This window comes from Micromonospora arida, assembly GCF_003857035.1.
GTDB classification, from domain to species: domain Bacteria; phylum Actinomycetota; class Actinomycetes; order Mycobacteriales; family Micromonosporaceae; genus Micromonospora; species Micromonospora arida.
In genome coordinates, this window is record NZ_QGSY01000137.1 from 1 (window position 1) to 55,519 (window position 55,519).

Sequence of the window (55,519 nt, forward strand, 5' to 3'; positions counted from 1 at the left end):
TTTACTACGCGTCTCGTGGGCTCGGAGATGTGTATAAGTGTGTGGTGGTGGGTTGCCAGGACGTCGGCGCCGAAGTCGCTGACGGGGCGGCGCAGCACGGTGTGCGCGTGGTTGCCGTCTGCGGTGGTGTTGTCGTACTCGATCAGCAGGTCGTCGCCCTGCACCCGGTAGTAGTGCCGCCGCCCGGGGTGGGTCGGGCCGGCCCAGGCGAAGTGCAGTGGGCCGGCGTCCAGTCGGGTCGCCTCCCGGAGGGCCAGTTCGGGTGGCAGCCGGTCGAGGTAGAGGGCGACCACCTGGTCGAGCAGCGCGCGGCCGGTCGGTCCCAGCCGCTCCGCCGGTACGCCGAGGGGCTCCAGCGGCGCGTCGACCCGCCCGCGGGTGGCGCTGATGATGTCCGCCGGCGCGTCGTCGGCGATGATCGCGGCGGCCCGCTCGGCCGGGCCCAGCGCGTCGAGCAGGGCGCGGGCCAGGTCCTCCTCGACACCGAGTGGACGGGAGACCGGCCGGCCGGCGTAGCGGACCGCGGCCGGGTTGGCGCCGAAGAAGATCGGCGCGGGGGAGACCTGACCGTCCACCACTGTCATGTTCACCGACAGGTGGTGCCCCTCGAGTCGCCACGCCCAACGGTCGTCGCGCGCCGGGTCGCCGAACACGGCCACCCAGTAGTCGCCGCTGTGCCGCCCGCGCTGCCAGCCCTCGGCCCGGTCCAGCACCTCCTCCAGCGAGATGATCGCCATCGCCTGTGCGTACGCCGAGGGGCTGAGCGCGGTGGCCAGCAACCGGTGGGCGGCCTTGCGGGCGGTGACGTCGAGCTCGGCGAGGCAGACGCCCGGTCGGGGTCGAGGCCGGTATTCCAGCCAGCGTCGGGCCGCCTCGTCGTCGAACGAGTGCATCGCGCTCTCGCGGGCGGCGGGGTCGAGGGCGGTCAGCAGCGCGGTGCTGGCCGCCCGCATCTGCTCGGGCAGAGGATCTTCCACCGCCCCTGTATACCGCCCGGCCGTGCCGGTGTCAGCCGACGCGCAGCAGCTCGGTCATCTCCGGCAGGTCGAAGAAGTTCGCGGTCTCGACGGCTGACGGGTTGCCGTGTTCCGGATCCGCGCCGGCGGCGAGGAGCGCGCGGACCGCTTCGGTGCTGCTGCGGAAGACCGCCGCCGCCAATGCGGTCTGACCGCGGTCGTTGGCCCGGGTGTGGTCGGCGCCGCGGCTGAGCAGGGCGGCCACCGTGTCCGGGTGAGAGTGGTACGCGGCCAGGATGAGCAGCGTGTCGCCCTTGTCGTTGGTGAGGTTGACCGGCAGGCCGGCGTCGATCTGCGCCGCCAACTCGTCGGTGGCGCCGGCTCGGGCCAGGTCGAACATCCGGTGCGCGAACGCCAGCGTCTCGGCGTCGAGGTTCTCGGTCACCGGTCCAGGTTAGCCACACCGGTCCTGATAGGTTGCTCGGCCGGCGCGCTGGGGGAGGGGTCCGATGGGTGAGACGGTGTACGTGGGCAACGCGGGCGTCGACGGCGCCACCAACGCTGGTTGGCTGCTCGGGCACTTCGCGCCGCCGGGGGAGATCCGGCACAGCACCGACGTCGAGGTGAAGTGGGGCGTGCATCCGCCCGGGCAGGCCCGGTCCCGCTGGGCGACCGGCGAGCGGCGCACCACTCTGCTCGTACTCGTCGAGGGGTGTTTCCGGGTGGAGTTGCCGGACCGGACGGTACGGCTGGCCGAGCCGGGCGACTACGTGGTGTGGGCCCGTGGGGTGGACCATTCGTGGTTCGCCGAGCGCGCGTCGGTGGTGTTGACCGTCCGCTGGCCCTCGTTGCCGGGCTACCGCGCGGACCCGCCGGTGCTGCGCTGATTCACCCGAGCGGCTGACCTGGCGTCCCACCAGACGGAATTACCTACTAAACCTATAGGCTTTGCCGTCTAGAGTACGAGGGCACCCCGCCGAACGACCCGCGAGGAACCGCCATGACGCACCACCGTCCGGAGCCCGACCTGCTCACCGTTGCCGCCGGATGGGCCGACCCGGCCGGCTGGCCGGTCGCGCTGCGTTTCGACCCGGCCGAGCGCTGGTACGCCCGCCTCGCCGTCAGCGACGAGCACGAGGTGTGGGCGTTGACCTGGCTGCCCGGGCAGGGCACCGACCTGCACGACCACGGCGGCTCCTCCGGAGCGTTCCGGGTGGTCGGCGGCGTGCTCACCGAGGAGACGGTCAGCGCCGGTCGACTACGCCCCCGACTGCTGCCGGCCGGCGCGGGCCGCCGCTTCGGCCCCCGGCACGTGCACCAGGTGACCAACCGGGGCTCGGCGCCGGCGGTCAGCGTGCACGTCTACCGGCCGGCGCTGCTGCGGATGACCCGATATCACCTCCTGAACGGGCGGCTGCGGGTCGCCGAGGTCGCCGAGGCCGGCCGGTCCTGGTAGCCGCTCCCACCGAGAACCCTGTCACCGGAAGGACCCGAGAATGCAGATAACCGCCGAGCACTGTCCCGCCCCCGTGCCGCCACCGGGCTCCAGGGGCATCGACGAGATCCTGACCGCCGCGCGGGCCCGGCTGCGCCGGCTGGACCCGGAGCGGGCGCACCTGGCGTACCGGGCCGGAGCGTTGCTGGTCGACATCCGCCCGGCCGCGCAGCGGGCCGCGCACGGCGTGGTGCCGGGCTCGCTCATCGTCGAACGCAACGTGCTGGAGTGGCGCTTCGACCCACGCTGTGCGGCCCGGCTGCCGCAGGCCGTCGACTACGACGTGCCGGTGGTGATCCTCTGTCAGGAGGGCTACACCTCGTCGCTGGCCGCCGCCGCGTTGCAGGACGTCGGCCTGCACCGGGCCACCGATGTGGTCGGTGGGTTCGCGGCCTGGCGGATAGCTGGCCTGCCGGCCCTCGGCCCGACCCCACTGCACCACCCATCTCCCCTCGCGTCCCCGGTCAACGCCGGCTGGGCGCGCCGCTGACCGTCACGCCACACCCGGCGTGGCGCGCGTACCGCCACTCAGGAGGCATCATGTCCGTCGTCGCCATCCCCACGCGCCGCCACCCCGGCGTGCGCCCGCCGGCCCGTGCGCGCACCAGCCCGACCCTGACCATCACCCTCGATCTCGTCCCCGGGCCGCTGAGCCCCCGGCTGGCCCGCCTGGTGCAGCTGCTGGGCGAGCTGGCCGAGTCGGGGGAGGGCCAACTGCGTGCCGTGGAGGAGCCCGCGTCGGCCCCGCGCCCCGCCGCGCCGCCCGCCGCACCGGACCACGTCCGCATCCTGGCCGGCTCGCGGATGGTCCGCCAGGGCGACCGGATCATCGCGTTGACCCGCATCGAGTACGAGCTGCTGCTGTTCCTGGCCGAGCGGCCCCGCCGGGTCTTCACCCGCCTGCAACTGCTCTCCAGCGTCTGGGGCTATGAGCACGCGGTGGCCCGGACGGTGGACGTGCACGTCCGCCGGCTGCGCGCCAAGCTGGCCGGCTCGGAGGTGGTCACCACCGTCTACGGCGTCGGCTACCGACTGGCCGACGAGGCCCTGATCAGCGTGGATCACAGCAGCTGAGCCCTGGTCCGGCGGCGATGTGACCGCCTGGTGAACCGGTCGGGGACCCCCGTAACGGGGCATCTCGACGACTCTGCTGTAATCATCAGGCCTCGTACGCAGAGCGAGCATCTGGCTCCGATGTGTTCGTCAATTGTCACATTCATGCAACGCAGCCGCCTCTTGACCCTCGCCCAGGCGCCGGGAAACATCGATGGAGCGGCGTCCCGGGCCGTGGGGAGATACCCGGACCAGCCCAAGGAGGACCATGTCGGTCAGCCCCGCGTCGTCGCGCGCCGGATGGCATACGTCCCAACCCGCGGTGCCCGGTCGACCTCCCGGCGGCCAGCGTCGCCCGGCGAACACCGCCGCGCCCGTGCTCACCGTGACGCTGTCCATCCCGCTGGCCTGTGAGGAGTCGCTGACCCCGGCGGCGCGCCGGCTGTTGGAGGCCGCCCGCGAGATGTTGGAGCGGGGCGAAGGCGTGATCATCGGCTCGGTTCCGGCCGAACGCCGCCCCGACCAGGCGCCCGCCAACCGGTCGCCGACGCGCCCGATCAGCCCGACCATTCCCGCCCTGCACATCCTCGCCTCGTCGCGCTCGGTGCTGCGCGACGAGGAGCCGCTGCCGCTGACCCGGCTGGAGTTCGACCTGCTGCTGCACCTGGTCGCCCACCCGCGCAGGGTGTTCACCCGGCTGCAACTGCTCAACGCCGTCTGGGGCTACGAACACGCCGGCGTGCGCACCGTCGACGTGCACGTGCGTCGGCTGCGCGGCAAGGTCGGCGTGGACGTGCCGCTGGTCACCACCGTCTACGGCGTGGGCTACCGGCTGGCCGACGACGCCCGGGTCACCATCGACCGCAGCGGCTGACCGGCGGCACCGACGTACCCGGCGCGGGGCAGGATGGTCCGGTGCGCATCCGCCCCATCTCGCCCGACCTGCTCGTCACCGAGCTGACCGGCCGGCTGGCCGACGCGGCGACCCGGGCCGCGAGCGCCACCGCCGGGCCCGCGCGGCTGCGGGTGGCCGTGGACGGCGCCCCCGCCGCCGGCGCCGACGAACTGGCCGCGGCGCTGGTCGACCCGCTGCGCGCCCAGGGGCACCCGGTGCTGCACGTCCGCGCCACCGACTTCCTGCGCCCCGCGTCGCTGCGCTTCGAGTTGGGGCGCACCAACCCGGACTCCTTCTACGAGGCCTGGGTCGACGAGGCCGGGCTGCGTCGGGAGGTGCTCGACCCGGCCGGTCCGGGCGGCAGCGGCCGGCTGCTTCCGTCGCTCTGGGACGCCGACGCCGACCGGGCCAGCCGCGCCCGCTACGTCGACCTGGCGCCCGGCGGCGTCGTCCTGGTCAGCGGCTCGCTGCTGCTCGGCGGCGGCCTGCCCTTCGACGTGACCGTCCACCTGGAGTTGTCCCCGGCGGCGCTGCGCCGGCGCACCGAACCGGCTCTGCAGTGGGCGCTGCCGGCCTTCGACCGGTACGCCGAGGAGGTCGTCCCGGCGAGCTTCGCTGACGTCGTGGTACGCGCCGACGACCCCCGCCGACCGGCGCTCGTGGAGCCCGGCGGGAACGACTGACAACAACCGAGAACTTGTCGGTTTGCCCGGCTGGTCCGGCGGGTACTCGCCCGGCTCACAGAGCGCGGGTCATCGCCCGCGCACCGAACGCGACCGTGACCGGGGCCCCGCGCCGCCGGCACCCGGTTCACCTTGAGCCACAGGCCCAGGAAAGGCAGGCAGCGATGCTCGTCCACGACACGGTCGGTACGGCCCGGTCCCAGACGGAGATCGACCAGATTCGACAGTCGCTCCAGGCGCGCTACGACGAGCTGACCGGGGAGTACGACCAGGCGGTGCTCCAGAGCCAGGTGCTGCGGCTGGTGGAGGTCGGCGACACCGCCGGCGACGACCAGGCCGACAGTGGCACCAAGACCGCCGAGCGGGACACCGCCCAGTCCCTGTTGCGCACCATCCTCGACCGCCGCGCCCAGTTCGAGCACGCCCTCGGCCGGCTCGAGGAGGGCACCTACGGCTGGTGCGAGGGATGCTCGGCGGCGATCCCGGTGGAGCGGCTGGAGATCTTCCCGTCCGCCACCACGTGCGTGACGTGCAAGCAGACTCGCGAGCGGCGGGCGGCCTGAGCCACCCCAGCGGTTGCCGGTCGGTCCGCGACGCGATGGACTTCCCCAATGGGTGACATCCTCGTGGGCACCGCGTCCTGGACCGACCGCACACTGCTGGACTCGGGGTGGTACCCGCAGACCGCGGACACCCCGGAGAAGCGGCTGGCCTACTACGCCCGGCAGTTCCCGCTGGTCGAAGTGGACGCCACCTACTACTCGCCGCCCGCCGAGGCGACCGCGCGGCTGTGGGCCGAACGCACCCCGGCCGGCTTCACGTTCAACATCAAGGCGTTCAGCCTGCTGACCGGGCACCCCACCCGGGTCAGCGCGCTCTACAAGGACCTGCGCCCGGAGACCGACAAGAAGAACGTCTACCCCGACGACCTGCCCGCGCAGTCGTACGAGGAGGTGTGGACGCGCTTCCTGTCCGCGCTGGACCCGCTGGTCGAGGCCGGCAAGCTGGGCGCGCTGCTGTTCCAGTTCCCGCCGTGGTTCACCATCAAGCGGGCCAACAAGCAGTACCTGCTGGAGGTGGCGAAGCGCTGCGCGCCGCTGCGCCCGGTGTACGAGTTCCGCCACGCCTCCTGGTTCGAGGGCGACAACGCCGACGAGACCCTGGCCTTCCTGCGCGAGCACAAACTGCCGTACGTCTGCGTGGACATGCCGCAGGGCCACCGCTCGTCGCTGCCTCCGGTGCTGGCCGCCACCGCGGACCTCGCGGTCATGCGCTTCCACGGGCACAGCGACAAGTGGACCAGCAAGGACATCCACGAGAAGTTCGGCTACCACTACTCCAAGCGGGAGTTGGCCGACTGGGCGCCGAAGCTGCGCGAGCTGGCCGACGAGGCCGGGCAGACCCACGTGCTCATGAACAACTGCTACCGCGACTATGCGCAGACCAACGCGAAGACCCTCGCGGATCTCCTCGACGCCGGCTGACCTCACCCGATCCGGGTGGGGACGACTCACCCCACCCATGGGCAGGGTGGACGCGGTGGGTACGGCCGCCCGAGGACGGCCGACGCCGGAGACGACACGGAGGTGACGGGGATGACGGTTCGAGTGGTGACGGATCGACGGCGTGGTGCCGTCCTGCACGTGGTCGGCACGGCCGACAACGCCCGGCGCGCCCCACAGGGCAGCCCGGTACGGGCCCGTCGTGGCCCGGCGGGGCCGCCGCGCCGCGCCGACGACCGACGGTGGGACACCACGGAACGGGGGTCGACCGATGGCTGACTCGATGATCTCAGCGTTCGAGTCCTCGCTGGACAAGACGAACCTTATTCTCAAGGACATCGAGAACGCCTACGGCTGGCCGAAGGAACGGCGCAACCAGTCGTACGCGGCGCTGCGCACGGTGCTGCACCTGCTGCGCGACCGGCTGCCGGTGGACGAGAGCGTGGAGTTCGCCCAGCAGTTGCCGGTGCTGGTGCGGGGGATCTACTTCGACGGCTGGGTGCCGTCCGACGTGCCGATCAAGCTCAACCGTGACGACTTCCTCTACGAGGTGCGGCAGGGCTTCCCGTACGACGCGGAGGGTGGCGCGGAGCGGGTGACGCAGGTGGTGCTGGACACGCTGCGCCGCCACGTGACCCAGGGTGAGTGGCAGGACGTGAAGGACACCATGCCCAAGGACCTCGCCACGATGATGCCGTGACGGCCTGACACCGCGAGCCCGTCCGACGGTTGTCGGGCGGGCTCAGTGGTCGGCGGCCTCGGCGGCGGTGGGCACCCGCGACACCGGGTGCCCGGCCCGGCGGGCCAGCGCGGCGAACGCCACGGCGTCCACGATCGCGGCCCCGCCCGGATCGTTGTTGAAATAGACGTACGCCGGCTCGTCCGCGCCGAAGGCGTCGGTCAGCCGACCCACCCAGGACCGCAGCGCGGCCGGACCGTAACGCGGCCACGGCCGCGCCCGCCCCTCGTGCAGCCGCAGGTAGCCGAAGTCGGTGGTGCGCCAACGGGGGGCGACCGGGCGGCCCAGCCGGTCCGCCCAGACCAGCGCGGCCCGACGCCGCTCCAGCACCGCACGGGTGGCGGCGGTCCACCAGGAGGGGTGCCGGGGCTCGACCGCCACCCGCACCTGGGCCGGGAACAGTCGCAGCGTCGCGTCCAGCGCCTCGACGTCCGCCCGCAGGTTCGGTGGCAGTTGCAGCAGCACCGGGCCGAGCCGGTCACCGAGCGCGGTGGCGCGGCCGAGGAACCGGGCCACCGGCTCCTCCGGGTCACGCAGTCGCTTGATGTGGGTGAGGTAGCGGCTCATCTTCACCGCCACGCAGAAGTCCGCCGGGGTGCGCGCCCGCCAGGCGGCGAATGTGTCCCGCTCGGGCAGCCGGTAGAAGGCGTTGTTGACCTCGACCGTGGCGAACCCGGCCGCGAAGTGCTCCAGCCAGAGCCGCTGCGGCAGCCCCTGCGGATAGAAGCGGCCGCGCCAGTCCCGGTACTGCCAGCCGGACGTGCCCACCAGGATCACCACCCCATCCTGGCACTCTCCGCCGCCGCTCGCGAACTGCCCGTGTCGCCCCGGTTCGGCGTCTACGGTGAGGGTTAGAGAAGATCGCGCGTGGGGTACCACCCGCAGCACGACGGACCCCGGCGTACGGCGGGGCGGCACACCCGAGGGAGTACCGATGGCACTCAACGATGACGACATGCAGACCACCGGCGGCGGTGGCGCGGAGGGTCCGGCCGACGGCGGTGCGACCCCTGGTCAGCACGACGGTGGCGCCGATGGCGGCGCGGAGGGTCCCGCCGACGGTGGTGCCACCCCGGGCCAGCACGACGGTGGCGCCGACGGCAGCGCGGAGGGTCCCGCCGACGGCGGTGCCACTCCCGGTCAGCACGACGGTGGCGCCGATGGCGGCGCGGAGGGTCCCGCCGACGGCGGTGCCACCCCGGGCCAGCAGGACGGTGGCGCTGACGGCAGCGCCCGGTAGCGGCTCGCCATGACCTACCTCGACCCGCCGGGCGGCCACCACGGCCGCCCGGCGGTTCCGTCCGCCGAGGCCACCGCGGCGCTGGCCCGCTGCGTCTCGGTCGAACCGGCCAAGTTCGCCGCCGCGCACTGGGGGCACACCCCGCTGCTGTCCCGCGCCGCCGAACTGCCCGACCCGGCCGGCTTCACCGACCTGCTCAGCCCCGCCGACGCCGACGAGCTGCTGAGCCGGCGCGGCCTGCGTACGCCGTTCCTGCGCGTCGCCAAGGACGGCCAGTTGGTCGCGGCGTCGCGCTGGACCGGCGGAGGCGGGGCGGGCGCCGAGATCGGCGACCAGGTGCTCGACGAGCGGGTCCTGGAGCAGTACGCGTCCGGGGCCACCCTGGTGTTGCAGGGGCTGCACCGGATCTGGCCGCCGCTCGTCGACTTCGCCCGCGACCTGGGCCTCGCGCTCAACCAGCCGTTGCAGATCAACGCCTACCTGACCCCGGCCGGCAGCCAGGGCTTCGCCACCCACTACGACACCCACGACGTGTTCGTGCTCCAGGTCGACGGCCGCAAGCACTGGCGGATCCACCCGCCGGTGCTGCCCGACCCGCTCGAGAAGCAGCCGTGGGGTGGGCGCGCCGACGAGGTCGGTGCCACCGCGCAGGGCCCGGCCGCGCTGGACGTGGTGCTCGCCCCCGGTGACGCGCTCTACCTGCCCCGGGGGTGGCTGCACAGCGCGCAGGCGCAGGACGCCAGCTCGCTGCACCTGACCGTGGGCATCCGCGCGCTCACCCGCTACGCCCTGGTCGAGGAGTTGTTGGCGCTGTCCGCCGAGGACCAGCGGCTGCGGGCCAGCCTGCCGTTCGGCACCGACGTCGCCGACCCGGACGCCATCGAGCCGGAGCTGACCGAGACCGTGGAGGCGTTGCGGGACTGGCTGCTGCGCGCCGACCCGGGCGCGGTCGCCGCGCGACTGCGCCAGCGGGCCTGGCCGGCGGCCCGTCCGGCGCCGATCCGACCGCTCGCCCAGGCCGACGCGCTGGCCACCCTGGATGCCGACTCCCGGGTCGCCCTGCGTCCCGGCCTGCGCTGGCAGTTGGTGCCGCACGATTCGGACACGGTGGCGCTGCGCCTCTTCGACCGCACCATCACCCTTCCGGCGAGCTGCGAACCGGCCGCCCGCGCCCTGCTCACCGGCACGGTCACCCGGGTCGGTGACCTGCCCGGCCTGCCCGACGACGCCGACCGGGTCACCCTGACCCGCCGACTGCTCCGCGAGGCCGTGCTCGTCCCGGCCTGAGCTACCCGGCTGTTGCCCCGACCAGCTCGATCCTGAGCGTGTTCGTGACCTCCTCGGTCAGCTCACCCTCCGCGCCGACCGAGATCGTGCCCTGGTCGGTGACGCCGAAGACGAGTTCCACAGTGGCGGCCTGCAACACCAGCGGGTCGTCACCCCCGGTGCCCGCGGTGACCACCGCGCGGATCGTGGTGATCGCGTCCACGAGGGTCGACTCGACCGCGCTGTGGCGCAGCTCGTGCTGATCCTGGAGATCCTCGGCGACGAGCGTGATGTCGATCGTGTGGGTCCGCTGGCGGGCGTGGCTGCCGCCCACCTTGACCTTCCAGCCGATCACCGGGACCCGGAAGTCCAGGCCACCGCCGAGCTTCGTGGTGACGACCGCACTCAAGATAAGTTGAACCGTGCCGACCCGCAGGTCCCGGCCCTCGTCGGTCGTGGAGATGCCGGCCTGCTTCACCGCGTTCTTCACCGCCGACACCAGTTCCTCGACCGGCACGCTGTAGTCGATCACGTCCATGCCGTACGTCCCCTCCTGAGCGAGTTGAGTTGCCGACCGGTCAGACGGCGGCGGTGGCGAACGGGTCGCCGTACACGGTGTAGGCCAACCAGGTCGGATCGAGCGGGTCGTCCTGCTGCTCGACCCGTGCGGCGAGGGCCGCCGCGCCGAGCGTGGCGCCGTCGGCGAGGGACCGGTAGAACGCGGTCGCGAAGCGGGCCGAGCTGTCCGAGCGAACCGCCCAGAGCGTGCCGACGAACGCGCCCGCTCCGGACGACATGAACTGTTGCGCCCAGCCGAGCATCTTCGTGTACGTCGGTGCCACGCCCGCGCTCCGGCACGCGTTGATGAACACGAGGGGGCCGGTCTCCGCCAGCAGCTTCCGGATGCTGGCCTCGGCGAGCAGGGCCGGCTTGAACCGGCCGCCATCCATGTCGATGAACGAGCCGTCCGACGAGAACGTGTTGTGGCAGGCGAAGTGGATCGCCCCGAGCGCCCCCGCATTGATCAGGGCGAGGAGTTCGTCGGCCCTGGTGATGGGCTCGCTGTCGGCCGCTCCGAGGATCGCGCGGATGGTGGCGATCTCCTCGTGCGCGCCGGTGGGAGCCTTCGGTGGCACCACGAAGCGCGGGTTGCGCAGGCCGACCCTCGCGTTGCGGCGCTGCCCGTAGGTGCGGCGTACCACGGGGACCTGCTCGACGAGGAAGCCGGCATCGCGTTGGGCGCTGAGCGGATAGAGCAGTTCCCACGGGACCACGTCGTGGTCGGTGGCGATCGTGAAGGCGCTCATGTCGGCGCCGACCTGCCAGAACTGGTCCCGCACGTCAGCCGGCACCAACTCCGACCACAGTTGGATGCCCGCCGACCGGATGACCTCGCGGGTCATCGTCGCGTTGTACCGGGAACCACCCCCGGCGAGCTGCTGCAACTCCTTGATCGCGTTCTCCACCGCGGCGGTGGGCGGGTTCGTGATCGACTCGACGACCGGGGCGAACAGCGCCGCGTCGGAGCGCAGTTGGAACGTGTAGCGGCTGCCGTCGAATCGCACCTCCATGGTGACCTCGCCCGGCCGGGCTTGCGCGGCATTCAGCGGTGCCGCGTGTAACTGGCCGTCGCGGAACGGCCCACCGTCCGCGACGGATACCTCGACGGACACCTCGCCGAGGAACGTGCCGCCGGCCCAGGCCGTCACGTCGATGCGATGCAGACCCGGGGTACGCGCCCCGAAACCGAACCGGATCGGATCCGGGTCCTCGTCCGGCTTGACCACCACGGTCTGCTGAAGCGGGCCGTCGGCGTGCAGGCCGACGGGCGCGTGGACGGTCACCGTCACCGGTGTGCCGTCGTCAGCGACGAGGAGGTTCTCCAGCCGGGCGGTCACGGCGTCCGAATGAACCGGCCGTCCCTCGGTGACGAGCCGGACGTCCACGCTCAGGTCCTGGCCCGCAGGCACCTGCGCGGGCGCCCGCGCCACCAGCAGCCGCTCCGGGGGCCGCCTGGCACCCACAGAGGACGAGCCATCCCGCCACGCAAGGGACGGTATCGCGCCGGCAACTGGCGGAAACCCGTGGAACTCCACCCGAGGCTTGGCTCGCTCCTGCAGGTAACGTCTCGCGCGTTGCGACTCACGCTCTCGCACATAGTTCCTCGCGTGATCGTCAAGGCGCAGTCGCGTCCCTCTCGTGTAGAGGGTGATGCCCTCGGGGACGAGAACCTCCCGAGCGAGTCGCCCGTCCAGGGCCGCCGCGGCCTCGGCAACTTCTTCGGGACCGAACTGCCTGGTGACCGGCCTGCAGATCTCGAGCAGGAACTTGAGGATCAAGCCCGCGGCGTCCGTGATCGCGCGTCGGACGATCTGCGCCGGGTCGGTCACCCGGAAGCGGACGGAGATCGACGCCTCGAAGTGGTAAGCGCCCCCCTTCGCGGGCAACCGGACGTGGAAGTCGGCCCCGTGGTCGCTGGTGTCCACCTCGTAGCGGGTCACGAATCTGGCGACGATCGCGGGGTTCCACCACCGTATCGGCCGGCTGCTGTCGGCGACCACCCAATCACCCTGGCGGGTCGAGTAGACGATCGTCACCGCTGGTCGCCGCTTGGGAGGGGGCATGAACAACCGAACCGGTTCCGCGCTGAGGATCAGTCGGATCGCGGGCACCGGCCCAGCATTCTCGCTCTTCGCGCCGAAACTTCTCGCCAGGTCGTCGACCAGATGACGGATGTCCTCGCGGAGGGTACCTGCGTGGAGCCGCCGGTACTGCTGTCGAGCGAGTGGCCCGAGCGGTTCGGGTAACTCCGTCTCGAGTGGCAGTTCAGCGCCCCCCACCAGCACCGGTATGATCGGGATCTGCAGTTCGAAGGCGGTTTCGATCTCCCGACGGGTGATGTCCGGAAGGTTTCTCGACGGCACCTCGGGCACGCCAGGGATGTGTGGTCCGATCACGACGATGAGTGCCGCCGAGGCAGCCAGACGCCGCCGAAGATCGGCGGAGCCCTCCACGGCGCCCGCAACGCCGACGAGGATGTTCTCGCCACCGAATCGGGTGGTCAACGCATCGTCGAGCAGACGCGCGGCGTCGCCACCACGGTCGGTGGGGTAGCTGAGGGAGAAGCTGACCATTTCTCGTACCGTATCGAAGATCTGGCCCCGGGACTCGCCGCGCCGACGGTCGACTATGCGACAACCTCGACGGCTGTTCCGGTCAGCGCGGTCAGCGGCCGAGCGCCAGCAGCAGCCCGGTGGCGACCACCCCCGCACCGAGGACCACTGTGATCGGTCGGGGGCCGAGCACCGCGTGCCGGCGGTCGGCCAGCACCCGGGCCGGCACCAGGCCGACCAACGGCCCGAGCAGCGTCACCACCAGCGCCAGCACCGGTAGTCCGACCGCCAGGTCCCCGCCGTACCCGACGCCGAGCGCGCGGGCACCGGCGCCCAGCGCGTACGCCAGCACACCGCCGGCCACGCCGCAGAGCGCCAGCAGCGGGTTGACCGAGCCGGGCAGCTCGCCCGGCTGACCAGCCCGGTCGAGCAGGTCCCGGGCCTTGGCGAGCAGCAGCACCGGGTCGGTGGCTCCGACGCCGTTCGCCGGGGCGGGTGGGCCGCCGAGGCGGCGGGCGCCGAGGCGCGAGCGGACCTGCTGCCACAGGTGAGCCACCTCGGCGTCCACCTGCTTCTGCTGCTCACGGGCGGCGACCAGCTCCTCCTCGGCGCTCTGGAGCTGCTCGGCGGCCTCGGCGACGGCCCGCTCGGCGGCAACGCACTGCCGCTCGTGCCAGGTGTGCGCCTCGGCGCGCTGCTCGCGCACCCGCGCGGTGAGGTCGGCCAGCCGCCGCAGCTGCGCCGCGTACGTCTCGCTGGTCACCGGTTCGTTCATCGTGTCGGTCCATACGGGATGATCACCTGTCCGGTGCGGTGCACCGCCCGGTCGAAGAAGAGCCCCCGCCAGGGGCGGGGATACCAGTCCGGGCCGCCGGTGCCCGGATAGAGCGACGAGCCCAGCTCGTCGCCGTGCGCGTCCAGGGCCACCCAGGCGCCGATCTGGTCGGTGCGGGTGCCGGCCCCACCCAGGTCGACGCGCATCCGGGCCACTCCCCGCCACCAGGCCAGCACGTGCGTGCGTCGTTCCGGCCCGTCGTGCAGGATCCGACGTAGCTGCTCCAGGCCGGTACGCCGACCCGCGCGAGCGGCCAACGCACCCGCTGCCGCGTCGACTGCGAACAGCAGCAGGTAGTGCGGGCTTCCCGGGCCGCTGAGCCCGTCGGCCGTCTCGGCCATCAGCTCGCCGATGGTCTCCTCGTCGTACCAGGAGGCGTCGTCGGCCAGGTCGTCGTAGAGGGCGCGGGCGATCGGGTCGGCGTCCGGGTCGAGGCAGGCGATGGAGAACCGGGCGGTGCCCGGCGGGTGCTGACGGGCCAGCGACCGGGCCGCCGCGTCGAGCACCGCGCAGGCCTCGTCGACGCGGGTGCCGAGCACCGCGAGGTTGCGGCCCGGGGCGCGCGGCAGCCGTAGCGACCCCGAGCGGGACTGCACGTCGATGATCTCGCCGAGCAGGGCCACCGGGTTGCGCGGCACGGTCCCGTCCGGCGGTACGGCGAGCGCCCGGAAGTCCGGGGCGTCCGCCAGCCGGGGGATCGCGTCGCCGTCGAAGAGCCGGGCCGGCGCCGCGTCGGGGGCGCGCATCCGCCACAGCCGGTGCTGCAACCCGCTCCAGGTCTCCCAGTCGCTGGCCGACGGGATGCGGGCCACCTCGTTGCCCTCCACCATGCCCGACTCGGCGTTCACCACCGCGTGCCAGCGCGGCAGCGACTGCGCCGCGTCGTTGCGTTCGGCGAGGATGCGCAGCGCCTTGGGCAACGCGATGCGCAGGGTGAACTGGGCGACCAGCGCGGGGCGCCCCCACAGCGCCTCGATGCCCCGCACGTCCTGCGAGGCCAGGACCAGGTGGATGCCCTGGGACCGGCCGCGGCGGGCCAGGTCCTCCAGCAGGTCGGCCGCCTCCCGGGCGACCACGTCCCGGCCGGCCAGCAACATCTGGAACTCGTCCACCACGGCGACGATGCGTGGCCAGTGCCCTGTCGGGTCGACCGCCCGCAGCTCGGCCAGCTTGGTCACCTCGTGTTTCTTGGCCGCGTCGGCGCGTCGGCGCAACTCCTCGGCGAGGAAGCGCAGCAGCGCCAGCCCGAACTCCCGGTCGGTGTTGACGTTGATGCCGACCAGCCGCATGTGCGGCAGCCAGCTCGGGTCGCGCCGGCCCTGCGCGAACCGCGCGAAGGAAACCCCCTCCTTGAAGTCCAACAGGTAGAACTCCAGCTCGGCGGGGGAGTAGCGGGCGGCGAGGGCGCCGATCCACGCGAAGATCAGATTGGTCTTGCCGGTGCCGGACGGCCCGCCGATCAGCGCGTGCGGTGGATAGTCGCCGAGCGTCAACCGCACCGGCCGACCGTGCGGGCCTTCACCGATCGGCGCGGTCAGCCCGTCGGCGGAGTCCTCCCGCCACATCAGCTCGGGCGGGGGCAGCAGGTCGGTGAAGGGGGTCGGCGGCGGGCCCGCGTTCACCTGGGCGGCGACGTCCCGGCAGGTCTCGGTGACCAGCGCCGCCGGTGGCGGCGGGTCCAGCCGGACCGGCAGTCCGGCCGAGCCGCCGATCCGCGCGCCGGACACCCCGGCCACCACCCGGGTCACGGTCGAATCCTCCGGCAACGGCACACCGTGCACCACCAGGTGTACGCCGCAGGCGGCGCCGGCCCGCACCACCCGGTCCAGTTGCCCGCGCTCGTGCCGGTTCAGCTCCTCCCCACCGAGCAGCACCGCCACCCGCCACGGCTCGGGTCGTCGGCCGGTCGCCGCCGCCAGTTCGCGCAGCGACGCGTACTCGCCGGCGAGGACCGTCTCGTTGATCCGGCGGATCTGCTCCACCAGGTCATCCAGCAGCGGGCCCAGCCCGCCCGGGCCGACGAAGGTGAGCAGCCCTGCCGTGCCCAACGGGGCGAACCCGGCCAGTCCGCCGCCGAGCTGGTCCGGGTCGTACCCGATCAGTCGTACCGCCCCGGGGTCGGCGCGGCCGACGGCCCGCAGCAGCAACGCGGACACCACCGCGTCGCAGCCGGCGCGGTCGTCGCCGGAGAGGTGGACGTGCCCGGCGTCGAGCAGCGGCACCAGCGCGGGCACCGGGTCGACCCCGTCGATCCGGACCGTGCCGACCCGCAGCGCGCCGGGCGGTTCGGCCCGGCGGGCGGGTGTCGGTGCCCACCCGGCCCAGTCGGCCCCCGCGCAGCCGGGCGCCTCCTGCCGGGCCGCGTCGGCGGCCCGCCGCGCCAGCTCCGCGATCCGGGTGGAGTAGCGGGCGTCGATCTCGGCGATGCGGCGGTCCCGTTGGGCGCCCACCCGCGCCGGTACGGCGGCCGCCGCTCGCTGGACCCGGGCCAGTCGTTCCCGCCCGGCGGTCAGGTCGGCCTGGGCGGCGGACAGCCGGGTACGGGTGGCGCCCAACGCCTGGGCGAGGGTCTCCCGGACACGGCTGGCCAGCTGACCGCGCCGGTCAGCCATCGGTGCCTCGGCGCGTCGGCGCGTCCCGCCACGGGCTGCCCGAGCGTGGGGGCAGCCCACCGGGGCGCGCCGTCGGCCCATCCGAACGCGGCGGCAGGCCACCGGAGCGTTGCGCAGCCGCGCTGCCCGGCCGCTGCACCGCACCGCCGGCACGGGGAACCGCGCCAGGTCGCACGGTCCCACCCGGTCGCTGCGCGCCCGCCGGTTGCCCCGCGTCGCCTCGCTGCCCCGCGCTGCCCGCCGGTTCTTTCGCGCCCGCCGGTTCCCTCGCGCCGCCGGCCGGCAGGTCCCGGCCGAGGCGGGCGAGCAGCAGCCCGGTCGCCACCCCGGCGGTGACCGCGGAGTCGGCGGCGTGCGGTGGTTCCCCGGAGGTGCGTGGCGGCGGCATCCGGCACACCCGGGTCAGCAGCGTCTCCAGCACCGGCGGCGGCAAACCGGGCAGCAGGTCGCGGACGCGTCCGTCCAACTCGCCGCGCAGCCGCCCGAGGTCGGTGGCGCGTGGCGGGTGCCCGAGCAGCTCACCGGCGAGCTCGCGCAGCAGCGGCGGCGCCAGCGCCGCCATGCCCAGCCCCACGTCGGCCGGGGCTCGGCGCAGCTCCTTGCGGAGCCGGTCCCGGTCGCCGGAGCGGACACCGCCCACCACTCGGCGCAGCAACTCCTGGGAGTCGTCCACCCGCTCGTCGGGTTCGTCGTCGGTGCCCTCGCGCCCGCCGGTCAGCTCGGCCACCCGCACCGACCACCAGCGGCGCATTCGCACCTGCTCGGCCGGCTCCGGCGCGACCGTGGCGGGCCCGGACGCCGGTGGCGTGTCGTGTCGGGGAGCGCGTTGATCAGGGCGGGGTGCCGGGGCGCCGTCCGCGCCGAGCCCGATCGCCGTCAGGTAGGCCGACAGCTGTTCCTGGGCCACCCGCAGCGCGTAGCCGGCGCTCTCGGCGTGTTCGGTGGCGGCCGACAGCTCGGGCACCCCCATCGGGTTGGCCGACTCCTGTCGTACCCAGCGCAGCCGCTCCGCGGCCAGGCCGAACTTCTCCAGCGCCTGCCCGAGCAGCGCCAGCGGGAACTCCTCGGTGGCGGCACGGACCTGCCCGCCGACATCCTCGATGATGGACATGGCGGCCTACAGGGTGGAGACGTAGAGCTGCGCCTGCTCCACCGCGACAAGTGTCGCGGCGAGACACTCCTCCAGCTCCTGGCTGGCCTGGGTCAGCGACGCCTGGGCCGCCTCCACCGTCTCGTGCCCGCTGCCCTCCAGCGCCCCGGCCAGGGTCTGCTGTGCCTCGGAGAGCTTCTCGCCGGCCGCCTGCACGGCTGTCTGCCCGTCTCCGATCTGTTGGAGGGCGACATCGATGGCAGCCTTCAGCTCGGCGACGCTCGCCACGGCGGAACCTCCTGGGGGCGGGGAGATCTCCATTAGAGCCTATCGGCGGTTCCGAAAGAACATCCGCCCTGTCGGTGTTCCTGCCCGCCTGTCCGGAAGGCCCTCGGAAGTGCCGGGAGTCCGATCTGTGGGAGTCCCAGTGCGAGAATTTCTCAGTTGCTGGTCGGGTTCTCGCGGAGCCAGCGCGGGCCGTACACCTCGGCGCCCAGCGCCGTCACCCGCCCGCGCAACTCCCGGTCGGCGGTGACCACCAGCCGCCGACGCCGCGGCGCGCCCTCCACCAGCTCGACCACCGTGTCGTCGCCGGAGCCGGCGGCGGAGACCACCCGCACACCCTCGGTGCCCGGCACGTCCCGCGCGGCCCCCTCGACCACCAGGACCACCTCCACCGGGGCGGTCAGCCGGGCCGGCAACCCGATGGTCGCCACCGGGGCGAGCGAGTCGCGCAACCGGGCAGCGGCCCCGGCACGGTCACGCCACCACCCGTTCGGGCGCGAGCCCACCACGTTGGCGCCATCCACGATCAGCAGCGGGGTCTCATCCATCCCGTCAGCCTGCCACCATCGGCCGGCCCGGACCCGACGCCACTCCCGGAACGCCCGTCCTCCGCCACCTGCGGCGTTTGTCGGGGCGCGCGCCGGGTAGCCCCTGCCGACCGTGCCGAGCCCTACTGCGGAGGACAGACATGATGGGACCCGGTGACATCGGCTCCGACCCGTGGGACGAATTCCTGGCCAGGTACTTCGGCCGGGGCGAGGGAGGGCGCCGACCGCCGCACCGGGTCGACATCACCCGACTGATGACGGCCGACGCCCGGGAGATGCTGGCCGACGCGGCCCGGCGGGCCGCGCAACGGCAGAGCAGCGACCTGGACACCGACCACCTGCTCTGGGCGGCGCTGCAACGCGAACCACTGCGTGACCTGGTACGCCGGGCCGGTGCTGACGCGGACACCCTGCTCAACGCCCTCGGCGGGAAGGGCGACGGCGCGCCGCGCGGGGAGGTGCCGCCCAACCTGTCGTTGACCCCTGCCGCCAAGCGGGCGCTGCTCGACGCCCATCAGTTGTCCCGCGCGATGGGCGCCAACTACATCGGTCCCGAGCACATCCTGATGGCGCTGCCGCTCAACCCGGAGTCGCCGGCCGGGCGGATGCTGGCCGCCGGCCGGATCCAACCCGAGTCGTTGCAGGCCGCCAACGCCGAGCGCGGGCCGATGACCGGGCCGAAGCCGGACCGCGGCACCCCCACCCTGGACCAGTACGGGCAGGACCTCACCGACCTGGCCCGCAACGACCAGATCGACCCGGTGATCGGGCGGGCCGACGAGATCGAGCAGGCCGTGGAGATCCTGTCCAGGCGGACCAAGAACAACCCGGTGCTGATCGGCGAGGCCGGCGTCGGCAAGACCGCCATCGTCGAAGGGCTGGCCGAACGGATCTGCGACGGCGACGTACCGCAGACCCTGCTCGGCAAGCGGGTCGTCCAGCTCGACCTGGCCGGTCTGGTCGCCGGCACCCGCTACCGGGGCGACTTCGAGGAACGGCTGAAGAAGGTGATCGACGAGATCCGGGCGCACCGCGACGAGCTGATCATCTTCATGGACGAGATCCACACCCTGGTCGGGGCCGGTGGCGCCGGCAGCGAGGGCGGGATGGACGCGTCCAACATGCTCAAACCCGCCCTCGCCCGCGGCGAGCTGCGGGTGATCGGCGCGACGACGCTGGACGAGTACCGCAAGAGCATCGAGAAGGACGCCGCCCTGGCCCGGCGCTTCCAGCCGGTGCTGGTGCCCGAGCCCAGCGTCGACGACACCATCGCCATCCTGCGCGGGCTGCGCGACCGGTACGAGGCCCACCACCAGGTGCGCTTCACCGACGAGGCGCTGGTCTCGGCCGCCGAGCTGTCCGACCGGTACGTCACCGACCGGTTCCTGCCGGACAAGGCGATCGACCTCATCGACCAGGCCGGCGCCCGGGTGCGGCTGCGGACCCGCACCCCCGCGTCCGACGTGCGGGAGCTGGAGCAGGAACTCGACGAGGTACGTCGGGACAAGGAACAGGCCGTCACCGACGAGCAGTACGAGCGGGCCTCCGCGCTGCGTGACCGGATCTCCGAACTGGAGGAGGCCATCCGGCGGGCGAACGGCGAGGACGGTTCGTCCAGCTCCCAGGTGCCCGAGGTGGGCCCCAAGGAGATCGCCGAGGTGGTCTCCCGGGCCACCGGAATCCCGGTCAGCCAGCTCACCGAGGAGGAACGCGACCGGCTGCTGCGCCTGGAGGGTCACCTGCACCAGAAGGTGGTCGGTCAGGACGACGCGGTCACCGCGGTCGCCGAGGCGGTGCGCCGCTCCCGGGCCGGGCTGGCCGACCCGGAGCGACCGATGGGCAGCTTCCTGTTCCTCGGCCCGACCGGTGTCGGCAAGACCGAGTTGGCGCGGGCCCTGGCCGAGGCGTTGTTCGGCGAGGCGGACCGGATGGTCCGGGTGGACATGAGCGAGTTCCAGGAGCGGCACACGGTCAGCCGGCTGGTCGGCGCGCCACCCGGATACGTCGGCTACGAGGAAGCCGGTCAGCTCACCGAGGCGGTGCGTCGCCGCCCGTACGCGGTGGTGCTGCTCGACGAGATCGAGAAGGCCCACCCGGACGTGTTCAACATCCTGCTCCAGGTGCTCGACGACGGGCGGCTCACCGACAGTCAGGGTCGCACTGTGAACTTCAAGAACACCGTCCTGATCATGACGAGCAACCTCGGGTCCGAGCTGATCACCGGCGCCCAGCGCTCGGTCGGCTTCGGCACCGGGGACGTGGGCAGCGAGCAGGAGAGCAACGAGCTGCGGGAGCGGCTCATGCGCCGCCTGCAGGAGAACTTCCGCCCGGAGTTCCTCAACCGCATCGACGAGGTCATCATCTTCCGCCGGCTGGAGGCCGAGCAGCTGCGCGACATCACCGCGCTGTTGCTGGAGGAGACCCGCCGCCGGATGCACGCCCAGGACCTCCAGGTGGAGTTCACCACCGCCGGCATCGACTGGCTCGCCGAGCACGGCTACCAGCCGGAGTTCGGCGCCCGCCCGCTGCGCCGGGTGATCCAGCGGGAGGTGGACAACCACCTGTCCCGGATGCTGCTGGAGTCGGCGATCTCGCCGGGGCAGAAGGTCACGGTGGACGTCCGCGACGGCGCACTCACCTTCGACGTGACCGCGGGCGAGCGGGGGTACACCGCCGCCACGACCACACACCCGCGATGAGCGGGCCGGCGCGAAGGGACGAACACGAGGACCCGCACCATTCCGCGGAGTCCGCGAAACCCCGGGACGAGGACGACCATCCCGACCCGATCCTGGCGCCGCCCACCGCGAACCCCCGCCGGACACGGGTGCCCGCGGAGGGCCTGCATCCGAAGATCGACCAGGACGACCCGGAGACGTCCGGGCCGCCGCCTGCGAGAGGAGACCTGATGGTACGCGAAGCGCGGCTCGACCCCGAGGTGGAAGTGCTCTGGGAGGACTTCCACGCCGAGGTCAACGTCCCGTCGGAGCAACTGCGGACGTGGCTGCTGACCCGGGGTTCGGGGGAGGAGTCGTTCAGCCCGAACCCGAACCTCGACCTGCCCCAGCCCGGCCGGGAAATCCTCAAGGTGCTCAACAAGCGCAAGGTGGACCTCACCCCGGAGGACATCGAGGTGATGCGGGAGGCGGTCGAGCGGATCCGCGAGCTGATGGACGCCAAACCGTCGCGCGGCAACGCCGACGACAGTTGGCGGCACTCCCTGCTGGACCTGGGTCACGACCCGCTCGTCGAACGCTGATCGACCGCACGACGGTGCCGTCCCGGGCAGGGACGGCACCGTTCGGCGTTCTGCTACTGGCCCTTGTCGGATTCCAGGCTCGCGATGGTCAGGCCGGCCGCGTCGGCGGCGGCGTCCCGGTCACCGCGGGTCTGGTCCTCCCGAATGAGCAGGTTGGCGTACTCGGTCACGTCGGCCGGGTCGGGCACCGCCGGTAGGCGGCGCAGGAAAGCCTCCACCTCGCGGGTGGCGGCGGTGTGCGCGGCAGCCGCCTGGCGCAGCAGTTCGCGGTCGTCGGCGGGCGGGTAGAGGTCGGTCATGTCCGCCAGATACCCGGCCCACGGCGGTTCGCACCGCCAGCGGCCGGGAATACCGGCCGCTCAGCCCTGCCGCACCCCGCTGGGGTGCCGGACGCCGAACCCCGGGTTGCGGGGCAGCCAGGCCAGGTAGGCCGGGTGCGGCGCCAATGAGTCGACGTAGGCCGCCTTGGCCGTCTCCAGCACCAGCTGGGCGCCCTGGGCGGCGGGGGAGTCCGGATGCCAGCCGAGCAGCAGCCGCCAGCGTAGCGGCGTCCCGGCGAGTTGACGGGTGACCAGACCGCTCACCGGGCGGAACGTCGCCTGGCACAGGGCCACCGCCACGCCGGCTTCCACCAGGTCGACGCAGCCGCGGATGTCCGTCTCGTACACTTTGCGGGGGGTGAAGCCGGCGCGGGCGCAGGCGGCGGCGAAGCAGTCGGCGAAGCAGCCGTCACCCGGCGCGGCGACCCACTGTTCGTGGCGCAGGTCGGCCAGACGGACCTCGTCCTGGGCCGCGAGGGGGTGGGTCTCCGGCAGCAGCACCAGCACCGGGTCGACGGCCACCTCCTGCCAGCTCAACCCGAACCCGGCCGACGGGCTGGCGTCGCCGCACACACCGGCCAGCGCGAAGTCCAGCCGACCGCCGGCCACCAACTGCGCCAACTCGTCCACCGACCAGGACGCGTACGTGGTGATCTGGGCGGGCGGCTGCTCGGCCGCCAACCGGTGCACCAGCCGACCCAGGATCGGGCTGTTCACCCCACCGAACCGGTAGCACGGCGGTGTGTCGCCCGCCCCGGCCAGCCGGGCGGCCTCGTCCTGCAACCCCTTCATCGCCGGCAGCAGCACCCGGGCGCGGGCCAGCACCAGTTCACCGAGCGCGGTGGGTCGTGCCCCGCGCCGGTCCCGGTCGAACAGCGGGCCGCCCAGCGTCCGTTCGATGCGTTGAAGCTGGGCGGTGAGCGCAGGCTGGGCCAGGCCGAGGGCCGAGGCCGCCTTCGTCACACTTCCCGTCTCCGCGATCGCGCAGACCACCCGCAGGTGACGCAGCTCCAGGTTCATATTGTGACGGTAGGACTACGCGTCTGCTGGCGGAATAGCCCGAGCGGATCGGTGATAATGAATGCATTGCCGGCGGGCGTCGGTCACCGGTCGCGCGGTGGCTCCGGCAGGTCCGCCAGGTACGTCGGCCGGCGGGTCACCGCGTCGAGGACCTTGTCCACCACCCCGACCGCCGGCTCGACGATCCGGTTCCACGGCGGGGTGGCCGGCGTGCCCGGGTGCGGCCGGGTCGGCGCGGCCTCCTCGGCGATCTCCAACCGGTTGCCCAGCCGGATCAGCTCCTCCTCGGTCGCGACCGCGCGCAGCTCGGTGACCAGCGCGCCCACCCCGTCGACATGCCGGCGGACCCGCTCGGCGATCTCGGTCAGCGCCTCGTCCGTCAGCCCCTTCAGGGCGCTCAGCAGGGCCGCGTCGGCGTTGATCTCCGCGTCCACCCGCTCGGTGGCCTCCGGCAGTGCCGCGCGGACCGCCGGCAGCAGGTACTGCTCCTCGGCGGACAGGTGCCGCGACAGCGCGGCGGTGAGCACCGCCAACCCCTCCTGCGGCGTGGTGCCCGGGCCGGAGAGCTGGTCCAGCAGCGCCAGCAGTTGCCTGTGCTCCCGGTCGACGGTGTCGGCGATGCTGCGACCGGCGGGTCGGTAACCCTCCTCGGGTGCGGGCGTGGGCGGCAGCGGCGGCAGGGGAACAGCGGACATGGTGCCCTCCTCGACTGGCGGGCGGAAGCTCCGGCAGGGACGTACGGTCGTGGGCGGCGGTACCCGAACGCGGCCAACGCGAAACCGGCCCGTCGATGCGTCCACCCGCGCCGGCCTGTCGAGCGGCCCGGGCTGGTATGAAGAGGCGATGACGAGCGATGCCGCCTCCGCCCTGCCCGACCCCACCGCAGAGGTCGTGGACCTCTGCCGCGACCTGCTGCGCATCGACACCACCAACACCGGTGACAACGACACCAGCGTCGGCGAGCGCCGCGCGGCCGAGTACGTGGCGGAGAAGCTCGCCGAGGTGGGCGTGGAGTCCGTCCTGCACGAGTCCGCGCCGGGCCGGGCGAACGTGGTGGCCCGCATCCCGGGCACCGACCCGAGCCGGGGCGCGCTGCTGGTGCACGGCCACCTGGACGTGGTGCCCGCCGACGCCGACGAGTGGTCGGTGGGCCCGTTCTCCGGCGAACTGCGCGACGGCTACCTCTGGGGACGGGGCGCCATCGACATGAAGGACTTCGACGCGATGGTGCTCGCCGTGGTGCGGCACTGGCAGCGCACCGGCGTACGACCCCCGCGCGACATCGTGCTCGCGTACACCGCCGACGAGGAGGCGGGCAGCGACTACGGCGCGCGCTTCCTGGTGGACAACCACCGGGGCCTCTTCGACGGCTGCACCGAGGCGATCGGTGAGGTCGGCGGCTTCTCCTACTCGGTCAACGACAGCCAGCGGCTCTACCTCATCGAGACCGCCGAGAAGGGCATCGACTGGCTGCGGCTGCACGCCAAGGGCCGCCCCGGGCACGGCTCGATGATGCACGACGACAACGCCGTCACCGCGCTCGCCGAGGCGGTCGCCCGGATCGGCCGGCACCGCTTCCCGGTGGTGGTGACCGACACCGTGCGGGCCTTCCTGACCGAGGTCTCCGACCTGCTCGGCATCGAGTTGGACCCGGACGACCCGGAGACGGCCATCGCGAAGCTCGGCCCCATCGCCAACATCATCGGCGCGACCATTCGTAACACCGCCAACCCGACCCGGTTGAGCGCCGGCTACAAGGACAACGTCATCCCCGGCCGGGCCACCGCCACCATCGACTGCCGCAGCCTGCCCGGCCAGTCCGAGCTGCTGGAGCGGCAGCTGCGTGAGCTGGTCGGCCCGGACATCGCGATCGAGTACGTCCAGCGGCAGCCGGCGCTGGAGACCACCTTCGACGGTGACCTGGTCGAGGCCATGTCGGCGGCCCTGCGCGCGGAGGACCCGGGGGCGCGGCCCGTTCCGTACATGCTCTCCGGGGGCACCGACGCCAAGGCGTTCTCGCAGCTCGGCATCCGCTGCTTCGGGTTCGCCCCGCTGCGGTTGCCCGCCGACCTGAACTTCTCGGCGTTGTTCCACGGCATCGACGAGCGCGTTCCGGTGGACGGACTACAGTTCGGCGTGCGGGTTCTCGACCGGTTCCTCCGCACCTGCTAGTCGTGTCCGGCGGTGGCCGCCGGCGCGCAACCTCCCCATCGTGAAGGGACTGCCCCACATGACCGACCAGCATGGTGAGCTGGACGCCGCTCTCGAGCGGGTGATCGAAGCGGCCCGCCACCACCTGGCCGCCGTACGCGCCGCGCAGGGCCGCGTCGACGACGACGACGTCTGGCAGGCGTACGTGGCGTTGAACAACGCCTCCTTCGCGTACGACGAGCGACTGCTCGACGCCTTCGGCGAGGTGACGCCGTGGGATGTCGACTCGATCGACCCGGACGAGGCCGACGAGCGTTTCGGCGGCGGCGAGGGTGCCGAGGCCAGCGACCCGCACCCCCGGGTGATCTCGGTGCGTCAGCGTCGTGACTACCGGGTGCCGAGCGTCGCCGCGCTGCTGCGGGTGGCCGAGGCGGCCCGCCGCGAGGGCACCCCGGAGGACGACGAGCCGGCGCCGGTGGAGGGCGTCGGCGAGGCGGTGCTGGAGCTGCTGCAGAGCGGTGACGGCTCGCTCGGCGCGTTGGACGTCCCCGAGTTGGAGCCGCTCGACGGGGTGGTCATGGTCAGCGAGGTGGGCACCCCGGTCGATCTGGAGTCGTTCGACGACGACGACGCGGTCGGCCCGTTCCAGCCGGCGGCCGACGACCGGCTGGTCGGTCGGCTCGACGAGCACCCGTTCCTGGAGCTCGACGACGACCACGACCACGCGGGGCACCAGCACTAGGCCGGCTGCCGTCCGGGGCCGGCTCCGGCCTCGGACGGCGCCGCCCGGTCGTCAGTACGACAGACCAGGCTGCGGCTGGTTGACCCGCCGACGACGCAGCACCACCTGCCGCGTGCCGTCCCGGTACAGCCGCACCCGGGCCAACTCCCATCCGGAGAACTCCGCCTGGATCGCCAACTGCGCCGCGGCGGTCAGCCGGTCGACGTTCGGCGGCAGCCGCAGTGGCGCGTATTCGTAGTCCATGCCTCCATGCTGCCCAGCCCAGCGGGCGTTCGCCACCCCCTCCGGAGTGACCAACGACGCCGCCGCGGGCGGTTAGTGCCGCCCCGTCCTTCCTCGCTGCCCCGCGTCCCCGTCGCGCCGATCTTGCAGTTTCTGTCGCCGAGATGAGTGGGACGTTCCCTATGTCGCGACAGAAACTGCAAGATCGCGGAAGAGGGTGCGTCGTCCCGGTTGGGCAGGGGCGTCAGGCTGTGGGGACGTTCGCCGTCAGCAGGGCGGCGAGGGCCGAGGCGGCGAGGGCGACCGCCCGAGGGCTGCCCGGGTCGACCGTCAGCCCCCAGGACGAGTCCGGCCAGTCCTCGAACAGGTCGGCGCAGGGCAGCGCGACGAACGGCACCCCGTCCCCGGCGAACGCGGCGAGCGCCCCCGGCGAGGTGAAGACCGGCAGCAGCGGCGCGCCGGTCGCGTCACCGACCACCATCCACGGGAAGTCGGCGTCCGGCGCCGGTTCCCCGGAGAGGGGAACGCACACCGTGGCGCCGGCCAGCGCTCCGAGGTAGCCGGGCAGGTCGCGCTGGCCGACGGCGGCGGCGAGCCGCGCAACCACCGCCGGCTCTGCGTCGACGGGTGTCGCCTCGGCGGGTGCCGCTCCCGTCGGAGCCGCCCCGGCCGGAGCCGCCTCGACCTGGGGCACCTCGACGGGCGCCGGCCGATCGATCGACAGCGCCGCAGGGCCGGGGCGCGCGGCCGGCGGCACCCCAGGGCCGGGACCGGTGGTCGGTGGCACCGGCTGGCAGGAGAGCGCGCCGGGTTCGTCGGTCAACACCTCGGCGGCGGTACGGGTCACGAGCACACTGAGCCGCTCCACCTGCTCCGGAGTGCGCGCCGCCTCGTACCACCAGCCCTCGTCGCCGGTCGGGCGGTGCCAGCCGAGCGCGGCCAGGCGTGCCTCGTCGTGGCCGGGGCAGATCACCCGCACCACCTCGCGGCGCACCAGCAGCCGGATCCCGCGCGGACCGGCGGAGAGCTCCAGGTCGGTGTCCCGGTCGCAGCGGGAGACGCTGTCCCGCAGCCGAGCGGCGATCTCGGGCCAGGTCGGCGCCGGCGACGTCACGCCGGTGCGCCCGGCAGGCGGTCGTCCAGCCGACCGAGCCGGGCCACGGTCTCCTCCAGCCGGCCCAGCGCCGAGAAGTCCCCCGGAGTGCCGAACAGGTCGCCGAGCCCTGCGCCGAGCGCGACGTCCAACCCCTCGGTGTGCTCGTCGACGTGCCCGGAGGCAACCTCCCGAGCCCGCCGGTACGCGTCGAGCACCAACTCGGCAACCCCCTCCGTGCCGGCGCGCAGGGCGGCGGGCGCGAGGGTGAGGCCGGTCAGCGCGCCGGTGGCGTCGACGGTCGCCGAGACCAGCCCGCTCTCGTCGACCGCGGTGCCGGACAGCTCGGCCAGGTCGTCGCGGAGGCCCGCGAACCGGCGTTCGATGTCGGCGATCCGCCCGGCGAGCGCGTCGAACGCGGACGTCGGGTCCGTCATGAGAATCCTCCCCGTGGATTGTGCGACCGGGTGGTGCCCGGCGGCCGGGAGATCGTATCGTCGGTGCGCTCGACTCATGGGGGAGGAACGGCATGCCGCCGGATATCGATGTCGACGTGCAGGCGGTCCGTCGACTGGAGACAGCCGCCAAGCAGGTCGCCAGCTCGCTGGCCGCGCTGGAGCGGCAGATCGTCTCGGCCGGCGACGTGCCGTCGGACGCCTTCGGTCACCTGCCGTTCGCCAGCGACATGCTCCGCGACAAGTACGCCGAGCAGGTCACCGGCGGCAAGGAGTTGTTCGCCGCCGCGAACGCCGCGTTCGGCCGGGTCGCCACGGCGCTGGCCGACACGGTCGAGGCGTACGAGCACAACGAACGGGACCTCGACGCCGGGTTCAAGGCCATCCAGTCGGGGCTGCCCGGATGAGCGGCCCGGCCGGCAGCGCCGTCCAACTGTGGAACGGCCTGGACAGCGCGCTCTCCGGGGTGCAGGACGCCGTCGACAGTGTCTGCCGGACCCTGGCCTGGCCACTGATCCAGCTCGTCGACCTGGTCGACGGCGAGCCGGCCGTGCTGCGCGCGAAGGCCGCCGAGTGGGACGCGCTGGCCGCGCAGGTGCGCGACCTGGCCCAGGGCCACCGCGGCACCCGGGAGTCCGCGCAGGCCGGCTGGCGCTCACCGTCCGGTGTGGCGTACGGCCAGCGGTTGGCCGAGGTGGAGCAGCAGCTCCTCGACGTCGCCGAGCAGTTCGCCGCGACCGCGGAATACCTGCGCAGTGTCGCCGACGGCCTGCAGACCGTGCACGACGTGCTCGTGGACCTCTGCGTGGAGTTCGTGAACTTCCTCCTGGTGACGCTGGTGACGGCGTTGCTGATGGCGCCGGTGACCATGGGGGCGTCCTGGGCGGTCGGCGTGGGCGTGACAGTGACCAGGGCCCTGGTCGTGGTCACCCGGATGCTGAAGGTCATCCGGCCGCTGGCGGTGCATCTGCAGAAGGTCATCCGCCTGCTCCAGCGGGTCATGCTGTACCTGCGCAAGCTGCAGGCACACCTGGACAAGTTGGTCAAGATGCAGGACAAGCTGCGTACCGGCAAGAAGTACGCCGACAAGCGGCACGCCGCCGGCAAGGCCGACAAGTGGTTCCACAAAATTTTCGACCCCACGAAGGGCACCTACAAGCTGGGCAAGTCCGGTTCCCCGTTCGACATGGGCGTCCTCGACCGGGCCGCCGCGCTGCGGGCGCACGGGGTCGCCGACGGGGCCCGGGTGATCGCCCGGGACTGGGCGACGAACCTGCCGTGGAACGTGCCGAACTCGGTCGTGCACGGCGTCACCTGGGGGACGGTCGCGTTGACCAGCGGGCTCTCCGTTCCCGGCAGCGAACAGGTCGGCGACCAGATCGACCAGGCGGTGCAGGGCGGCGCGGACTGGATCGACCAGAATGTCTTCGGGCAGCCGCCGGCGGGTCAGCCGGCGGGCCGCTAGGAGGAACGCGTGATGTCAGAGGAGCGAGGCCGGCTCGGTCGGTTCACCGACGCGGTGCTCGGCGGCGCGCGGGCCGCCCGGGACAAGGCCCGCGAGCTGCGCGACGAGTTCCGCACCAGCGACGAACCCGAACGTGCTCTCGTCGCGCCACTGCTGCCCGGTCAGGAGTTGCGCTACGTGGGGCTCGGCCCGGTCCGCGCCCCGCAGACCCACAAGGCCGGTCGGCAGCTCGCCGATGTGATGGCCGACGAGTTTGTCGACTCGCTCGACCCGAAGGTGCTGTTCGGGCTCCTCAACATCGTCAACCCGGTGGTCTGGGTGGACGCGGTGCTGACGCCGGTCCGGCTGGCCGCGGGCGTGCTGCTGCTGCCCGGTAAGGCCGGTGCCATCGCCGCCGGTGTGCCGGAGGCGGCCGAACCGGAGCCGACTCCACCACACCAGCGGGTGCAGCGCGATCCCATCCCGCTCACCGAGGAGCAGGAGGCGTTCCGCGCCCTGTTCCGGCTCAGCCTGTACCGCCCGCTGGCCGAGCAACTCGCCGAGATCGCCTACCGTCGCCGGTTCGTCTTCAGCGGCGACCTCGCCACCCTCGCCGGCAGCCTGCTGCTCTTCCTGGAGCGTTACAGCGGCACCCCGCTGGCGGTGACCGACACCCACCTGCACCTGCTGCGGATGGGCCCCCGCCCGGACGCCGACCGGCCCGACCGACGGCAACCGCGGGTGCTGTGGAGTGTGCGTCGCGACCGGGTCGCCCGGGTCGACTCGGAGCGCGGCGCGACCGGGCTCGTGCAGCTGACGTCCACGATCGTCTTCGACGACGGCTCGTGGATCCGGCTCACCCAGCCCGCGCTCCGCGACGACCAGTCACGCTTCCTGACCGCGATCCACGACCTCCCCGGGCAGCGCCCTCAGCCGTGATCCGGCGTGCGGGGCCAGCCGTGATCCGGCGCGTTGGGCCAGCCGGGACCCGGCCGGCTGGTCAGCCGTCGCGTTCGGGGTAGCCGACCGGTACCGCGGAGACGTCGTCCAGCGCGGTGGTGATCTCCTCGGGCAGGGTGATCCGTTCCACTGCGAGCGCGCCGAGGAGTTGCCCGACCGTGCGCGCGCCGAGGATCGGCGCGGTCACGCCGGGCCGGTCCCGGATCCACGCCAACGCCACCTCCAAGGGCGACACCCCCAGGCCACCGGCCGCGGTCGCCACCGCCTCCACGATGCTGGAGCAGCGCGGCTCCAGGTAGGTCGAGACGAACCGCTCGAAGTGCGGCGACGCGGCCCGGGAGTCGGCCGGGCGGCCGTGCCGGTACTTGCCGGTGAGCACGCCCCGGCCCAGCGGCGACCAGGGCAGCACGCCGAGGCCGAGCGCGTCGCACGCGGGCAGCACCTCCCGCTCCACGCCCCGCTCCAGCAGCGAATACTCCACCTGAGAGGCGACCACCGGCGCCCGCCCCGGCCAGGCGGTCTGCCAGGCGGCGGCCCGCGCGGTCTGCCAGCCGGAGAAGTTCGACACCCCGACGTAGCGGACCTTGCCGCTGGCCACCGCGTGGTCCAGGGCGGCCAGGGTCTCTTCGAGGGGGGTGTCCGGGTCGTACCCGTGCACCTGGAACAGGTCGACGTGGTCGGTGCCGAGCCGGCGCAGCGACGCGTCCAAGGTGCGCAGCAGGTGCCCCCGGGAGCCGTCCCGACGTCGGCCACTGCCGGGGCGCAACCCGGCCTTGGTGGCGATCAGCAGGTCCTCACGGGGGACGAGGGAGCCCAGCAGCGAGCCGATCACCGACTCGGCGTCGCCGTCGCCGTACACATCGGCGGTGTCGATCAGGTTGCCGCCCGCGTCGAGGTAACTCTTCAGCTGAGCGGCCGCATCGTCGGCGTCGGTGTCCCGGCCCCAGGTCATGGTGCCGAGCGCGAGCCGGGAAACCGCCAGCCCGCTTCGGCCGAGCGGTCGCTGTTGCATGGGTGAACCTTATTTCGAACCTGCCGCCACGGATATCCTCGCTCCCGTATCTCTGCCGGTTCTGCCGGTTCCGCCGCCCCGGGCTGCCCCGATGGAGGGGGGATCAAAGGGGTCGAGCCGGTGATCGAGTCCGTTATCGGCATTGCGTAACCTGGGGCGACCTGTGCCACGGATGGGGGAGGACCAGTGCGACTCGGGCTCAGTCTCGGATATCAGACGGCGTGGAGCACACCGGCCGACCACCTGGCGCTGGCTCAGGAGGCGGACCGGCTGGGCTATTCGGTGGTGTGGGCGGCGGAGGCCTACGGCTCCGACTCGCCCAGCATGCTCGCCTGGATGGCCGGCCAGACCGAACGGATCGACGTCGGCGCCGCGGTGATGCAGATCCCCGCCCGTACGCCGGCGGCCACCGCCATGACCGCCGCCACCATCGACGCGCTCTCCGGCGGTCGGTTCCGCCTCGGCCTGGGTGTCTCCGGCCCGCAGGTGTCCGAGGGCTGGCACGGCGTGCGCTTCGCCAAGCCGCTGGCCCGGACCCGCGAGTTCGTCGACATCGTCAAGCTGGCAATCGCCCGCAAGGAGGTGGCGTACGACGGCGAGCACTACACGCTGCCGCTGCCGGACGGCCCGGGCAAGGCCCTGCGGCTGGGCTTCCACCCACCCCGCGAGCACATACCGATCTACCTGGCCGCGGTCGGCCCGAAGAACCTGGAGCTGGCCGGCGAGATCGCCGACGGCTGGCTGGCCGTGTTCTACGCCCCGGAGTTCGCCGAGGAGCAGCTCGCCTCGGTGCGCGCCGGGCGGGCCAAGGTCGGCAAGGAGTTGGCCGGGTTCGACGTGGTGCCGTCGGTGCCCGTGGTGGTCGGCGACGACGTGGCCTCCTGCGCCGAACTCGTCCGCTGGTACGCCGCGCTCTACGTGGGTGGCATGGGCAGCCGGCAGCAGAACTTCTACAACCAGCTCGCCACCCGGATGGGCTACGGCGACGCCGCCCGCGAGGTGCAGGACCTGTACCTGGCCAAGCGGCAGCGCGACGCCGCCGCCGCGGTGCCCATGGAGTTCATCGACCGCACCTCGCTGCTCGGCCCGAAGGAGCGCATCGCCGAACGGATGCGGGAGTACGCCGCGGCCGGCGTCACGACGCTGTCGGTGACCCTCTTCGTGGCCGACCGGGACAGCGGTGTGCAGACCCTGCGTACCGTCGCCGAGGCTTTCGACCTCTCGGGAGTCGGCGAGTGACCTGGGTCGAGGCCATCGTCCTGGGCATCGTCCAGGGACTGACCGAGTTCCTTCCGGTCAGCTCGTCGGGGCATCTGCGGATCACCTCGGCGATCTTCTTCGACCGGGACGCCGGCGCGTCGTTCACCGCGGTCACCCAGCTCGGCACCGAAGCGGCCGTGCTGATCTACTTCGCGAAGGACATCTGGCGGATCACCCGGACCTGGCTGGTGGGCATCCGGGACAAGTCGGTCCGCTCCAGCCTCGACTACCGGATGGGCTGGTACGTGATCGTCGGTTCGATCCCGATCGGGCTGTTCGGTTTCGTGTTCAAGGACCAGATCAAGACCGCCGGGCGCAACCTGTGGGTGGTGGCGACCACGCTGATCGTGTTCGCGTTCGTGTTGGCGTTCGCGGAGTACTGGGGGCGGCAGACCCGCACCCTGGAGAACTTCCGGATGAAGGACGGCATCGTGATGGGCTTCGCCCAGGCCATGGCGCTGGTCCCCGGGGTGTCCCGCTCCGGCGGCACGCTCACCGCCGGCCTGCTGCTCAACCTGACCCGGGAGGCCGCGGCACGGTACTCGTTCCTGCTGGCCATTCCGGCGGTGGTGATGTCCGGTGTGTTCAGCCTCGGGGACGTCTTCGAACCGTCCGCCCCGGGCACGTCCGTGCCCACCGTGGCCCAGACGATCGTGGCCACCGTCATCGCGTTCGGCATCGGCTACGCGGCCATCGCCTGGCTGCTGCGCTATGTCGCCCACCACACCCTGTACGTCTTCGTGCTGTACCGGGTCGCGCTGGGCACCCTGGTCCTGGCTCTGCTGATGACCGGCACGATCAGCGCCACCTGATCCGCCCGCACCGGCCCCCGCCCCTCGCAGAGGGAGCGGGGGCCGTTTCGTGTCCGGGTCGGGAGGAGCTGGCCGTTTCCGTTGTCCCGCACAATGAGGACTTAGTGGCTCTATTCTCCTGATATCGGGCTGTCTCTCGGGTGGGATCTGTCGGTGGCTCGCGTCGGAGGGGGCGACCGTGACTGCCAGCGCTGGCCCGAAGCCTGGCCGGGGGCGGCCACCGAGACGCAACCTCGTCGCGGTCGTCTCGATCGTCGTGCTCTCCGGTGCGTTCTTCGGCTACGACCAGGGTGTCATCAGCGGTGCGCTGCGCGACATTCGCCAGACCTTCCACGCGGACACCTTCGCCGTCGAGGTGGCGGCGAGCTGGGTGACCCCCGGAGCGTTGGTGGGTGCGTTGCTCGGTGGTCACCTCGCGGACCGGATCGGTCGCCGGAAGGCGCTGTGGGTCGCCGCCGCCACGTTCGCGGTGGGCACGATCCTGCAGGCGGTGGCACCGGTGATCGGGGTCATGTTCGGTGCGCGGTTGATCCTGGGGCTGGGCATCGGGGTGGCCTCGGTCGCCGGGCCGATGTACGCGGCGGAGGCCGCGCCGGAACGGATCCGCGGCAGTCTCCTGGCGGTCTACCAGTTCTCCACCACGTTCGCCATCTTCATCGGTTACCTGGCGGACGAGTTGTTCGAGGCCGGGAACTCCTGGCGTTACCTGCTGGTGGCGGCGGCGCTGCTGGGTCTGGCCCTCGCCCTGGTCACCACCGTGATCCCCGACTCGGCTGTCTGGTACTTCGGACGGGGGGACCGGCGCCGGGCGGAGGCGTCCCTGCGAGCGACAGTGCCGCAGCGGAAGGTGCCCCAGCGGCTGCACGCCATCGAGGAGAGCCTCTCGGCCGGCAAGGCGGGTTGGAGGGAGGTGCTGTCGCCACAGTGGCGGCGCCCGTTGGCGCTCGGTGTCGGCATGGCGCTGTTCCAGCAACTGACCGGGATCAACGGGATCATCTACTACGCCGACGAGATCTTCTCGTCCGCCGGGTTCCACACCCCGCAGGCGCAACTGGCCGCGACCACCTGGGCCATCGGTGGGGTCGACTCACTCTTCACGCTGGTCGCGGTCGCCTTCCTGGATCGGCTCGGTCGCCGGCCGCTGCTGCTGGTCGGGCTGCTGGGCATGGCGGTCTCGCTCGTGGTGGTCAGCGTCAGTTTCGCCGGGATGGCCCCGGCGGCGCGGACGGCCGGAGCGGCCGGGCACCGTCCCACCGACGCGGGCATCTTCCTGCTGATCGGTGTGGTCATGTTCGTGGCGTTCTACGCGATGTCGATCGGGCCGACCGCCTGGACCGTGATCAACGAGATCTTCCCGGGCCGCATCCGGGGCCGGTGCGTCGCGATCGCCTCCGCTACCCACTGGGGGACCGAGTACCTCATCACGCAGTTCTTCCTGAGCATGCTCGACGCTCTGGGGAGATCGGGGGTGTTCGCCCTCTTCGCCGGCACCTGTGTGCTCGGCTTCCTGTTCGTCTGGCGGTACCTGCCGGAGACCAAGGGCAAGACCCTGGAACAGATTCAGCGGATGTGGCAGACCGACGCTCGTGCTCGGCACCCTCACCGTGCCGACGACGAGTCGTCCGGTACTGCGTGATTCTCGGCTTCTGACCCGCGACGCAGCGGGCCCGGCGTACCGTTCGCTTGAAGTCGCCTAAACCGGATCTATTGGACAAAGAACCTCATTCGGGTTGAGCTGAGTGCTCACCCTGTGGCGAGTCCTCCCGGCGGAATGGCGGCTCCCGACCGACAGTCGCGAAGGACCAGGACGTGCATCTGACACCAAGGGAATTCGACAAGCTGACGATCCTCTCGATGGCGATCGTCGCCAACGCCCGCAAGGCCAGGGGGATCAAGCTGAACCACCCCGAGGCCGTCGCGGTGATCTGCGCGGCGGCCCTGGAGGGGGCCCGGGAGGGCAAGACCGTCGAAGAGGTCATGAACGAGGCCCGCAGCACCCTCAGCGCCGACGACGTGATGCCGGGCGTGCCGGACATGCTGCCCATGATCCAGGTCGAGGCGGTCTTCACCGACGGCTCACGGCTGGTCACCGTGCACTCACCGATTCGATAGGCGCAGCCAGCCCAGAGGCGATCTCCAGGAAGGTGGAGCAGGAAATGGCCAAGCAACATCCCGGTCCCAACTCGAAGCACGTGCGACCCATCGGGGGTTACGTGCTGAGCGACCAGCCGCTGGAGTTGAACGCGGGGCGACCGGTCACCGAGGTTGTCGTCCACAACACCGGTGACCGACCGATCCAGATCGGCTCACACTTCCACTTCTTCGAGGCCAACCGGATGCTCGCCTTCGATCGTGAGGCCGCCTTCGGCAGGCGCCTGAACATCCCGGCGACGACCTCCATCCGCTTCGAGCCAGGCGACAAGAAGACGGTCGAGCTCATCCCCTTCGGTGGGCAGCAGCGCGTGTACGGATTCAACGGCCTGGTGCAGGGGTGGAGCGGCAGCGAGTCGACTCCCAGCTACCGACCGGACCGCACCGAGGCGATCCACAACGCCAGGACCCGGGGGTTCAAGTTCGCCCCGGAGCAGCAGGACAGCCCCAAGGGCAAGAAACAGTAGATCCGCTATCCCGCAGGGCTGCCAGCCTCGGGCAGGAGAGATGATTCGATGAGCCAGATTTCACGGCAAGAATATTCCGGAATGTACGGCCCGACGACGGGCGACCAGATCAGGCTCGGCGACACCGACCTGTACATCGAGATCGAGAAGGATCTCCGGGTCCTCGGCGACGAGGTGATGTACGGCGGGGGCAAGACCCTGCGCGACGGCATGGGGGTCAACAACCAGTACACCAACGCGCAGGGTGGCCTGGACCTGGTCATCACGAACGTGACCGTCGTCGACGCGACCCTCGGCGTGATCAAGGCCGACGTCGGGGTCAAGGACGGCAAGATCGCTGGCATCGGCAAGGCCGGCAACCCGAACGTCATGGACGGGGTCACCCCCGAGCTGGTGACCGGTCCGGGCACCGAGGCCATCTCCGGCGAGCACCTCATCCTGACCGCCGGGGGCATCGACACGCACGTGCACCTGGTGACGCCGCTGCAGGCGTACGCCGCCCTGAGCAACGGCGTGACCACCCTCTGGGGCGGCGGCACCGGCCCGACCGACAGCACCAACGGCGTGACCATCACCCCGGGTCCGTGGAACATCCACGCGATGATGCGGGCCTTCGAGACCATCCCGATCAACATCGGCCTGATGGCGAAGGGCAACAGCACCGGCCGTGCGCCGCTGGTGGAACAGATCATGGCCGGCGCGCCGAGCTTCAAGATCCACGAGGACTGGGGCGCGCCGCCGGCGGTGATCCGGGCCTGCCTGGACGTCGCCGACGAGTTCGACGTGCAGGTCAGCATCCACACCGACACCCTCAACGAGAGCGGCTACCTCGAGGACAGCATCGCCGCGTTCGAGGGCCGGACGATCCACACCTTCCACACCGAGGGCGCCGGTGGAGGGCACGCGCCGGACGTCATCAAGGTCGCCAGCCAGATGAACGTGCTGCCGAGCTCGACCACGCCGACGGTGCCGTACGGCATCAACAGCCAGTCCGAGCTGTACGACATGATCATGGTCTGTCACAACTTCAACCCGCAGGTCCCCTCGGACGTGGCCTTCGTGGAGAGCCGGATCCGGACCGAGACGATCGCGGCCGAGGACGTCCTGCTCGACGAGGGCGTCATCTCGATGATGCAGAGCGACTCGCAGGCCATGGGGCGGGTGGGTGAGACCTGGCTGCGGACCATCCAGCTCGCCGGGCAGATGAAGACCGCGCGCGGCAAGCTCGCCGAGGACTCCAGCGCCAACGACAATTTCCGGGTGCTGCGGTACGTCGCCAAGATGACCATCAACCCGGCGATCACCCAGGGGATCTCGCACGTGCTGGGCTCGGTCACGCCGGGCAAGATGGCCGACCTCGTGCTCTGGGAGCCGGCCTTCTTCGGCGCGAAGCCGAAGCTGGTCCTCAAGGGCGGCATGATCGCCTGGTCGATCATGGGTGACCCGAACGCCTCGCTGCCGACACCGCAGCCGGTCTACTACCGGCCCTCGTTCGCCGCGTACGGCAGCCAGCTCGCCCAGACCTGCGTGACCTTCGTGTCCCGGGCCGCGCACGAAGCCGGCATCGCCGAGCAGCTCGGCCTGCAACGGCAGGTCATGCCCGTGTACCGGACCCGTGGGCTCACCAAGCGGGACATGGTCCGCAACGACCGGCTTCCCAAGCTCGAGGTCGATCCGGAGACCTTCGCCGTGAAGATGGACGGCGTCCACGCGACGGTGCCGCCGGCCCGGAACCTGCCCCTGAGCCAGCTCTACTTCTTCAGCTGACCCCGTCGGGACCGCCTCGCACGTGCCTGGTCCCGGCACACCGACCGAAAGGACAAGCCGTGCTCGTCGAGACGGTGCTCGGGAACATGAACGAGCCGGACTGGACGCTCCGCCTGAAGGAAGCGCGCATAGACGACCTGGTCCTCGACCAGTGGGACGCCCAGAAGAGCCGCATCCGCAAGATGACCAGCTCCGGGGCGGAGCTGTCGGTCGCGCTCGCGCGTGGCGTCCGGCTGCGCGACGGTGACGTCCTGGCCTGGGACGACCTCACCGCCACCGCGGTGGTGGCCCGGGTGCAGCTGGGCGAGGTGATGGTGGTCCACCTCGACAAGCTGCGCGGCGAGTCGGCCGAGCTGCTCATCCGCTCGGCCGTCGAGCTCGGTCACGCCATCGGCAACCAGCACTGGCCGGCCGTGGTCAAGGGCACCAAGATGTACGTCCCGCTGACTGTGGACCGCAAGGTCATGGACTCGGTGATGCGCACCCACGCCTTCACCGGGATCACCCACGAGTTCGTTCCCGGCACCGAGGTCATCGCGTACCTCGCGCCGCACGAGTCGCGGCGGTTGTTCGGTGGCGCCGACTCGACGCCGCACTCCCACCTCCCTGCCGACCTCAACTGAGCGGGGCCGGACGGTGCGCACCATGGCCGAAACCCTGAAGCTGCTGCAGTTCGGCGACTCGGTCTTCCCGGTCGGCGCCTTCTCCTTCTCCGGCGGCCTGGAGATGGCCGTCCAGCACGGCGTCGTCCACGACCGGGAGACCCTCCAGGACTACGTCCGGACGGTCACCCGGCTCGCCGCCACCGGGGACGGTGTCGCCCTGCTCGCCGGGCACCGTGCCGCCACCGCGGGAGACCTCGACCGGATCCGGAGCGCCGACGAGGCCGTCCACCTGCGCAAGATCAACGAAGAGATGCGGACCATGTCCGTACGCATGGGGCGCAAGCTGGCGGAGGCCGCGACCCGGATCGTCGGGGAGACCCTGCTCAAGAAGCGGCTCGGCGAGTCGGCGACCGGCGCGCCGGTCACCTATCCGGTCGCGCTCGGGGTGGTCTTCGCCGACCTCGGGGTGCCCGAGGAGGACGCCTTCGCGGCCCACCAGTACGGCGCCGCGTCGACGGTGCTCAGCGCCGCCATCCGGTTGATGCGCGTCGACCACCTCGACGCGCAGTCGATCCTGTTCGCGGTCAACGAGAAGGCCACCGACGACTACCGCGACGTGCGCACCGCCGACCTCGACGACATGCAGACCTTCGGGCCGCACATCGACGTCCTGGCCGGCGCGCACCAGCACATCCACGTGCGGATGTTCATGAGCTGAGCGCTGACCTCCGCGATCCACACGTTTCTGACCCTCAACACGTCTCCCAGAAGGACCGGTCACATCATGAAGTCGGCAAGTCGTATCGGCGTAGGCGGCCCCGTGGGCAGCGGCAAGACCGCGATCATCGAGGCTGTCGTGCCCCGTTTCGTGGACAACGGGCTGCGCGTACTGGTGATCACGAACGACGTCGTCACCACCGAGGACGCGAAACACGTCCGGCGCGCCCTGACCGGGGTCCTCGTCGAGGAACGGATCCTCGGGGTGGAGACCGGGGCCTGCCCGCACACGGCCGTGCGCGAGGACCCGAGCATGAACCTGGCGGCGGTGGAGGACATGGAGTCCCGGTTCCCGGACAGCGACGTGGTGCTGATCGAGAGCGGCGGCGACAACCTCACCTTGACGTTCAGCCCCGCCCTGGTCGACTACTTCATCTACGTCATCGACGTGGCGGCCGGCGACAAGATCCCGCGCAAGAACGGTCCGGGTATCTCCAAGTCCGACATCCTCGTGATCAACAAGACGGACCTCGCCCCCTACGTGGATGCCGACCTCGACCTCATGGCGCGCGACGCGGACGTGATGCGCAACGGCAAGCCGGTCGTGTTCACCAACTGCAAGACCGGAGAGGGCATCGACGAACTGGTCTCGCTGATCCGCCGCAACGCGCTCTTCGACGCCGAAGTGGTCGCATGATCACACTGGACGGCGCGCGGGAACTGGAGGCGTACCAGGACCAACCGGCGCAGTTGCCCGCGGCGTCCAACGGCAAGGTCGGCGTGCTGCGGCTCGGGTTCGAGCGGCGCGGCGATCGGACGATCCTGCACGATCTCTACCGGCAGTCACCCCTGCTGGTCCAGCGGGCGCTCTACTGGGACCAGGAGATGCCGCAGCTGCCCTGCGTCATGATCCTCACCACCTCCGGCGGTGTGCTCCAGGGCGACCGCCTGCACATGGACGTCGACCTGGCACCGGGCAGCCAGGCGCACCTGGTCACCCAGGCCGCCACCAAGATCCAGGAGATGGACGCGAACTACGGCTCGCAGATCCAGCGCTTCACCCTGGCCGAGGAGACCTATCTCGAATACCTCCCGGAGCCCGTGATCCCGTACCGGGGCAGCCGGTTCGTCACCGACACCCAGGTGCGGCTCCCGGAGAGCGCCACCATGCTCTACGGCGAGGTCCTTCAGCCCGGCCGGAAGTACTACCGCGACGGCGAACTCTTCGCCTACGACCTCTTCTCCTCCTCGCTGCGGGCGGAGCGACCGGACGGCCGGCAGTTGTTCGTGGAGAAGTTCGTGGTGGCTCCCGGGCAGTTCCCGGTGGCGCGGCTCGGCGTCATGGATCGCTTCCACATCTTCGGCAACGTCGTGCTCCTCACCAGGCCGGAGCGGGCGGCCCGCGTCTTCGAACGGACCTCGGCGCCGGTCTGGGACGAGGAGACGCCGCTGGCCAGCGCCGTCAGTCGACTGCCCAACGACGCGGGCCTCATCTTCAAGGTCCTCGGGCAGGAGACGGAGCCGGTGCGTGCCGCGGTACGTGCCTTCTGTGTGGCCGCCCGCGAAGAGGTGACCGGCCGGACCTTCCCGCCGGCCTTCAGTTGGCGATGACGGGCCGAGGAGATGCCGTGCCGAACGTGACCCGCAGTTGGGACAAGCTGAGTGACCACAACCCTCTGATCGGCTTCGTCGACGCCTGCCTGCGCGGGCCCGCACAGGTCGTGCTGCAGAACAACCCGCTCACCGGGCTGCTCGTCCTCGTCGCGATCGCCTGGGGAGCGTTCGAGAACGGGCAGCCACGGATCCTCGGGGGAGCTGTTCTCGGTCTCGTCGTCGGCACCGCCACGGCCGTCGCCCTGCGGGTGGACGAGCCCTCGTTGCGCAAGGGACTGTTCGGCTTCAGCCCGCTGCTGACCGGGATCGCGGTTCCGACCTTCCTCGACGACCGGCCGCTGATGTGGCTCTACCTGGTGCTGGGCGCGGTGGCCACGACAGTGGTCACCCTGGCCCTGAACGCGATCTTCAAGACCTGGGGCCTGACCGCCTTCACCATGCCGTTCGTGCTGACCACCTGGGTGCTGCTGCTTGCCGCGTACCAGTTCGACCGGTTCACGGTGCTGACCAACCTGAAGCCGATGTTTCCCGGTGAGGGGCAGTTGACCGATGGTCGCTTCAACTGGGACCTGGTCCCCACCTTTCTACGCGGGGTGTCCCAGGTCTATCTGATCAACAGCTGGGTCACCGGGTTGATCATCCTGGTCGCGCTGCTGGTCAACTCCCGCTGGTCCGCGCTGTTCGCGGTGATCGGCACCGTCGGCGCGACAGTGCTCGCGCTCTGGTTCGGGGCCGACGCGACCTCGCTGGACAAGGGACTGTTCGGCTTCAACGCGGTACTGACGGCAATCGCCGTGGGCGCGGTGCTGCACCGTCCCGGTGCGCTGGTGACCGTGTACACCCTCTTCGGCATCGCCCTGACGCTCTTCGTCCAGATGTCCCTGACGAGCATGCTCACCCCGCTGGCCATCCCGGTGCTGACCGCGCCGTTCAACATCGCGACCTGGCTGCTGCTGCTGCCCAAACGGCACTTCGCGCCGGTGCCCAACCACGAACGCGCCAAGGAGACCGTCGTCTCGGCGGTGAAGCACTCCGTCTGACCGTACCGAGAGGAAGAGGTGAGCTCCCGTGCTCGCTCAGGACGCGGTGAACCCGGGCGACACCGCCTGGGTGCTGGTGTGCGCCGGCCTGGTGTTGTTCATGACCCCTGGCCTGGCCGCCTTCTACGGCGGAATGGTCCGCACCCGCAACGTGCTCGCGATGTTGCAGCAGAACATGGTCGCGTTGGGGGTCGTCAGCCTGACCTGGGTGCTGGTCGGCTACACCATCGCCTTCGGGGACGACGCCGGCACCGGCCTCTTCGGCAACCTCGAACTCTTCGGGCTCAACGATCTCCGGGTGCCGCCCGCGCCACACCTGCACGTGGTCACCGGCCAGGTGACCATCCCGACCCTGGCGTTCGTCGCGTACCAGATGATGTTCGCGGTGATCACCCCCGCGCTGATCACCGGCGCCACGGCGGGCCGGCTGAGGTTTGCCGGCTGGGTCGCGTTCCTGGCGATCTGGTCCATCGTGGTCTACGCGCCGGTCGCGCACTGGCTCTGGCACCCCGACGGCTGGCTGGCCAAGTTCGGCACCCAGGACTGGGCCGGTGGCATGGTCGTGCACGCCTCGGCGGGAGCCGCCGTGCTCGGCACCCTGCTGGTCGTCGGGCGCCGTCGAGGCTGGCCACGCACCGCCTCCCCGCCCAACTCGATCCCGCTGACCATCCTCGGGGCGGGCATCCTCTGGTTCGGATGGTTCGGCTTCAACGGCGGGGACGGACTCCAGGCCAACGGGCTCGCCGCCCAGGCGTTGATCAATACCCATCTCGCGGCCGCCGCCGGCATGCTCGTCTGGCTGGTGGCGGAGCGGTTGAAGGACGGCCACAGCACCGTCGTGGGCGGCGTCTCCGGTGCGGTCGCGGGGCTCGCGACGGTCACCCCCGCCGCCGGGTACGTCAACACACTCTCCGCCATCGCCATCGGAGCGATCGCCGGATTCGTCTGCCACTTCGCGTTGCGGTTGAAGTATCTGCTCCGGCTCGACGACGCGCTGGACGTCCTCGCGGTCCACTTCGTCGGCGGCATGCTCGGCTCGCTGCTGGTCGGCTTCTTCGGCGACAGCGGCGTCAACCCGCTCGGCAAGGACGGCCTCTTCTTCGGCGGCGGCGGATCCCTGCTCTGGCACCAGATCGTCGGCGTGGTCGCCGTGGTGGCCTTCTCCTTCGTGCTCAGTTGGGCGATCGCCGCCGCCGTGCAGGCCGTCCTCGGGCTCCGTGCCCCCGCCGACGAGCAGGACAACCTCGACCACACCCAGCAGGACGCCGACGCGTACCACCTGGGCGGTGTGGCGGGCCTCAACGGCACCGGCGCACCGCAGCGTCGGCGCGAACCCGGGCGGGAACGCGGCGCCGAACGGCCCGCCGGGCCGGTCCAGAACGCCCGGCTGGTCACCGCGACGGTCAATCCGACGCTGCTGCCGACGACCCGGGAGCTACGGGACGCCCTGGTCGGTGCGGGAGCCACCTCGATCGTGCTCTTCGACGCCACGGTCTCCACCGCCGAACCGACCGCACGTTCGCTGCCTCGGGGCTACTGGCAGGACCAGGATCTCGTGGGCCGCGCCCGGGTCGAGGTCGTGGTGGAACGAGAGTCGGTGTCCGCCGTGCTGGACGTGCTGGGTCGTTACGGTGCCGAGCGCTCGGAGTGCTTCGTGCAGGACGTCCAGCTGGCGACGGACCTCCGCTGAGCTGGTGGGTGCACGTCGGCGGGGGGTGATTCCGGCCTCGGTCACCTCCTGCAGCGGCGGGAACGGACCAGGAACGACAGGGTGGCCAGGGCGAGCGCCCCCCAGGCCGGCACCCATTGTGGTTGTTCCTGCGCCACTGTTCCGATGCCGCCCCCGGTGGCGTAACAGATCAGCGCCAGGAGCCCGAGGAAGGTCCCCTGCCGGGCCCGCTTCCGGCGGGTGTCCGGCCCGGCGAGCCAACGCCCGACGCGTTCGCCGATCTTCGCCACCGTGCCCGACTGGTAGGTGATGGCGGTGGTGATCCCGGCCGTGCGAACGAACAGGGTCGCCAGCGCGCCCATGGCGAAGCCACCTGCGGCGGCCAGCGCGATCCGCGACGGCCCGCCCTGCCGGCCGTGGTGGAGCAGGACGTTGAGCACCGCCCAGAGCGCCAGCGTGACCACGGCGCAGGCGAGCCCTCGCAGCGACGGCGACCACCGGCTCCGTGCCGCGCGTACCTGTGAGACCACGCCCGTCCCGGCGGCGAACGCGATCAGGGAGGCCGCGGACTCGGGCCAGGCGGCGTGTCGTCCGGCCAGTCCGATGCCCAGGAGGACGGCGTTGCCCGACTGGTTGGCGACGAATGCGCCGTAGCGCAGGAAGGCGAAGGCGTCCACGAAGCCGGCGATGCCGGTGGTGAGGGCGAGGACCAGGAGCGGCTGCCGGAACTCCCGGTACACGTCCTGCGGGTCCGACGTGATCGAGGGCCGCGCGGATGCCGCTGAGTCGCCCATCGTGTTCCACACCCTCCCAGCGGAACCCGGACAAGCCGGGCATCGGGAATTTTACCGATCCACCGGTCTGCCATGCCGCTTTCGCTCCGGGACGGCGCCCGGCGCGGACAGTGCGTACACCGGAGGGCCGCGCCCCCGGTCGGACGCAGGTCATAGGGTGGTCCCCGTGGCGACCCTTCTGCTTCTGCGACACGGCCGGACCACCGCGAACGCCGACGGCGGCCTGGCCGGCCGCCAGCCGGTCGAGTTGGACGAGACCGGGCGCGCCCAGGCCACCTCGGTGGGCGAGCGGTTGCGGGCGGTGCCGCTGGCCGCCGTGGTGACCAGCCCGCTCATCCGGTGCCGGCAGACCCTGGAGTTGGCGCTTCCGCAGGCCGCCCCGGTGGTCGAGGACGGGCTGATCGAGTGCGACTACGGCAGCTGGGAGGGGCAGCCGCTGAAGAAGCTCGCCAAGGAGCCGCTCTGGCCGGTGGTCCAGCAGCACCCCAGCGCGGCGGTCTTCCCGGGTGGGGAGGCGATGGCGGCGATGGCGGCACGTGCCGTGGCAGCGGTGCGTACCTGGGACGCCCGGGTGACCGCCGAGCACGGGCCCGAGGCGGTCTGGTTGGCGTGCAGCCACGGCGATGTGATCAAGGCCATCGTGGCGGACGCGCTCGGCGTGCACCTCGATGCCTTTCAGCGGATCGTGGCCGACCCGGCGTCGGTGACGGCGATCCGGTTCACGCCGCTGCGTCCGTTTCTGGTGCGACTCAACGACACCGGTGGCGACCTGGCGGCGCTGGTGCCACCGCCAGCCAAGCGGCGTCGGCGCGCGAACCGCGTGGCCGACTCGGACGCGGCCGTCGGCGGTGGGGCGGGTGCGTCGCGGTGAGGCGCGTCACGACACCGCCCCCGGCCGGAGCGTCGGCGCACGCCAGAAAGGCCGCCACGCCCGGGTGTAGGCCCTCGTACGCCGGGCGCGCCGCCGCTGCGGCGATTCGCGTCGGTGGGGTGCGCGATGCCAAGGCGGGCCGGATAGGGTCGTGGGTATGACCCACCAGGTGCACGCCTTCGAACCGCCGGAGCGGTTCGTCGCCGGGACTGTCGGGCCGCCGGGGGAGCGCGCGTTCTTCCTACAGGCCCGAGGCGGCGGCAGGCTGGTCAGCGTCGCGCTGGAGAAGGTCCAGGTGTCCCTGCTCGCCGAGAAGCTTGAGGAGCTGCTCACCGAGGCGCAGCGTCGCTTCGGGGTGGACCTGCCCGAGCTGGCGCCGGTGATCGGCGACAACGAGCCGCTGGACACTCCGGTCGACGAGGAGTTCCGGGTCGGGACGCTCGGGCTGGCCTTCGACGTGGACACCGCGACCGTGGTGATCGAGGCGATCGCGGCGGGCGAGGTGGAACCCGAGGTCGAGCTCGGCGACGAGGACGACGACGAGGACGACGACGAGGACGAAGAGCCGGACGAGGACCTGGATCGGCTCCGGGTCCGGCTCACCCCGCAGGCGACCCGCCAGTTCATCGAGCGGGCCCGGCGAGTGGTCAACGCGGGCCGGCCACCGTGCCCGCTCTGCGGCCAACCGTTGGACCCCGCCGGGCACCTCTGCCCGCGGCACAACGGTTATCACCGGTGACCTCGTCCGGCCTCCAGCCTCGCCAGGACGGCGACGCCGCGCTGCGGCTGCTGCGTGACGGCGTCCTCGACCTGGAAGGTCGGCTGGTCGACGCGTCGAACACGACGCTGCGCGGCATCCTGACCCTGGACGGGTTGACCGCCCGCTGCGTCTACAAGCCGGTCCGTGGCGAGCGGCCACTCTGGGACTTCCCCGACGGCACCCTGGCCGGTCGGGAGGTCTCGGCGTACCTGGTCTCCCGGGCCACCGGATGGGACCTGGTGCCGCCCACCGTGCTGCGGGACGGCCCGTTCGGCCCCGGCTCCTGCCAGCTGTGGATCGACGAGCCGGAGGACGCCGAACCGCTCGTCGGTTTCCTGCCCGCCGGGGAGTTGCCGCCACGTTGGATCCCGATCGCCGCGGCCCGGGACGACGACGGCGCCGCGTACGCCCTCGCCCACGCCGACGACCCACGGCTGGCCCGGCTCGCTGTGCTCGACGCGGTGCTCAACAACGCCGACCGTAAGGGCGGTCACGTGCTCGTCGGCGCCGACGACCGGATCTACGGCGTGGACCACGGGGTCAGCTTCCACGTGGAGGACAAGCTGCGCACGGTGCTCTGGGGTTGGGCCGGTAAGCGGCTGCCCGCGGACGCCGTGGAGATGCTCGACGCACTGGCCGGGCAGGTCGCCGGTGCGCTCGGCGCGGAGTTGGCCGACCACCTGACGATCAGCGAGGTGGCCGAGGTGGCCGCCCGGGTCGACCGGCTGCGCGAGACCGGCTGCTTCCCCCAGCCTCCGGAGGACTGGCCGGCGATGCCCTGGCCGCCCATGTGACCCGCTGTCATCTTGATCACCCGTGGGGTGCTCCGGCGTCGTCGCCGGGCTGGCTAGGCTGATCCCATGGAGTCTTGGGCGGGACACGAGGTGCCACGGCTGCCGGGCAGGGGCGAGCCACTGGCGTTGTACGACTCGGCGCGGCAGGGTGTCCACCCGAGCGAGCCGGCCGACGCGGGAAGCATGTACGTCTGCGGCATCACCCCGTACGACGCCACGCACCTCGGTCACGCCGCCACCATGATCACCTTTGACCTGGTGCAGCGGATGTGGCGCGACGCCGGCCGCCCGGTGCGCTACGTGCAGAACGTCACCGACATCGACGACCCCCTGCTGGAGCGGGCCGCCCGCGACGGCGAGGACTGGGTGGTCCTGGCGATGCGCGAGACGGCGCTGTTCCGGGAGGACATGGAGGCGCTGCGGATCATCCCGCCGGCGCACTACGTGGGCGCTGTGGAGTCGATCCCGGACATCGCCGACAAGGTCGAGGTGCTGCTCAAGGACGGCGCCGCGTACCGGCTCGACGACGGCACCGGTGACGTCTACTTCGACATCTCCGCCACGCCCCGCTTCGGCTACGAGTCGAACCTGACCCGCGAGCAGATGCTGGAGATCTTCCCCGAGCGCGGCGGCGACCCCGACCGGGCCGGCAAGCGGGACCCACTTGACCCGCTGCTGTGGCGCGGCGCCCGCGAGGGCGAGCCGTCCTGGCCGGGCGGCGAGTTGGGCCCGGGCCGCCCCGGCTGGCACATCGAGTGCGCGGTGATCGCGCTCAACCTGCTCGGCGACCGGATCGACGTGCAGGGCGGCGGCAACGACCTGCTGTTCCCGCACCACGAGGCGTCCGCCGCGCACGCCGAGCGGCTCACCGGCCAGGCGCCGTTCGCCGAGCACTACGTCCACGCCGGCATGATCGGTCTGGACGGCGAGAAGATGTCCAAGTCCCGAGGCAACCTGGTCTTCGTGTCCCGGCTGCGCGCCGACAAGGTCGACCCGATGGCGATCCGGCTGGCGCTGATCTCCGGGCACTACCGCAGCGACCGCACCTGGACCGACGACCTGCTCACCGCCGCGTACGAGCGCCTGGACCGTTGGCGGCGGGCCGCCGCCGCGCCCGCCGGGCCGTCCGGGGCTGAGCTGCTGTCCGAGGTACGCGCACGCCTGGCCGACGATCTCGACACCCCGGGAGCGCTGGCGGTAGCCGACCGCTGGGCCGAGGCGACCCTCGCCGGCGCGACGGACGACCCCGAGGCGCCCGCCCTCTTCGCGAAGACGGTGGACTCCCTCCTGGGCATCCGCCTCTAGCCCACGCGCGTGCGCGTGCGCGGTTGATCGACTCGGTTTCCAGCAAGTCGCGGTGTCCCGACCAGTGCGATGCCCCGACTTCCAGAAAGCCGAGTCGATCACCCCCAGACACCCGATCGACCCCGACAAGACGCCGCGCAGCTCACCCAGACCGCGTTGATCATGAGGTTGGCGGGCATTTCGATCTCTGCCGGACCTGTCAACCTCATGATCGACCGGGGTGGGCGCGGGTCGCGCCGGGGTCGTGGTCCGTCGGGAACCTCTCAGCCGAGGATGAGGCCGGGGTCGGGCTCCGGGTCGGGGGTCGGGCCGGGGATCTTGTACTCCTCGGTGAGGGTGGTCATGGGGCCGGGCCAGGTCGCCTGGGACACCTCGATCGGCTTGCGGTGCGCGTCGTACGCGACGTGCAGCAGGTGCAGCACCGGGGTGTCCGGCCGGATCTGGAGGGTCTCGGCCTCCTCCCGGCTCGGCTGGCGGGCGCTGATCGTGTCGGTGGCCGAGACGTAGCGCCGTCCGGTCGCCTCCTCGGCCTCCTGGTAGAGCGGCCGGCCGAACGCCTCGGTGCGCTCCAGCGAGGTGCCGGCGGTGTCGCGGGGCAGGAACCAGGAGGCGCCGACCTCGACGGGGGAGTCGTCGGTGCGGACGAGGTGCCGGCGGCAGAGCAGGTTGGTGCCGTCGGACACGCCGAAGGCGTCGGCCACCTCGGCGGGGGCGGGGGCGTGCCCCACGGAGACGAGCTGTTGACGGTATCGGGCGGCCAGGTCGGTGTGGTAGCCGCGGAATCCGCCGTACCGGCCTCGGGAGAGGCGGTTGAGGCGGCGGCGGGTGCCCCGGACGTACGTACCGGAGCCGGGTTTGGTGATCAGGATGCCCTCGACCCGCAGTTGGTCGACGGCGCGTTGCACGGTCTGCTTGGCGACGCCGAACATCTCGGCGATGGCCGGGATGGACGGTAGCCGCTCGCCCGGTCCCCAGTCGCCGCGACGGACCTGGGCCTTGAGCTGCGCGGCGATCTGTCGGTGCGGGAACTCCGCGGCCCCGGGATTGATCTGCACACCCGCCTCCTTGATCACATCTAGGTTCCTAGGATGCCCCAGCGGGTGTGACGGCGCCACCCTGGACACGCGAAAACGGGCCCCCGGACCACGAAAGGTCCGAAGGCCCGCAGCGAAACGGTGCTACCAGGAGCCGGCGGTGGGGCCGGCCGAACCGCCCCGGCGGCGCAGGTACTTCTCGAACTCCTGGGCGATCTCGTCACCGGTCAACGGGGTGATCCCCTCGTCGCCGACCCGTTCTTCCAGCTCGCGGACGTACTCGCCCAGCTCCGCGTCCTGCTCGGCGGCGCTGCGCACCCGCTGCTCCCACTCGGCGGACTCCTCGGCCAGGTCGGCCATCGGCACCGGCAGGTCGACGACCTCCTCGACCCGGTGCAGCAGGGCGACGGTGGCCTTCGGGCAGGGCGGGTTGTTGGCGTAGTGCGGCACGTGCACCCAGAACGAGACGGCGTCCACCTCGGCGCGGGTGCACGCGTCGTGCAGCACGCCGACGATGCCGGTCGGCCCGTCGTACCGGGTGGGGGTGAGCTGGTAGCGCTCGGCGGCCTGCGCGTCGGAGGCGCTGCCGCTGATCGGCAGCGGCCGGGTGTACGGCACGTCGGCCAGCAACGCGCCGAGCAGCACCACCCGTTCCACCTCCAGGCTGTGGCAGATCTCCAGCACCTGCTCGCAGAACGTCCGCCAGCGCATGCTCGGCTCGATGCCGCGGATCAGCACCACGTCACGGTCGGTGCCCTCCGGGCTGGCCACCATGAACCTTGTGGTCGGCCACTCCACCCGCCGGGTCTCCCCGTCGGCCATGGTGATGGTGGGCCGGCTGACCTGGAAGTCGTAGAAGTCCTCCGGATCCAGCTCGGCGATCTGCCGGGCGTTCCAGACCTGCTCCAGGTGCTCGACCGCGGCGGTGGACGCGTCGGCGGCGTCATTCCAGCCCTCGAACGCGGCGATCGCCACCGGGGACCGCAGCACCGGCAGTCCGTCGAACTCGGTCACGCCGTCACCTCACCCTGCTCGTCGCGGCTGGCGCCGGGACCGCGCCCGGTCGTCATACCGTGTGGCACGGCGGCGTCCCTGTTGTCCTTCACGTCCGTCAGCCTACGTGCAGGGCGAGGGTGCGGCCCGTCGGCCGCGCCGGTCGGCCGCTCCGGCAGCAGGTCATAACCGAACGAACCAGACAGCGTGATCCCCGTGACACAATAGGGGATCGCTCGAGGATGGTCGTGGAGTCCGGCCGAATCGCACTAACCTGAACGGGTGCGGACTTCATTGATGGATGTGCTGGCTGATCGCATTCTCATCGCCGACGGCGCGATGGGCACGATGCTTCAGGCCGCGGACCTCACGCTCGACGACTTCGACGGGCTTGAGGGGTGCAACGAGATCCTCAACGTCACCCGCCCCGACGTGGTGCGCGGGGTGCACGACGCCTACCTGGCCGTCGGTGCCGACTGCGTGGAGACCAACACCTTCGGGGCCAACCTCGCCAACCTCGCCGAGTACGACATCCCGCACCGCATCCGCGAGTTGTCCGAGGCGGGCGCCCGGATCGCCCGGGAGGCGGCCGACGCGGCCAGCACCCCGCAGCGGCCCCGGTTCGTGCTCGGTTCGATCGGGCCGGGCACCAAGCTGCCCACCCTCGGGCACGCCGCCTACTCGACCCTGCGCGACGCCTACCAGGAGAACGCCGCGGGTCTGATCGTCGGCGGCGCGGACGCGCTGATCATCGAGACCTGCCAGGACCTGCTTCAGGTCAAGGCGGCAGTGGTCGGGTCGAAGCGGGCGATGGCCGAGCTGGGCCAGTCGGTGCCGATCATCTGTCACGTGGCCGTGGAGACCACCGGCACCATGCTGGTCGGCAGCGAGATCGGTGCGGCCCTCGCCGCGATCGAGCCGCTCGGCGTGGACCTGATCGGGCTCAACTGCTCGACCGGCCCGGCCGAGATGAGCGAGCACCTGCGTTACCTGTCGCAGCACTCCCGCATCCCGCTGTCGGTGATGCCGAACGCCGGCCTGCCGGTGCTGACCGCCGACGGGGCGTACTTCCCGCTGACTCCCGTGGAGCTGGCCGACGCCCTGGAGCGGTTCGTCACCGAGTACGGCGTGGGGCTGATCGGCGGCTGCTGCGGCACCACCCCGGAGCACATCCGGGTGCTGGCCGAGCGGCTGCACGGCGTCACCGCCCCGGCCCGCGAACCCCGGCACGAGGCGGGCGTCTCCTCGGTCTACCACCCGGTGCCGTTCGCCCAGGACGCGTCGGTGCTGATGGTGGGGGAGCGGACCAACGCCAACGGCTCGAAGGCGTTCCGGGAGGCGATGCTCGCCGGCGACTGGCGGGCCTGTGTGGAGATTGCCCGCAGCCAGGCGCGCGACGGCTCGCACCTGCTCGACCTGTGCGTGGACTACGTCGGCCGCGACGGCACGCAGGACATGCGGGAGCTGGCCGGCCGCTTCGCCACCGCGTCCACCCTGCCGATCATGTTGGACTCCACCGAGCCGAACGTGGTGGAGGCCGGCTTGGAGATGCTCGGCGGCCGCTGTGTGGTCAACTCGGTGAACTTCGAGGACGGCGACGGCCCCGAATCCCGGTACGCGCGGGTGATGCCGATCGTCCGAGAGCACGGCGCGGCGGTGGTGGCGCTGCTCATCGACGAGGAGGGCCAGGCTCGTACCCAGGAGTGGAAGGTCCGGGTCGCGGCGCGGTTGATCGACGACCTGACCGGCCGGTGGGGCGTGGACCGCTCCGACATCCTGATCGACGCGCTGACCTTCCCGATCGCCACCGGCCAGGAGGAGACCCGCCGCGACGGCATCGAGACGATCGAGGCGATCCGGGAGATCTCCCGCCGCTACCCGGGTGTCAACTTCACCCTGGGCATCTCGAACATCTCGTTCGGGCTCAACCCGGCGGCCCGGCAGGTGCTCAACTCGGTCTTCCTGCATGAGTGCGTGCAGGCCGGCCTGACCTCGGCGATCGTGCACGCCAGCAAGATCCTGCCGATGTCGAAGATCCCCGACGAGCAGCGCGAGGTCGCCCTGGACCTGGTGTACGACCGGCGTCGCGAGGGGTACGACCCGGTGCAGCGTTTCCTGGAGCTCTTCGAGGGCGTCGACGTGACCAGCGCCCGGGCCAGCCGGGCACAGGAGTTGGCCGCGCTGCCGTTGGACGAGCGGCTCAAGCGACGGATCATCGACGGTGAGCGCAACGGCCTGGAGGCCGACCTGGACGAGGCGATGGCCGGCGGTCGGTCCCCACTGTCGATCATCAACGACATCCTGTTGGACGGCATGAAGGTGGTCGGTGAGCTGTTCGGCTCCGGCCAGATGCAGCTGCCGTTCGTGCTTCAGTCCGCCGAGGTGATGAAGACCGCGGTGGCCTATCTGGAACCGCACATGGAGACCATCGAGGACGGCGGCAAGGGCCGCATCGTGCTCGCCACCGTGCGCGGCGACGTGCACGACATCGGCAAGAACCTGGTCGACATCATCCTGTCCAACAACGGATACGAGGTGGTGAACATCGGCATCAAGCAGCCGATCAGCGCCATCCTCGATGCCGCCGAGCAGCACCGCGCCGACGCGATCGGCATGTCCGGGCTGCTGGTGAAGAGCACCGTCATCATGAAGGAGAACCTGGCCGAGATGGCCACCCGCGGGGTCGCGGAGCGTTGGCCCGTCCTGCTGGGTGGGGCGGCGCTGACCCGCGCGTACGTCGAGGACGACCTGCGGTCGACGTTCCCCGGGCAGGTGCACTACGCGCGGGACGCGTTCGAGGGTCTGTCCCTGATGGACAGGGTGATGACCGCCAAGCGCGGTGGCGCCCCGGTGATCGACCCGGAGCGGGAGGCGGCCCTCGCCGCCCGGCGGGCACGCCGGGAACGGCAGCGCTCGATGGTGACCACGTCGCTGCCGGAATTGCACGACTCCTCGGTCCGCTCCGACGTGGCCGCCGACGTGTCGGTGCCCACGCCGCCGTTCTTCGGCACCCGCGTGGTCAAGGGCGTGCCGATGGCCGACTACGCCGCGCTGCTCGACGAGCGGGCCACCTTCTCCGGGCAGTGGGGGCTGCGTGGCGCCCGGGGCGGCAGCGGCCCCTCCTACGAGGAACTGGTCGAAACCGAGGGCCGGCCGCGTCTGCGGTACTGGCTGGACCGTCTGATCGCCGACCAGGTCCTTGAGGCAGCCGTGGTGTACGGCTACTTCCCCGCGTACTCCGAAGGCAATGACCTGGTGGTGCTCGACGAGAACGGGCACGCGGAGCGCGCCCGGTTCTCCTTCCCCCGCCAGCGGCAGGAGCGGCGGCTCTGCCTTGCGGACTTCTTCAGGCCCCAGGGCGACCAGCTCGATGTGGTCGCGTTGCAACTGGTCACCGTCGGCCAGCCGGTCAGCGAGTACGCGGCGAAGCTGTTCGCCCGCAACGAGTACCGCGACTATCTGGAGGTGCACGGCCTCTCCGTGCAGCTCACCGAGGCCCTCGCCGAATACTGGCACCAGCGCATCCGCGCCGAGATGACCCTGCCCGACGGCCGTCCGTTGGGGCACGACGACCCGGCGGACCTGGCCGGCATCCTGCACAACGACTACCGGGGCTGCCGGTACGCGTTCGGCTACCCGGCCTGCCCCGACCTGGAGGACCGGGCGAAGATCATGGATCTGCTGGGCGCGGACCGGATCGGGGTCGAGCTGTCCGAGGAGTTCCAGCTCATGCCGGAGCAGGCCACCGACGCGATCGTGGTCCACCACCCGGAGGCCAACTACTTCAACGCCAAGTAACGGGCGCAGGGTCGCTGAACTGCGCCTGAGCCGTCCGGAAGGCCACTGAGCCTTGATCATGCCGTCTCCAGGCCTTCACGGCCCCCGGGCCGTCGTCGGCGGCCTGGTCTTCACCGAACGCGGTGTCGATGGCGCGGCGCGTTCGGTCCTCGCTGGTCGGTAGGAGATGCAGCTTTTGAGCAGCACGGCGATTTCCTGCCGTTGGTCACAGACACCGTCGTCGGTGCGGCGAGAGCTTGCGATATCGCGACAGTCCACACGGTCATGCTTCTCCCCGCCAATCACCACCAGAATTGCCTGGTCTCGCATGATGTTTGACGGAACGGCGTCGCAGGACGTTTGACGTCAGGTCGAGATCGATAGGTTATGTGCTGAGCCGATGGTAGGGCGCGGTCGTGCCGGAGGGGGACTATTCGGGTCTCGGGGTTCCGGACGTGGGATGGCACGATGCGTGCTGTGAGTTGGTCTCTGCTGGTGACGCCCTTGCACTGCGCGGCCGAGGACGGCGTACTCGAGTGGGCAGCAGACGCTGAGTCTTCCTTTGGTCTGCCCGATGAACCACCGGCCGCCCGTGAACTTCCGACGGTGGCGCAGGTTCTGTCCACATTCCGGGGGGCCGGCTGTCACGGCGTGCCATGGTTCCAGGTCGCAGGGTTTGACGTGACCAGCGATCTCTCCGGCTGCCCGGACCCGGCCACCTGCGCGTCGGTCGGTGGCCTGGACCTCGGCGAGGTCAGCCTGGGAGTCGAAGGCGCCGACGGTGACCAGCTGGTGAAGTTGGACCAGGCCGTGACCGACATCGGGTTCCGCAAGCCAGCCAGCAGTGCCGTGTTGGCCGCGACGGTGGCGTTAGCGTCGCAGGCCGGCCCGCTGCTGGTGTTCAATGGCAGCGGCGAGCACGTGTTCGTGGTGTCGCCAGGCGATGATCCGACCCATCTCGCTCAGCACTGGCCCTGGTAGCCACACCACCGTAGCGACGGCCCCCGATACGAGGGCTCATCCAGCAGGGAAAGGTCCAGAGAGCGAACGTGCCCGTTGGTCTGCCCGACGTAGCGGTTCAACACCAGCAATCAACGCTGGGCGGACGACGGCAACTCGGACTCCCTGTGCTCCGCATGCGAGGTCGCGGAGGGCGTAGATCAACGGGTTTCCCAAGCTGAGGTTAGGCACCTGAGCGTCCCTTGGTAGCTCTGAGGACGATCTGCGCGGCGACTTGGGCGGGAGTCAGGTGCGTGGTGTCCACGACCTCGGCCTCGGCATGCAGCCACGTGCGGGCCGCCTCGGCGTAGGGCTGAAGGTACTTGAGACGGAACGGAGACGGAATGGGGTGTTCCCCCTCGATACGGCCGCGGAGGGTGTCTTGGTCAGCGTGGAGGACGAAGTGCCTGACCGGGATGGCATGTTGGGCCAGGCCCGTACTGATTTCGTTCCAGTACTGCTCGACCAGGACAGTCATCGGCACTACCAGCGTGCCGCCGGTGTAGTCGAGAACACGGCGGGCGGTCTCGACGACGAGTTGCCGCCATGGCGGCCAGTGCTGGAAATTGTCCGTCGCGGGCAGTCCCGGCGTGATGTCCATGAGTGTCTCGCCGACCTTCTCGGCGTCGAACACTCGCGAATCTGGGATCAGTTGCTGCATGAGCATGCTGGTCGTCGTCTTGCCCACGCCGTGGGTGCCGTTGAGCCATACGATCACGGGCCACATCCTCCTTCTTGCTGCGGTATCCACACCTCGGCCCATGCGCGCATGCCTGCGCCTCCGCTGTGGTCGGGCATGCACCTTCTCCACCGGGCGGCGGCGTTATTGGTCGGTGCCGGTCGCGTCAGCGGGTACTCACGTACTCGGTGGCGGGCTGGCAGCCCGCAGGGCAGGATGACTTGGTGGCACCACCCGAGATGGTCCTCTCCGATCTTCCTGAAGCGTGGGGTCCTGCGCTGACCGGCAGGCTTTTGGGCCTGTACCTGCACGGCTCGCTGGTAGCCGGCGACTTCGCCGCAGACCGCAGTGATCTTGATCTGCTCGCGGTACTCGACGGCGACCCGGACGAGGGCCTTCTGGCCGTGCTCGCCGGACTGCA

At 71.5% G+C, this 55,519-nt stretch carries 59 protein-coding genes (1 of these 59 cut by a window edge); 38 read left to right on the forward strand and 21 right to left on the reverse strand.

The window, feature by feature from the left end:
- A partial coding sequence (locus DLJ58_RS08435) for a DUF3500 domain-containing protein (RefSeq protein ID WP_208740935.1) occupies positions 1–977 on the reverse strand: 977 nt, incomplete at its 3' end.
- Between the two features lie 31 nt (positions 978–1,008).
- Positions 1,009–1,356: an ankyrin repeat domain-containing protein gene (locus DLJ58_RS08440; RefSeq protein WP_425271301.1), complete on the reverse strand. Its 348-nt coding sequence runs from the start codon at positions 1,354–1,356 to the stop codon at positions 1,009–1,011.
- Positions 1,357–1,465: 109 nt separating this feature from the next.
- On the opposite strand from DLJ58_RS08440, the gene DLJ58_RS08445 reads away from it, so the two are divergent.
- The 10 genes from DLJ58_RS08445 (at position 1,466) to DLJ58_RS08490 (ending at position 7,284) form a co-directional block, all read left to right on the forward strand.
- Positions 1,466–1,843 (forward strand): signal peptidase I, encoded by a 378-nt coding sequence (locus tag DLJ58_RS08445; RefSeq protein WP_124854639.1) that lies wholly within the window; start codon positions 1,466–1,468, stop codon positions 1,841–1,843.
- 113 nt (positions 1,844–1,956) lie between these two features.
- Positions 1,957–2,412, forward strand: coding sequence for a cysteine dioxygenase (locus DLJ58_RS08450; RefSeq protein WP_124854640.1), 456 nt, complete (start codon positions 1,957–1,959; stop codon positions 2,410–2,412).
- A 40-nt stretch (positions 2,413–2,452) separates the two neighbouring features.
- Positions 2,453–2,941 (forward strand): rhodanese-like domain-containing protein, encoded by a 489-nt coding sequence (locus tag DLJ58_RS08455; RefSeq protein ID WP_124854641.1) that lies wholly within the window; start codon positions 2,453–2,455, stop codon positions 2,939–2,941.
- Between the two features lie 50 nt (positions 2,942–2,991).
- Positions 2,992–3,525, forward strand: a complete 534-nt coding sequence (locus DLJ58_RS34845; RefSeq protein ID WP_124854642.1) for a winged helix-turn-helix domain-containing protein — start codon at positions 2,992–2,994, stop codon at positions 3,523–3,525.
- Between the two features lie 247 nt (positions 3,526–3,772).
- Positions 3,773–4,378: a winged helix-turn-helix domain-containing protein gene (locus DLJ58_RS08465; protein WP_091408384.1), complete on the forward strand. Its 606-nt coding sequence runs from the start codon at positions 3,773–3,775 to the stop codon at positions 4,376–4,378.
- A gap of 41 nt (positions 4,379–4,419) precedes the next feature.
- A complete protein-coding gene (locus DLJ58_RS08470) occupies positions 4,420–5,082 on the forward strand; it encodes a nucleoside/nucleotide kinase family protein (RefSeq protein WP_124854643.1) in 663 nt (220 codons plus the stop codon).
- 164 nt (positions 5,083–5,246) lie between these two features.
- A complete protein-coding gene (locus DLJ58_RS08475) occupies positions 5,247–5,645 on the forward strand; it encodes a TraR/DksA family transcriptional regulator (protein ID WP_124854644.1) in 399 nt (132 codons plus the stop codon).
- Positions 5,646–5,693: 48 nt separating this feature from the next.
- On the forward strand, positions 5,694–6,566 hold the full coding sequence (locus DLJ58_RS08480) for a DUF72 domain-containing protein (protein WP_124854645.1): 873 nt from the start codon (positions 5,694–5,696) through the stop codon (positions 6,564–6,566).
- A gap of 111 nt (positions 6,567–6,677) precedes the next feature.
- Positions 6,678–6,863, forward strand: coding sequence for a hypothetical protein (locus DLJ58_RS08485; RefSeq protein WP_124854646.1), 186 nt, complete (start codon positions 6,678–6,680; stop codon positions 6,861–6,863).
- Entirely contained in the window at positions 6,856–7,284 is a 429-nt protein-coding gene (locus DLJ58_RS08490) for a DUF2267 domain-containing protein (protein WP_124854647.1), read from the forward strand. Before DLJ58_RS08485 ends, DLJ58_RS08490 begins: the two co-directional genes overlap by 8 nt.
- A gap of 42 nt (positions 7,285–7,326) precedes the next feature.
- Here the strand turns inward: DLJ58_RS08490 and DLJ58_RS08495 are convergent, their stop codons facing one another.
- Positions 7,327–8,100 carry a DUF72 domain-containing protein gene (locus DLJ58_RS08495; protein WP_208740937.1) on the reverse strand — a complete coding sequence of 258 codons (774 nt, stop codon included), beginning with the start codon at positions 8,098–8,100 and terminating at the stop codon, positions 7,327–7,329.
- Between the two features lie 157 nt (positions 8,101–8,257).
- Between DLJ58_RS08495 and DLJ58_RS08500 the strand changes: the two genes are divergently transcribed.
- Together DLJ58_RS08500 and DLJ58_RS08505 are read left to right on the forward strand one after the other, a co-directional pair.
- Positions 8,258–8,563 carry a hypothetical protein gene (locus DLJ58_RS08500; protein ID WP_091408405.1) on the forward strand — a complete coding sequence of 102 codons (306 nt, stop codon included), beginning with the start codon at positions 8,258–8,260 and terminating at the stop codon, positions 8,561–8,563.
- Positions 8,564–8,572: 9 nt separating this feature from the next.
- Positions 8,573–9,850 (forward strand): cupin domain-containing protein, encoded by a 1,278-nt coding sequence (locus DLJ58_RS08505; RefSeq protein ID WP_124854649.1) that lies wholly within the window; start codon positions 8,573–8,575, stop codon positions 9,848–9,850.
- A gap of 1 nt (position 9,851) precedes the next feature.
- Here DLJ58_RS08505 and DLJ58_RS08510 read toward each other — a convergent pair whose 3' ends face one another.
- The 7 genes from DLJ58_RS08510 to DLJ58_RS08540 form a co-directional block, all read right to left on the reverse strand.
- Positions 9,852–10,367, reverse strand: coding sequence for a trypco2 family protein (locus DLJ58_RS08510; protein ID WP_124854650.1), 516 nt, complete (start codon positions 10,365–10,367; stop codon positions 9,852–9,854).
- Between the two features lie 40 nt (positions 10,368–10,407).
- On the reverse strand, positions 10,408–12,963 hold the full coding sequence (locus tag DLJ58_RS08515; protein ID WP_124854651.1) for a CHAT domain-containing protein: 2,556 nt from the start codon (positions 12,961–12,963) through the stop codon (positions 10,408–10,410).
- A gap of 91 nt (positions 12,964–13,054) precedes the next feature.
- Positions 13,055–13,717 (reverse strand): hypothetical protein, encoded by a 663-nt coding sequence (locus tag DLJ58_RS08520; protein WP_124854652.1) that lies wholly within the window; start codon positions 13,715–13,717, stop codon positions 13,055–13,057.
- Positions 13,714–16,389, reverse strand: a complete 2,676-nt coding sequence (locus tag DLJ58_RS08525) for an FtsK/SpoIIIE domain-containing protein (RefSeq protein WP_124854653.1) — start codon at positions 16,387–16,389, stop codon at positions 13,714–13,716. Before DLJ58_RS08525 ends, DLJ58_RS08520 begins: the two co-directional genes overlap by 4 nt.
- Positions 16,382–17,500 carry a hypothetical protein gene (locus DLJ58_RS08530; protein WP_124854654.1) on the reverse strand — a complete coding sequence of 373 codons (1,119 nt, stop codon included), beginning with the start codon at positions 17,498–17,500 and terminating at the stop codon, positions 16,382–16,384. Before DLJ58_RS08530 ends, DLJ58_RS08525 begins: the two co-directional genes overlap by 8 nt.
- A gap of 6 nt (positions 17,501–17,506) precedes the next feature.
- Positions 17,507–17,767, reverse strand: a complete 261-nt coding sequence (locus DLJ58_RS08535) for a hypothetical protein (protein ID WP_030332749.1) — start codon at positions 17,765–17,767, stop codon at positions 17,507–17,509.
- Between the two features lie 152 nt (positions 17,768–17,919).
- Entirely contained in the window at positions 17,920–18,312 is a 393-nt protein-coding gene (locus DLJ58_RS08540; RefSeq protein ID WP_091408422.1) for a PIN domain-containing protein, read from the reverse strand.
- Between the two features lie 140 nt (positions 18,313–18,452).
- Between DLJ58_RS08540 and DLJ58_RS08545 the strand changes: the two genes are divergently transcribed.
- Together DLJ58_RS08545 and DLJ58_RS08550 are read left to right on the forward strand one after the other, a co-directional pair.
- A complete protein-coding gene (locus DLJ58_RS08545) occupies positions 18,453–21,011 on the forward strand; it encodes an ATP-dependent Clp protease ATP-binding subunit (RefSeq protein ID WP_124854655.1) in 2,559 nt (852 codons plus the stop codon).
- Positions 21,012–21,220: 209 nt separating this feature from the next.
- Positions 21,221–21,571, forward strand: a complete 351-nt coding sequence (locus tag DLJ58_RS08550) for a DUF3140 domain-containing protein (protein ID WP_091408434.1) — start codon at positions 21,221–21,223, stop codon at positions 21,569–21,571.
- 53 nt (positions 21,572–21,624) lie between these two features.
- On the opposite strand, the gene DLJ58_RS08555 is transcribed toward DLJ58_RS08550, so the two are convergent.
- From DLJ58_RS08555 to DLJ58_RS08565, 3 genes are all read right to left on the reverse strand, one after another.
- Positions 21,625–21,870, reverse strand: a complete 246-nt coding sequence (locus DLJ58_RS08555; RefSeq protein WP_124854656.1) for a hypothetical protein — start codon at positions 21,868–21,870, stop codon at positions 21,625–21,627.
- A gap of 60 nt (positions 21,871–21,930) precedes the next feature.
- The gene (locus DLJ58_RS08560) at positions 21,931–22,911 is read right to left on the reverse strand and encodes a LysR family transcriptional regulator (RefSeq protein ID WP_124854657.1); all 981 of its coding nucleotides are present in this window, start codon (positions 22,909–22,911) and stop codon (positions 21,931–21,933) included.
- Positions 22,912–22,994: 83 nt separating this feature from the next.
- A complete protein-coding gene (locus tag DLJ58_RS08565) occupies positions 22,995–23,606 on the reverse strand; it encodes a hemerythrin domain-containing protein (RefSeq protein ID WP_124854658.1) in 612 nt (203 codons plus the stop codon).
- A 148-nt stretch (positions 23,607–23,754) separates the two neighbouring features.
- Here DLJ58_RS08565 and DLJ58_RS08570 point away from each other — a divergent pair, with 148 nt between their 5' ends.
- Both DLJ58_RS08570 and DLJ58_RS08575 read left to right on the forward strand, forming a co-directional pair.
- On the forward strand, positions 23,755–25,083 hold the full coding sequence (locus DLJ58_RS08570; RefSeq protein WP_124854659.1) for a M20/M25/M40 family metallo-hydrolase: 1,329 nt from the start codon (positions 23,755–23,757) through the stop codon (positions 25,081–25,083).
- 58 nt (positions 25,084–25,141) lie between these two features.
- Entirely contained in the window at positions 25,142–25,804 is a 663-nt protein-coding gene (locus tag DLJ58_RS08575; RefSeq protein WP_091408864.1) for a hypothetical protein, read from the forward strand.
- A 51-nt stretch (positions 25,805–25,855) separates the two neighbouring features.
- On the opposite strand, the gene DLJ58_RS08580 is transcribed toward DLJ58_RS08575, so the two are convergent.
- The 3 genes from DLJ58_RS08580 to DLJ58_RS08590 all read right to left on the reverse strand — a co-directional run bounded on the left by DLJ58_RS08580 (position 25,856) and on the right by DLJ58_RS08590 (position 27,556).
- The gene (locus tag DLJ58_RS08580; protein ID WP_013734349.1) at positions 25,856–26,047 is read right to left on the reverse strand and encodes a DUF5703 family protein; all 192 of its coding nucleotides are present in this window, start codon (positions 26,045–26,047) and stop codon (positions 25,856–25,858) included.
- Between the two features lie 223 nt (positions 26,048–26,270).
- Positions 26,271–27,140, reverse strand: a complete 870-nt coding sequence (locus tag DLJ58_RS08585) for an SseB family protein (RefSeq protein WP_124854660.1) — start codon at positions 27,138–27,140, stop codon at positions 26,271–26,273.
- Positions 27,137–27,556, reverse strand: coding sequence for a YbaB/EbfC family nucleoid-associated protein (locus DLJ58_RS08590; RefSeq protein WP_158629563.1), 420 nt, complete (start codon positions 27,554–27,556; stop codon positions 27,137–27,139). Before DLJ58_RS08590 ends, DLJ58_RS08585 begins: the two co-directional genes overlap by 4 nt.
- A 92-nt stretch (positions 27,557–27,648) precedes the next feature.
- Between DLJ58_RS08590 and DLJ58_RS08595 the strand changes: the two genes are divergently transcribed.
- From DLJ58_RS08595 to DLJ58_RS08605, 3 genes are read left to right on the forward strand one after another with little or no spacing between them, the layout of a single operon-like run.
- Positions 27,649–27,981 (forward strand): hypothetical protein, encoded by a 333-nt coding sequence (locus DLJ58_RS08595; RefSeq protein ID WP_112587418.1) that lies wholly within the window; start codon positions 27,649–27,651, stop codon positions 27,979–27,981.
- Entirely contained in the window at positions 27,978–29,039 is a 1,062-nt protein-coding gene (locus DLJ58_RS08600; protein WP_124854662.1) for a WXG100 family type VII secretion target, read from the forward strand. Before DLJ58_RS08595 ends, DLJ58_RS08600 begins: the two co-directional genes overlap by 4 nt.
- 12 nt (positions 29,040–29,051) lie before the next feature.
- Positions 29,052–29,957, forward strand: a complete 906-nt coding sequence (locus tag DLJ58_RS08605) for a hypothetical protein (RefSeq protein WP_124854663.1) — start codon at positions 29,052–29,054, stop codon at positions 29,955–29,957.
- 61 nt (positions 29,958–30,018) lie between these two features.
- Here the strand turns inward: DLJ58_RS08605 and DLJ58_RS08610 are convergent, their stop codons facing one another.
- Complete coding sequence (locus tag DLJ58_RS08610; protein WP_091408467.1) at positions 30,019–30,990, reverse strand: aldo/keto reductase; 972 nt, start codon at positions 30,988–30,990, stop codon at positions 30,019–30,021.
- 186 nt (positions 30,991–31,176) lie between these two features.
- On the opposite strand from DLJ58_RS08610, the gene DLJ58_RS08615 reads away from it, so the two are divergent.
- From DLJ58_RS08615 to DLJ58_RS08670, 12 genes are all read left to right on the forward strand, one after another.
- A complete protein-coding gene (locus DLJ58_RS08615) occupies positions 31,177–32,229 on the forward strand; it encodes an LLM class F420-dependent oxidoreductase (protein WP_124854664.1) in 1,053 nt (350 codons plus the stop codon).
- Positions 32,226–33,062 (forward strand): undecaprenyl-diphosphate phosphatase, encoded by an 837-nt coding sequence (locus DLJ58_RS08620; RefSeq protein ID WP_124854665.1) that lies wholly within the window; start codon positions 32,226–32,228, stop codon positions 33,060–33,062. Before DLJ58_RS08615 ends, DLJ58_RS08620 begins: the two co-directional genes overlap by 4 nt.
- 178 nt (positions 33,063–33,240) lie before the next feature.
- Entirely contained in the window at positions 33,241–34,698 is a 1,458-nt protein-coding gene (locus DLJ58_RS08625; RefSeq protein ID WP_124854666.1) for a sugar porter family MFS transporter, read from the forward strand.
- Between the two features lie 173 nt (positions 34,699–34,871).
- Positions 34,872–35,174 (forward strand): urease subunit gamma, encoded by a 303-nt coding sequence (locus DLJ58_RS08630; protein WP_088948057.1) that lies wholly within the window; start codon positions 34,872–34,874, stop codon positions 35,172–35,174.
- Between the two features lie 44 nt (positions 35,175–35,218).
- Complete coding sequence (locus DLJ58_RS08635) at positions 35,219–35,680, forward strand: urease subunit beta (protein ID WP_124854667.1); 462 nt, start codon at positions 35,219–35,221, stop codon at positions 35,678–35,680.
- Between the two features lie 48 nt (positions 35,681–35,728).
- Positions 35,729–37,447, forward strand: a complete 1,719-nt coding sequence (locus tag DLJ58_RS08640; protein WP_124854668.1) for an urease subunit alpha — start codon at positions 35,729–35,731, stop codon at positions 37,445–37,447.
- A gap of 59 nt (positions 37,448–37,506) precedes the next feature.
- The gene (locus DLJ58_RS08645; protein WP_124854669.1) at positions 37,507–38,070 is read left to right on the forward strand and encodes an urease accessory protein UreE; all 564 of its coding nucleotides are present in this window, start codon (positions 37,507–37,509) and stop codon (positions 38,068–38,070) included.
- 22 nt (positions 38,071–38,092) lie between these two features.
- The gene (locus tag DLJ58_RS08650) at positions 38,093–38,770 is read left to right on the forward strand and encodes an urease accessory protein UreF (RefSeq protein WP_244218845.1); all 678 of its coding nucleotides are present in this window, start codon (positions 38,093–38,095) and stop codon (positions 38,768–38,770) included.
- A 66-nt stretch (positions 38,771–38,836) separates the two neighbouring features.
- Positions 38,837–39,466, forward strand: a complete 630-nt coding sequence (ureG, locus tag DLJ58_RS08655) for an urease accessory protein UreG (RefSeq protein WP_124854671.1) — start codon at positions 38,837–38,839, stop codon at positions 39,464–39,466.
- Entirely contained in the window at positions 39,463–40,380 is a 918-nt protein-coding gene (locus DLJ58_RS08660; protein ID WP_124854672.1) for an urease accessory protein UreD, read from the forward strand. Before ureG ends, DLJ58_RS08660 begins: the two co-directional genes overlap by 4 nt.
- A 17-nt stretch (positions 40,381–40,397) precedes the next feature.
- Positions 40,398–41,423, forward strand: a complete 1,026-nt coding sequence (yut, locus tag DLJ58_RS08665) for an urea transporter (protein WP_124854673.1) — start codon at positions 40,398–40,400, stop codon at positions 41,421–41,423.
- 28 nt (positions 41,424–41,451) lie between these two features.
- Positions 41,452–43,113 (forward strand): ammonium transporter, encoded by a 1,662-nt coding sequence (locus tag DLJ58_RS08670; protein ID WP_244218846.1) that lies wholly within the window; start codon positions 41,452–41,454, stop codon positions 43,111–43,113.
- Between the two features lie 41 nt (positions 43,114–43,154).
- Here DLJ58_RS08670 and DLJ58_RS08675 read toward each other — a convergent pair whose 3' ends face one another.
- A complete protein-coding gene (locus DLJ58_RS08675; protein ID WP_124854674.1) occupies positions 43,155–43,886 on the reverse strand; it encodes a YoaK family protein in 732 nt (243 codons plus the stop codon).
- Between the two features lie 157 nt (positions 43,887–44,043).
- Between DLJ58_RS08675 and DLJ58_RS08680 the strand changes: the two genes are divergently transcribed.
- The 4 genes from DLJ58_RS08680 to mshC all read left to right on the forward strand — a co-directional run bounded on the left by DLJ58_RS08680 (position 44,044) and on the right by mshC (position 47,616).
- Complete coding sequence (locus DLJ58_RS08680; protein WP_124854675.1) at positions 44,044–44,757, forward strand: MSMEG_4193 family putative phosphomutase; 714 nt, start codon at positions 44,044–44,046, stop codon at positions 44,755–44,757.
- Between the two features lie 157 nt (positions 44,758–44,914).
- A complete protein-coding gene (locus DLJ58_RS08685) occupies positions 44,915–45,496 on the forward strand; it encodes a DUF3090 domain-containing protein (protein WP_124854676.1) in 582 nt (193 codons plus the stop codon).
- Positions 45,493–46,311, forward strand: a complete 819-nt coding sequence (locus DLJ58_RS08690) for an SCO1664 family protein (protein ID WP_112587406.1) — start codon at positions 45,493–45,495, stop codon at positions 46,309–46,311. The genes DLJ58_RS08685 and DLJ58_RS08690 overlap by 4 nt, the downstream gene beginning before the upstream one ends.
- A gap of 66 nt (positions 46,312–46,377) precedes the next feature.
- The gene (gene mshC, locus DLJ58_RS08695) at positions 46,378–47,616 is read left to right on the forward strand and encodes a cysteine--1-D-myo-inosityl 2-amino-2-deoxy-alpha-D-glucopyranoside ligase (RefSeq protein WP_124854677.1); all 1,239 of its coding nucleotides are present in this window, start codon (positions 46,378–46,380) and stop codon (positions 47,614–47,616) included.
- 263 nt (positions 47,617–47,879) lie between these two features.
- On the opposite strand, the gene DLJ58_RS08700 is transcribed toward mshC, so the two are convergent.
- Together DLJ58_RS08700 and DLJ58_RS08705 are read right to left on the reverse strand one after the other, a co-directional pair.
- Entirely contained in the window at positions 47,880–48,671 is a 792-nt protein-coding gene (locus DLJ58_RS08700) for a GntR family transcriptional regulator (protein ID WP_124854678.1), read from the reverse strand.
- A gap of 123 nt (positions 48,672–48,794) precedes the next feature.
- Positions 48,795–49,664, reverse strand: coding sequence for a PAC2 family protein (locus DLJ58_RS08705; RefSeq protein WP_124854679.1), 870 nt, complete (start codon positions 49,662–49,664; stop codon positions 48,795–48,797).
- A gap of 276 nt (positions 49,665–49,940) precedes the next feature.
- Between DLJ58_RS08705 and metH the strand changes: the two genes are divergently transcribed.
- A complete protein-coding gene (gene metH / locus DLJ58_RS08710; RefSeq protein WP_425271302.1) occupies positions 49,941–53,441 on the forward strand; it encodes a methionine synthase in 3,501 nt (1,166 codons plus the stop codon).
- A 456-nt stretch (positions 53,442–53,897) separates the two neighbouring features.
- The gene (locus DLJ58_RS08715) at positions 53,898–54,401 is read left to right on the forward strand and encodes a hypothetical protein (protein ID WP_124854680.1); all 504 of its coding nucleotides are present in this window, start codon (positions 53,898–53,900) and stop codon (positions 54,399–54,401) included.
- Between the two features lie 202 nt (positions 54,402–54,603).
- On the opposite strand, the gene DLJ58_RS08720 is transcribed toward DLJ58_RS08715, so the two are convergent.
- Complete coding sequence (locus DLJ58_RS08720) at positions 54,604–55,137, reverse strand: AAA family ATPase (protein WP_124854681.1); 534 nt, start codon at positions 55,135–55,137, stop codon at positions 54,604–54,606.
- A 149-nt stretch (positions 55,138–55,286) separates the two neighbouring features.
- On the opposite strand from DLJ58_RS08720, the gene DLJ58_RS08725 reads away from it, so the two are divergent.
- A protein-coding gene (locus DLJ58_RS08725; protein ID WP_244218847.1) for an aminoglycoside adenylyltransferase domain-containing protein crosses the window boundary here: on the forward strand, positions 55,287–55,519 show its beginning. The gene runs 592 nt beyond the window's last position; only the first 233 of its 825 coding nucleotides appear in the window; it begins with the start codon at positions 55,287–55,289; its stop codon lies beyond the right edge, outside the window.

Bases quoted from the DNA above. Each gene is read 5' to 3' on its own strand.
- DLJ58_RS08440 (WP_425271301.1), bottom strand. From the start codon at position 1,356: ATGTTCGACCTGGCCCGAGCCGGCGCCACCGACGAGTTGGCGGCGCAG.
- DLJ58_RS08445 (WP_124854639.1), top strand. From the start codon at position 1,466: ATGGGTGAGACGGTGTACGTGGGCAACGCGGGCGTCGACGGCGCCACC.
- DLJ58_RS08450 (WP_124854640.1), top strand. From the start codon at position 1,957: ATGACGCACCACCGTCCGGAGCCCGACCTGCTCACCGTTGCCGCCGGA.
- DLJ58_RS08455 (WP_124854641.1), top strand. From the start codon at position 2,453: ATGCAGATAACCGCCGAGCACTGTCCCGCCCCCGTGCCGCCACCGGGC.
- DLJ58_RS34845 (WP_124854642.1), top strand. From the start codon at position 2,992: ATGTCCGTCGTCGCCATCCCCACGCGCCGCCACCCCGGCGTGCGCCCG.
- DLJ58_RS08465 (WP_091408384.1), top strand. From the start codon at position 3,773: ATGTCGGTCAGCCCCGCGTCGTCGCGCGCCGGATGGCATACGTCCCAA.
- DLJ58_RS08475 (WP_124854644.1), top strand. From the start codon at position 5,247: ATGCTCGTCCACGACACGGTCGGTACGGCCCGGTCCCAGACGGAGATC.
- DLJ58_RS08480 (WP_124854645.1), top strand. From the start codon at position 5,694: ATGGGTGACATCCTCGTGGGCACCGCGTCCTGGACCGACCGCACACTG.
- DLJ58_RS08485 (WP_124854646.1), top strand. From the start codon at position 6,678: ATGACGGTTCGAGTGGTGACGGATCGACGGCGTGGTGCCGTCCTGCAC.
- DLJ58_RS08490 (WP_124854647.1), top strand. From the start codon at position 6,856: ATGGCTGACTCGATGATCTCAGCGTTCGAGTCCTCGCTGGACAAGACG.
- DLJ58_RS08500 (WP_091408405.1), top strand. From the start codon at position 8,258: ATGGCACTCAACGATGACGACATGCAGACCACCGGCGGCGGTGGCGCG.
- DLJ58_RS08505 (WP_124854649.1), top strand. From the start codon at position 8,573: ATGACCTACCTCGACCCGCCGGGCGGCCACCACGGCCGCCCGGCGGTT.
- DLJ58_RS08510 (WP_124854650.1), bottom strand. From the start codon at position 10,367: ATGGACGTGATCGACTACAGCGTGCCGGTCGAGGAACTGGTGTCGGCG.
- DLJ58_RS08515 (WP_124854651.1), bottom strand. From the start codon at position 12,963: ATGGTCAGCTTCTCCCTCAGCTACCCCACCGACCGTGGTGGCGACGCC.
- DLJ58_RS08520 (WP_124854652.1), bottom strand. From the start codon at position 13,717: ATGAACGAACCGGTGACCAGCGAGACGTACGCGGCGCAGCTGCGGCGG.
- DLJ58_RS08525 (WP_124854653.1), bottom strand. From the start codon at position 16,389: ATGGCTGACCGGCGCGGTCAGCTGGCCAGCCGTGTCCGGGAGACCCTC.
- DLJ58_RS08530 (WP_124854654.1), bottom strand. From the start codon at position 17,500: ATGTCCATCATCGAGGATGTCGGCGGGCAGGTCCGTGCCGCCACCGAG.
- DLJ58_RS08540 (WP_091408422.1), bottom strand. From the start codon at position 18,312: ATGGATGAGACCCCGCTGCTGATCGTGGATGGCGCCAACGTGGTGGGC.
- DLJ58_RS08545 (WP_124854655.1), top strand. From the start codon at position 18,453: ATGATGGGACCCGGTGACATCGGCTCCGACCCGTGGGACGAATTCCTG.
- DLJ58_RS08550 (WP_091408434.1), top strand. From the start codon at position 21,221: ATGGTACGCGAAGCGCGGCTCGACCCCGAGGTGGAAGTGCTCTGGGAG.
- DLJ58_RS08555 (WP_124854656.1), bottom strand. From the start codon at position 21,870: ATGACCGACCTCTACCCGCCCGCCGACGACCGCGAACTGCTGCGCCAG.
- DLJ58_RS08560 (WP_124854657.1), bottom strand. From the start codon at position 22,911: ATGAACCTGGAGCTGCGTCACCTGCGGGTGGTCTGCGCGATCGCGGAG.
- DLJ58_RS08565 (WP_124854658.1), bottom strand. From the start codon at position 23,606: ATGTCCGCTGTTCCCCTGCCGCCGCTGCCGCCCACGCCCGCACCCGAG.
- DLJ58_RS08570 (WP_124854659.1), top strand. From the start codon at position 23,755: ATGACGAGCGATGCCGCCTCCGCCCTGCCCGACCCCACCGCAGAGGTC.
- DLJ58_RS08575 (WP_091408864.1), top strand. From the start codon at position 25,142: ATGACCGACCAGCATGGTGAGCTGGACGCCGCTCTCGAGCGGGTGATC.
- DLJ58_RS08580 (WP_013734349.1), bottom strand. From the start codon at position 26,047: ATGGACTACGAATACGCGCCACTGCGGCTGCCGCCGAACGTCGACCGG.
- DLJ58_RS08590 (WP_158629563.1), bottom strand. From the start codon at position 27,556: ATGACGGACCCGACGTCCGCGTTCGACGCGCTCGCCGGGCGGATCGCC.
- DLJ58_RS08595 (WP_112587418.1), top strand. From the start codon at position 27,649: ATGCCGCCGGATATCGATGTCGACGTGCAGGCGGTCCGTCGACTGGAG.
- DLJ58_RS08600 (WP_124854662.1), top strand. From the start codon at position 27,978: ATGAGCGGCCCGGCCGGCAGCGCCGTCCAACTGTGGAACGGCCTGGAC.
- DLJ58_RS08605 (WP_124854663.1), top strand. From the start codon at position 29,052: ATGTCAGAGGAGCGAGGCCGGCTCGGTCGGTTCACCGACGCGGTGCTC.
- DLJ58_RS08610 (WP_091408467.1), bottom strand. From the start codon at position 30,990: ATGCAACAGCGACCGCTCGGCCGAAGCGGGCTGGCGGTTTCCCGGCTC.
- DLJ58_RS08635 (WP_124854667.1), top strand. From the start codon at position 35,219: ATGGCCAAGCAACATCCCGGTCCCAACTCGAAGCACGTGCGACCCATC.
- DLJ58_RS08640 (WP_124854668.1), top strand. From the start codon at position 35,729: ATGAGCCAGATTTCACGGCAAGAATATTCCGGAATGTACGGCCCGACG.
- DLJ58_RS08650 (WP_244218845.1), top strand. From the start codon at position 38,093: ATGGCCGAAACCCTGAAGCTGCTGCAGTTCGGCGACTCGGTCTTCCCG.
- ureG (WP_124854671.1), top strand. From the start codon at position 38,837: ATGAAGTCGGCAAGTCGTATCGGCGTAGGCGGCCCCGTGGGCAGCGGC.
- DLJ58_RS08660 (WP_124854672.1), top strand. From the start codon at position 39,463: ATGATCACACTGGACGGCGCGCGGGAACTGGAGGCGTACCAGGACCAA.
- DLJ58_RS08675 (WP_124854674.1), bottom strand. From the start codon at position 43,886: ATGGGCGACTCAGCGGCATCCGCGCGGCCCTCGATCACGTCGGACCCG.
- DLJ58_RS08685 (WP_124854676.1), top strand. From the start codon at position 44,915: ATGACCCACCAGGTGCACGCCTTCGAACCGCCGGAGCGGTTCGTCGCC.
- mshC (WP_124854677.1), top strand. From the start codon at position 46,378: ATGGAGTCTTGGGCGGGACACGAGGTGCCACGGCTGCCGGGCAGGGGC.
- metH (WP_425271302.1), top strand. From the start codon at position 49,941: ATGGATGTGCTGGCTGATCGCATTCTCATCGCCGACGGCGCGATGGGC.